The sequence below is a fragment of the Amycolatopsis sp. NPDC003731 genome (assembly GCF_053586895.1).
The window spans coordinates 1-41861 of record NZ_JBSFNC010000080.1 but is presented as its reverse complement, the minus strand read 5'-3'; the positions used below and the strand labels follow the sequence as shown (position 1 = coordinate 41861).

The window sequence follows — 41861 nt, the reverse complement described above, 5'->3', positions numbered from 1 at the left end:
TGTCAAGGCGGGAAAGCGTGCCTTGACACACCCGGTCGCCGACTGAAGGGATGGCTGGGATGAGGGGCGGGGGAGGTCTGGTGACGTCGTTGGCCAGGTTGCGCTCCCGGCCGCCGGTCCGCGTGTGGTTATGCCGTGGCTGCCTTGCGCCCTCGGCCGCCGGTCCGCAGGTGGCGACGCCGTGGCCGGCCTGCACCCCCGGCCGCCGGTTGGCGATGCCGTGGCTGCCTTGCGCCCCCCGGCCCCCGGCCGCCGGTCCGGAGGTGGCCTGTGGTCGGCCGCCGCTGCGATCGCCGGTTCACAGCCCCAACCCGGCTCGCGTCCCCGGCCGCCGGCCTGCGGGAGGCGATGCCGTGGCCAGCTCGCGCCTCCAGCCGCCGGTTCGCGGCGCCCCAACCTGGCTTGCGCCCCCGGCCGCCGGTCCGAAGGCGGCCGCCCCCCACCACCACCGCAGTCAAACCGAGTTGGCCAGATGCGCCAAGGCCGACCGCAGCACCTGCCGCACCTCCGGTGGCAGCCCCGCCAGCTTTCGGTCCTCCACCTCCCGGATCGCGGACCGGACCGCCGCGTGCCGGGTGGCTCCCTCCCGCGTCAAGTGGACCACCCTCGCCCGGCGGTCGGCCGGGTCCGGCTCACGGACCACCAAGCCTTCCGCCTCGAGCGCGTCCAGCAACGCGATCAAGCGGGTCTTGTCGTAGCGGATCTGCTGGGCCAAGACCAGCTGGCTGGGCGCCGATCCGGCGGCCAGGGCCGTCAGCACCACGTATTGCCACATCGAGAGGCCGTGCCTCTCCAGCACCGGCCGCTCGGCTTCGGCCAGGTTGCGGCCCGCCCCGGCGCAGAGGGCTCCGAGATCGTCGTCCTCGTTCACCGGTGGGATTTTACGCGTCGACAAATCATACGCAGGTGCGTATCGTTTCCGGCATGACACTGGGACGCGCCGAAACCCGCACCATCTCCGTCGCCGCTTCGCCCGCGCGGGTCGTCGAATACCTCGCCGATCCTCGACACCTGCCTGAATGGGCGCCCGGGTTCGCCAGCGCCGTCGACCACGAGCACGACGACATCTGGCGCGTCCACACCGAACGCGGCCCGCAGAGGGTCTCCGTGCGGGTCGCGGCCGAGCACGGGGTCGTCGACGTCGTCAGCGCCGACTCCCCCACCCTGGGCCTGTTCACCCGCGTGGTGCCGAACCTGGCCGGCGCCGAACTGATCTTCAGCCTGTTCTTCCCCCCGGACACCGACCCGTCGGCGGTCGACGCGCAGATGGCGGTCGTCGGCGAGGAACTGCGGGCCGTGCGCGAGCGCGTCGAGAGCCACCGGTGAGGAGGGAAGACCCGCGAGTCAGCCCGCCGCGCAGAGGACGCCGTTCAGGGTGAACGCCGTCGGCAGGATGTTCGGCCCGCTGTAGTCGGCCGTGAACCCGACGTCCACCCCGGCCGCCGGTGGGGCCGACGACGAGACCGTCACCGTCGTGCCGTTCTGCGCCCAGGTTCCGCTCCAGCCGCCGGTGAGCTTCTGCCGGGCGGTCGGCCAGGTGAACGTCAGCGTCCAGTCCCCCACCACGCCGGTGCCCGTGAGGTGGATGCCGCCGACGAAACCGCTCGCCCAGTCGGTGCTGTCGGTCAGCCGGACCGTGCAACTGCTCGACGCCGGCGCGCCGGTCGTCAACGTCAGCGGCGGGGAGGCCGCGGACACGTTGCCGGCCGTGTCGCGCGCCAGGACGTTGACCGTGTACCGGCGACCCGGCACCAGGTTCCCGACGCCCAAGGACGTGCCGGTGGTCTCGCCCCACTGCTCGCTCACCGCGCCGACCTGCCGGTAGACCTCGTACTTCGCGATCGGGTGGGCGCCGGGCGCGGCCGCGGGCCAGCTGATCGTCGCCGTCCGGTCGGTCGCCGTGCCGGTCGGCTGCCCGGGCTTCCCGGGGGCGGCGGCCGCCGCGGTCGCGGGGTGCAGCACCACCGTGGTCAGCGAATACGGTGGCAGCGTCTGGGACGTGCTCGCGCCGGTCGTGGCACTACCGATGGACGTCGCGCCGTTGGTCAAGGTGAACACCTGCGGCGCGCCCGCGGCCGGCGTGTAGCCCGCGTAGTCCAGCGTGACCGCCCTGGCCTGGTCGGGGTCCTTGTTGAGCAGCAGCACGGCGAGGTCGCCGTTCGGGCGGCGGACGGCGTGCGCGCCGATGAGCGGGTCGTCGGCCGCTGCGCGGACGAACTGGTCGCCGGGATGCGCGAAGGTGCTCAGCATCTTCAGGCCGTAGTAGGGCGCGAACGGGGTGTTGAGCGGGGGTTCGCAGCCGCCGCCGTCCAGGCACGTGCCGCTGGAGAGCAGGCCGCCGTCGCCGTAGTCCGGGTAACCGGCCACTGTGGACAGTTTGGTCGGCCCGTTGTGCGTGTCCCACCAGTCGATCGTGAACACGCCGTTCGCCAGCAGCGAGCTGTAGGTGTCGGCGGCGAACAGGGCGCCGGGCTGGGTGTTCATGCCGACCGGCGTGTTGGTTTCGGTCATCGAGATGCCGATGCGGCCGGAGTTCGGGCCCGCGTACCGGGCGATCTGCTCGCGCGTCAGGTAGATCATGTCGTCGATCTGCTCCGGCTTGGCGAGCGCCTCCGCCGCCGTCGAGCCGGTGGGGTACCAGTGCAGGACGACGAAGTCGATGTGCGGGCCCGCGATCGAGAGCACGGTCTGGTTCCAGCTCGCCGTGTCACCGGCACCGACGATGGCGTCGGGCCAGTTCGCCGGGGTCGTCAGCACCGCCCCGATCTTCACCGACGGGTCGGCGGCCTTCATCGCGTCGGCGTAGGCGACGACGCCGTTGGCGTAGCCGGTCGGGCTCTTGTCCGCGTGGTTGTCGGCTTCCCAGTTCGCGCCGTAGTGCCCGTTGCCGTACAGCTCGTTGCCGATCTCCCAGTACTTGACGCCATACCCCTTGGTGACGTTGGCGTACCGCACCCAGTCCGCGGCTTCCTCCGGGGTGCCGGTGCCGTAGTTGGCGATGATGATCGGCTGGGCCCCGGCTCTTCGGACGCCGCCCATGAAAGTGTCGAAATCGGTGTTCGGCGCCACGTACCCGCCCGGCGCGGTGTTGTCCTTCCAGTGGTAGATGTCGCCGTAGGACCCACCGGGGTAGCGCATCGTGCGGACACCGGCGGCGCCGAAGAGGTCGGCCACCTCGTCGGTCCCCAGCTGGCTGTCCCAGACGGCGTGGTTGATGCCGATCCCGGTGTCCGGCATGGTCGCCAGCCCGGCTCGGGCGTTGACGGTGACCGTCGCCGCGGGCGTGGTCGCCGCCCCGGCGGTGCCGGCGGCCGGAACGGCCGCGGCGAGCACGGCGATCACCGGCCACGCTGCCCAGCGCAGACGTCGAGCTGTCATGAAGGTCCATCCTCACTCGTCGGGCACGAACGGATGACTGGGAGCGCTCTCAGCGAGAGAACCACCGAGGGGGCCCGAAGTCAACGGAAGCACTCGAATTTTGAGGAACGATCGTTCTTGACCGATCGTTCCTCAAAAGGCTAGGGTTCCAGCATGGGCAGGCGGAGAGCGTTCGACGAGGACGAAGTGGTGCGCAGCGCCGTGAAGTTGTTCGGTGGCCGCGCGTACGACGGGGTGTCCGTCGACGACCTCGTGACCCACCTCGGCGTGCACCGCAACAGCCTGTACAAGACGTTCGGCAGCAAGCGCGGCCTCTACCTGATCGCCTTGCGTCGCCACCTCGCCGACGACGTCCGGCCGTTGACCGAAGCGCTCGCCGCGGCACCCGATGCCGCGACCGCGCTGCAGCTCGTCACCGCGGCCGACCTCGGCCTGCTGCTGCTCGCGGTCGTCGAACGGGCACCGGCCGACGAGGAGGTGGCCACCGAGGTGGCCGCGGCGCTGGCCGCCATCGACCAGGCGATCGCCGACGCGCTCGGCCTTTCCCCCGCCCTCGCCGCCGCCCTCACGGCGGCCGCGCTGGGCATCCTCCTGCGCGGCAACCCCGGCGGGGTCGGCGCCGCGCTCACCCAACGCTTCGATTCTTCCGACTGACAAAGGAAACCACCATGGCACTGGTCCACATCGACGGCGACGACCTCGTGGTCGTGATCGAGGGTCTCGACAAGCTCTGGGCATTCAAGAGCAGCCTCACCATCCCGCTGGCGAACGTCCGCGGCGCGACCGCGGACCCGGGCATCGCCGCCGATCCCAAGGGGATCCGCGCGCCGGGCGCCCACCTGCCCGGCGTGATCACGGCGGGCACGTTCCACCTCGACGGCGAAAAGGTCTTCTGGGACGTCAAAGACGCGTCGAAGGCGATCGTGATCGAACTCGCCGACGAGCGCTACGCCCGCCTGGTCCTCCAGGTCGACGACCCGCGCGAGACCGTCGCGCTGGTCGAGAACACCCTGGCCCGGAAGAAGTAGACCGATGATCCCCCACCTCGCCGCGGCCGTGCTGTCGCTGGCCGTCGTGACCGCCACCCCCGCCGAGGCGGCACCGCGTCTGGTGCCCGCCGCCGACCGCGAAGTCGTCTTCACCGTCGACGGAACGGCGACGTACGGCACCCTGCACATTCCCGCCCACCGTCCCGGGCAACGGCTGCGCGCCGCACTGCTGCTGCCCGGCAGCGGCCCCACCGACCGCGACGGCGACCAGCCATCCCACGCGACCCCGAACACCCTGGCGCAGGTGGCCGCCGCGCTCGGCAACGACCGGGTCGCCACCTTGCGGTTCGACAAGTACGGCACCGGCCGGACCGGGCTCGGCGCCTACCGCGATCACCCGGAAACGCTCGACTACCCGGCGTTCGTCCGGCAGGCCACGGCTGCCTACCGGGTGCTGCGCGACCAGCCGGAGACCGACCCGCAAGCGCTGATGGTCGTCGGGCACAGCGAGGGCGCGATGACCGCGCTGCTGCTCGGCGGCACCGCCCGCCCGCGCCCGGCCGGCGTGGGACTGCTGCAGCCGCAGGCGATCCGCCTGCTGGACCTGGTCGCGCTGCAACTGCACGCCCAGGTCGCCGATGCGGCCCGGCAGGGCCAGCTCACCCCGGAGCAGCGGAACACCATCGACGCGGCGATCGACGCCGCCGTCACCGCCCTACGCGAACACCGGCCGGTCGACCCCACCGGCCTGCCGCCCGCCGTCGCCCAGCTCTTCACGGCCTTCCAGGGCCCGAGCAGCCGGTTCGTGGACAGCGACGACGCCGTCTACCCGCCGGACACCGCGGCAGCCCTGCGGCCGGGGACCAGGGTGCTGCTGACCTGCGGCACCGAAGACGGCCAAGTCCCCTGCACCACAACGGATGCCCTGACCGCCGCGCTGCGCCGCGCCCACGCGGGCGGGCCGGGCCGGGTGCCCCTCTCCGGAGTGGATCACCTCCTGCACGACGCCGAGCACCAGGACAGCCTCGCCCCGGCCGTGCTCACGGCCCTGCGCCGGTTCGCCGGGTGACCTTCGGCGGCCGAAGCTTGTCAGACAGTTGTCTGATGCGGTTAGACTGTTGTCTATGAACGTGCGTGGTGGAACCGGCCCGGCTCGGCGGCGCACCCCCGGGCCGGAGGAGCGGCAGGTCGACGCCGAGCACACCCGGGCGGCGTTGCTCGATGCGGCGTTGCAGGAGTTCTCCGAGAAGGGATTCGCGGGGGCTCGGGTGCGGGACATCGCCGAGCGCGCCGGGGTCAGCAAGGACCTCATCGCCTACCACTTCGGCGGCAAGGAGGGCCTGTACCGGGCGGTGCAACGGGCCTGGCTGCACCGCCGCGACGGATTCGCCGAACCCGGCTTGCCGCTGGCCGAGAGCCTGGCGCGCTACCTGCACGACGCGTTGAGCGACCCCCGGCCGATGCGGCTGCTGGCCTGGCGCGGGCTGGCCAGTGCCGGGCAGGGGCCGCCCGACACGGGCGACGACGCCGGCTACCCCGATCCGGCCGGCCTGCGCCACCGGCAGGAACGCGGTGAGCTGGGCAGCGACCTCGATCCGGCCACCCTGCAGCTCCTCCTGCTCGGCGCGGTCGCTGCCCCCGTCGTGTTCGGCGACGTCGCTCACCGGCTGTTCGGTGTCCACCCCGGCGAGCCCGAATTCGAGAACCGCTACCGCGCCGGCTTGCAGGGGATCCTGCGTGCCCTGCGGGGGCCGGAAGAACAGGAAGACCAACGATGACGCTCACCCCGGAACAGATCGAGTACCTCACCAGCCAGACGCTCGGGCGGCTGGCCACTGTGGACCGCCATGGCGCCCCGCAGAACAACCCGGTCACCTTCCGCTACAACCCCGAACTGGGCACCATCGACATCGGCGGACACAACCTCGGTGCCAGTCGCAAGTTCCGCAACCTGGCCGCCAACAACCGGGCGGCGTTCGTCGTCGACGACATAGCTTCGTACCGACCGTGGCGCGTGCGCTGCCTGGAAATCCGCGGGCGCGCCGAAACACTCACGGACACCGAACCCCTTCGACCGGGATTCTCGGCCGAGCTGATCCGCATTCACCCCGACCGCGTCCTCGGCTTCGGGCTGACCGCCGACGGCGCAGCCGCACCGGAATGACGAGTCTCGGGTGCCAGGCGCGGCGAAGGCCATCCTGATCCGGCGGCGGGCAGAGGGTGGGCCGTGCCGCAGCTCGTCCTGATCGGCGCTGTGGTGGCCGGGGGCCGTCGGCCAGCGGCTCGCCGGGTGACCGGTCACCGGAAGTCGCGTGAGGGGCCGGTGCGCACCGCCAGTTCGAGGTTTTCGATTCGGTCGGCCACCAGCGTGACCACACCTTCGCTCGCCTGGACCTGCCCGCGGACGAGCAACGCGGCGCTCGTGCGGGCCACGAGCAGCTGCCGTCGCCACAGTCCCGGCGAGACCAGGACGTTGGCCATCCCGGTTTCGTCTTCGAGGTTGAGGAACGTGATGCCGCCGGCCGTCGCCGGGCGCTGGCGGTGGGTGACCGCTCCGCCCACCCACACGCGTGTTCCGTCTTCCGTCCGCATGAGCTCGGCGACCGTGATCGCGCCGCGCTCGTCCAACAGCTCGCGCAGGTACTCCACCGGGTGGCTGTCCGGGGAGACGCTCGTCGCCCACAGGTCCGCCGCCGTCACCTCCAGCCGGGTCATGCCGGGCAGCGCCGGGGCGTCGAGACCGGGTGCCAGGCCGGGCAGGTGACCCGGCCGGGTCGCCGCCGCCGCGCCGGCCGCCCACAGGTCCTGGCGCCGGTCGCCGCCGAAGCCGCTGAACGCCCCGGCCGTCGCCAGCGCCTCCGCGGCGTTCCTCTTCAGCCGCACCCGGCGGGTCAGGTCGCCGATGCTCGTATACGGTCCGTGCGCCTCCCGTTCGGCGACCACCAGCGTCGCCACGTCCTCGCCGAGGTGGCGGACCGCGGCGAGACCGAGCCGGAGCGCGACGCCGCCGGTGCTGGCGGCGTCCGGTTCCAGGGTGGCGCCGGCGAGGCTCGCGTTGATGTCCGGCTCGCGGACGCGGACGCCGTGGCGGCGGGCGTCGGCGACCAGCGATTGCGGGCTGTAGAAGCCCATCGGCTGCGCGCGCAGCAGCCCGGCGCAGAACGCGGCCGGGTAGTAGCGCTTGAACCACGCCGACGCGTACACGAGCAGCGCGAACGACATCGAGTGCGCTTCGGGGAAACCGTAGCCGGAGAAGGCGTGGATCTGCTCGAAGATCCGGGTGGCCAGCTCGCGGTCGAGGCCGTTGGCGGCACAGCCCCGGAAGAACCGCGCCATCAGGGCCTTCATCTTGGCGCTGGACCGCTTGGCGCCCATGGCCCGCCGCAGCTGGTCGGCCTCGGCGGCGGTGAACGAGGCGACGTCGACCGCCATCTGCATCACCTGCTCCTGGAACAGCGGCACGCCGAGGGTGCGGTCCAGTGACGCGGCCAGCAGCGGGTGCGCGTGTTCCCACTCCTCGTCGCCGCGGCGACGGCGGATGTAGGGGTGCACCGAGCCGCCCTGGATCGGGCCGGGCCGGATCAGCGCCACTTCGACGACCAGGTCGTAGAACTTCCGGGGCCGCAGCCGCGGCAGCGTGGCCAGCTGAGCCCGGGATTCCACCTGGAACACCCCGACGGCGTCGGCTTCGCAGAGCATGTCGTAGACCGCCGGGTCGGCGAGGTCCAGCTTCCCGATGTCCACAGTGGATCCGTGGTGCTCGGCGACGAGGTCGATCATGTGGTGCAGCGCGGAGAGCATGCCGAGGCCGAGCAGGTCGAACTTGACCAGCCCGACGGTCGCGCAGTCGTCCTTGTCCCACTGCAGGATGCTGCGGTCCTTCATGGTCGCCCACTCGACCGGGACCACTTCGGACACCGGCTGCTTCGAAAGCACCATGCCGCCGGAGTGGATGCCGAGGTGGCGCGGGAAGTCCTCGATCCGCGCGGCCAGGTCGAGGACGTCGTCCGGGATCGACCCGGCCGCCTGCTGCCTGGTCGCGGCGACGCCGCCCCAGCGGTCGACGAGTTTCCCGTAGGCGTCCTGCTGCCCGGGGCTGTGGCCGAGCGCCTTCGCCGCGTCGCGGATCGCCGAGGGCGCGCGGTAGGTGATGACGTTGGCGACCTGCGCGGCGTGGAACCGGCCGTGTTTCTCGTAGACGTACTGGATGGCTTCCTCGCGGCGGCCGGACTCGATGTCGACGTCGATGTCCGGCGGCCCGTCCCGCTCCGGCGCGAGGAACCGCTCGAACAGCAGGTTCCACCGCACCGGGTCGGCGTGACAGATCTCCAGGGCGTAGCAGACCGCGGAGTTCGCGGCCGATCCGCGGCCCTGGCACAGGATGTCCGCCTCCCGGCAGAACCGGACGATGTCCCAGACGACGAGGAAGTAGCCGGGGAAGCCGAGCTTGCCGATGACGGCGAGTTCGTGCTCGAGCTGGGCATAGGCCTTCGGGTTCTCCTCGCGCGTGCCGTAGCGCTTCCGCGCGCCCCGCCAGGTCAGCTCGGTCAGGAACGACATCTCGTCGTGCCCGGCCGGGACCGGGAACGGCGGCAGGTCCGGCGCGACCAGCTGCAGGTCGAACGCCACTTCGACGCCCAGGACCGCGGCCCGGCCGACCGCGCCCGGGTAGCGGCGCTCGAAGCGGCGCCGCTGCTCCATCCCGGACCGCAGGAACGCCTGTCCCGACGGCGGCCGCCACCCGTCGAGGTCCTCGGCCGACCGCCGGGCCCGGACGGCGGCGACCGCGTCCGCCACGACGGCGTCTTCCGGGCGGGCGTAGTGCACGTTGTTGGACACCACCGTCGGGAGCCGGAGGTCCTTGGCGAGCGCGTCGAGGAGGTCGTTGGCGGCTTCGTCGGCAGGCAGCCGGTGGTCGATCAGCTCGACGGCGACGTGCGACCGCCCGAACCGGTCCACGAGCCGGGCCAGCTCGGCCCGCGCGGCGGCCGGGCCCTGCCGCGCGAGCGCCTGCCGGACGGCCCCCTTGCGGCAGCCGGTGAGGACGACGACGTGCCCGGCCAGCTCGTCGGCGAGCTCGTCGAAGTCGTAGACGGGCCGTCCCTTCTCCCCGCCGGCGAGCTGGGCGCGGGAGATGACGCGGCACAGCCGGTGGTAGCCGGTCTGCTGCCGGGCGAGCACGAGCAGGTGCGACCCGGCCGGATCGGGCACCCCGCCCTGCGGCGCGGGCAGCCCGAGCGAAAGCTCGGCCCCGAACCCGACCCGCACCCCGAGCTCCCGCGCGGCGTCGTTGAACCGGACGGCGCCGTACAGGCCGTCGTGGTCGGTGAGGACGAGCGCGTCGAGCTCGAGCCGCGCGGCCTCCTCGACGAGCGTCTCGGGGTGCGAGGCGCCGTCGAGGAAGCTGAAGTTGGAGTGGACGTGCAGCTCGGCGTAGGGCGCCCGGATCCGGTCGCCGCCGTCGTCGCGGCCACGCCGGTCCACGAGATCGGGCGGCGCACCGGCGTAGCCCTCACGCTTGCGCGACCACGCGGGGGCGTCGCTGCCGTCCCCGGGAACGGGCGGCCGCCCGGAGGCGATCCGCTCCACTTCGGACCACGGCACACGCGGATTGTTGAACGCCAAAGCAGGCTCCCACCGATTTCGCTGTGGGGAAGCCAGCGACTACTGTTCGAACACACGATCGACCACTGTGGTCCGATCCTGCGCCGGGCGCGCGGCCGGTGTCAACTGTGGACGGACCGGAGTCACCTCGGTCACAGCACCCGTTCGACCGTGAACGCCCGGGTCAGCCGCACCGTCATCCGCCGGTGGCGCAACCCGGCGTCGACGACGTCGACGGCCGCCCACTCGACGGTGGTGACGACCTCGCGGACCACGCGCGGGGCCGCCGCCGCGCGGGCGGGCGGCGCGGTCGCCACGACCGCCGCGGCGCTCAGCAGCACCGCCGCGAGCCGGCGCGCGGGCTTCGCGGTCAAGGCCGGCCGCGGCACACGGATCCGGCCTTCGTGCTGGTTCCCATCGTGGTTCTCCCCTCGCCGGTCCGCACTCGGCCGGCGACGGGAGCCTGGCAGCGTTCACTGCAACCGCACTGCAGTCTTACGGAACGTCGCCGGTCGGAGGTACCCTCGCCGTGGGGAGGGGGCGATTTGCGTGCCTGATGTCCGATTCGGCGTGCTCGGGCCGATCACGGCCTGGCGCGGCGCGGCCCCGGTCGAGGTGGGGTCCGCCAAGTGCCTCCGGGTGCTCGGGGTGCTGCTGCTGCACGCGAACCGGCGGGTGGACCGCGAGCAGATCATCGAGGGTGCCTGGGGCGCGAAGCCGCCGCGGAGCGCGGTCAACCTCGTCCAGAAGTACGTCGGTGACGTGCGCCGGTCACTGGAACTCGACGACGGCTCGCTGCAGACCGTCGGCACCGGGTACCTGCTGCGGGTGGCCCCCGGCCGGCTCGACAGCGACCGGTTCGCGGCCGGGCTCGACCGGGCGCGCGAAACCCGCGGCGACGGGGACCTGACCGCCGCCCGGCAGCACCTGGCCGAGGCGATGACGCTGTGGCGCGGGCCCGCCTTCAGCGGCATCGACACCCCGGCCGCCGCCACCGAACGCGCCCGGCTGGACGAGTACCGCCTCGGCGCGCTGGAAGACCTCGCCGAGCTCGACCTGCTGCGCGGGGAGCACGCGCCGGCCATCCCCGAGCTGTCCCGGGTCATCGGCGAGCACCCGTACCGCGAACGCGCGCGGGAGCTGCTCATGCTCGCGCTCTACCGCAGCGGCCGCCAAGGCGACGCGCTCGCCGTCTTCGACGACATCCGGCGGCTGCTGGCCGAGGAGCTCGGCGCCAACCCCGGGCCCGGCCTGCAGCGCGTGCATGCCCGGATCCTGCGCGCGGACCCCGCGCTCGACCTGGTCACCCACGAGCGACCACGGCCGATCGCGCAGCTGCCCGCCGACATCCCCGACTTCACCGGCCGGGCCGGCCCGCTGGGCGAGCTGCTGGACCTGCTGGCCGGGCGCCGGGTGGTGGTCGTCGCCGGCGCGCCCGGGACCGGGAAGTCGGCGCTCGCCGTGCGCGCGCTCCACGACGCCCGCGACGAGTTCCCCGACGGCCAGCTCTACCTCGACCTCGCCGGCACCTCCGCGGTCCCGCGCGACCCGGCGGTGCTGCTGGCCGAACTGCTGCGCGCACTCGGCGTCACTGATGCGGTCATGCCGCCCGGCCTGCACGAACGGGCCGCGCTCTACCGGTCGCGGCTGGCCGGTCGCCGGATGCTGGTGCTGCTCGACGACGCCGCCGGTGCCCAGCAGGTGCGGCCGCTGCTGCCGCCGTCCGGGGGCTGCGCGGTGGTCGTCACCAGCCGGCACCGGCTGGCGGACCTGGCCGGCGCCGAGCACGTCGAGCTGGACGTGCTGTCCACCGAAGACGCCCTCGCCCTCTTCGCCCGCATCGCCGGAGCGGAACGCGTCGAGCGGGAACCGGAGCAGGCCGAGGAGATCGTCCGGTTGTGCGGCCGGCTCCCGCTGGCCATCCGGATCACCGGGGCGAAGCTCGCGAGCCGGCGGGCGTGGACCCTGCAGGTGCTGCGCGATCGCCTGGCGGACGAGTCCCGGCAGCTGCGCGAGCTGCGGGTCGGCGACCTCGACGTGCGGGCCAACTTCGACCTGAGCCTGCGGCTGCTTCCCGAGGACGCCGTCCGGGCGTTCCGGCTGCTGGGGTTGCTGGGCGCGGAAACGCTCCCGGCGTGGGTGATCGGCCCCCTGCTGGGCCGGCACGTCCCGGACGACGTGCTGGACGCGCTGGTCGACGCCTACCTCGTGCGCCTGGTGACGACCGACCGCGCCGGCCAGCCGCGGTACCGGCTGCACGACCTGTTGCGCGCGTACGCGTCGGAAGGCGCGCAGGAGCACTACTCGCTCGAGGACCGCCGGGCGGCGGTGGAGCGGGTCCTGGCCGCGTGGCTCGCCCTCGCCGAGCAGGCCCGCGACCTGTGCTACCCCAGCCTCTTCCGGCCGACCCCGGGCCGCTCGCCGCGCTGGGCCCCGGACCACACGGTCGTCGACCCCATCACCTGGTTCGACGCCGAACGCGGGACGCTGCTGCGGGCGATCGAACTCGCGGCGGCCTGGGGCCTGGACGAGGCGGCCTGGGAACTGGCGGTCGCCGCGGTGCCGTACTACGACCACCGCAGCCTGTACCAGGACTGGAACCGCAGCCACCGGATCGCGCTGGACGCCACCGTCGCGGCCGGCAACACCCACGGCGAAGCGGCGTTGCTGCAAGGGCTGGGCCAGGTGCACATCTACCTGGACGAGATGACCGAAGCCCGCAACGACCTGCACCGGTGCGTGAAGCTGTACCAGTCCATCGGCGACCGGCGCGGCGAAGGCCTCGCGCTCGCGAGCCTGGGCACGGTGCACCGCGTCCGCGGCGAACTCGACGCGGCGCTGGCCGTCGACAAGGAGGCGCTGGAGCACGTGGTGGCCGCCGGACACGGCCAGGCGGAGGCCCAGCTCCGGACGGCCATCGGCATCATCGGCTTCGAGCAGGGAGCCGGCGACGCGGGCCCGTGGATCGAGGAGGGCTTGCGGATCGCCCGCCGCCTCGGAGACCGCCACCGCCAGGCGGTGATCCTCCGCACCCTCAGCCGCTACCACCTGGAGACGGGCGACACCCCGGCGGCGCTGCGCAGCCTCACCGAAGCGTTGACGATCTTCAGTGAAATCAGCGACGAGCGCTGCGGAGCGCACACCGACCAGCGGCTCGGCGCAATCCACGCGGAGCTGGGCGACCGGGTGAGGGCGGAGTCGGCCCTCCAACGCGCGGCACACGTGTTCCGCGCCAACGGCGACCGCAGCAACGAGGCGGCGTGCTGGCAGCAGCTGGGCGAGCTCGAGAGGGATCTGGGAGACCCGGCCGCCGCCCGGCGTCACCTGGGGTTGGCGGTGGAACTGTGGCGGGCGGTCGGTCTGCCGGAGCGGGCGGAAGAGGTGGCGGCCACGTTGCCCGGAACGGCCGGCTGACGCCGGCGTTCGGTGTGGCCTTGGCGACCGAGCTGCGGCAGGTCTGCCAGCCGACACCGGCGCCGACCTGCCCGAGCGGCCAAGCTGCGGTAGCCCCGACGCCAGCCTCGCGGTCGCCCTCTCCGAGCAGGCAAGCTGCGGCAGACCCGCCGCCGACCTGCCCGAGCGCGCCGGCCACCCACCCGCGGCCAACCGCCACCCCAACCTGGCGGCCGAGCTGCGGCAGGCAGCCGGCGTCGCTAGTCGTAGCAGCCCTCGACCGTCCACTGTGGATTCTCGCCGATCGTGGCGCTGAGCAGCAGGGCGATGTCGCCGTCCTCCGCCGTGTCGCCTTCCAGGACCACCTGGACCCGGGCCAGGGGCCGCTCGCCGCGGCGGCCGGGGAGGACCGGGTGGACCACCCAGGGGCCGGCCGAGCCGATGACGCGGCGGGGCGGTCCCCCGTCGACGGCGACCGTCGATGGCGGGTAGCCGAGTTCGCCGCGGGTGGTGCAGCGGACGACGTCGCCGACCGCGTCGAGCACCTCGGCCGGCACCGGGCGCGGCGGGATGACCGTCGGCGAGGGCGCGGGGAGCCGTCCCGGCCAGGGGCGGTCCTCGGCGAGCGGGCGGCGCGGCTCGCCCCACGGGATGAGCCGGACGCGTTCGCCCGGGCCGCGGCCGCCGTCCAGCAGCGGGGTGACGACCGCGTCCGGGCCCAGCAGGCCCTGGATGCGGACCAGGGCGCGGCCGGCGCGTTCGGCGGCGTCGGCGTCGCGGCCCACCGAACCGAGCTGCAGCTGCAGGGCCTGGCCGCCGACGACCTCCTCGGGGTCGAGGCGCAACCGGACGATGCCGGCGGTCGGCCGGTCCCGCGCGGTGAGCCAGCCTTCGCACTGCCACCGCACGCGGTCGGCGGTCGCGCGGGCGGTGAGGGGTTCGGCGCAGCGCCAGACGCGTACGCGCTCTTCGCCGGCTTCGGTGACGGCGACGATCGCCAGGCGCGTACACGCGAGACCGTGGTTCGCAAGCCCGGCGAAGAAACGTTCGCCGAGGGTCTTCGCGACGAAGGCGGCTTCGTCGACCCGGTGCAGCGGTTCGTCGAAGGTTTCGGTGACGGCGAGGTCCGGCGGCAGGGCGCGCCGCAGCGGCGGGCGTTCGGAGAGGCCGCGGGCGAGCCGGTGGGCGACGATGGCGTCCTTCGGGAACCGGCCGGCGACGTCGCGTTCGGCCAGCGCGGCGAACGCGCCGAGGGTGCGCAGCCCAAGCCGTTTGAGCAGGTCGACGAGCTCGCCGCGGTCCTCACCGGGCTGGTTCAGCTCGGCGATCGAGAGCGGCGCGAGGAACTCTTTCGTCCGGCCACGCGCAACGAGCGCGGACCGCCGGGCGGCGAGGGTGGCGGCGAACAGCCCGTCGGCGACCCCGACCTGGCATTCGACCCCGGCCCGCGCGGCGACTTCGTCGATGAGCAGCTCGGCCAGCGCGGCCTCGCCGCCGAAGTACCCGGAGGCACCGTCGACGGGCACGGCCACCAGCCCGGGCCGCACGACTTCCACCCCGACGGCCTGCGCTTCGACGGCGGCGGCGACGGGTTCGAACAGCCGGGCATCGCGATCGGGATCGTGCTGGTGCACCACGAGTTCCGGACACCGCGACTGCGCATCCCGCCGCCGCATCCCGCGCCCGACGCCGTGCTGGCGCGCGGAAGCGGAGCAGGCCACGACGCGATTGGCGGAGAAAACGGCGGCGGGCAAGGTGGGCGGCGAACCGGCAGCGGCCCCGGCGGCGACGACGGGCCAGTCCGGGCACCACAGCACGAGCAACCGTGGCGCATCGGTCATCCGGCGGCCTGCTCCTGCCGCGGGAGCTCGGTCACCACGGGGAAAGCGCGCCCGGACGGGTGCGGCACAGCGCCGACGCCGATGTCGCCGCGCGAGACCGCGCCGCGCGTGATTCGGGCCGGAACTCGCGTGGTTCGGGCCGGCCCCACGGGCTCAAGGCAGGAACCCGCCTGCCCCAAGCCGAAACCACCGCCTCGGCCGGGCCCACCTCACCCGGCCACCTCGACCAGCCGGCGCCCCGGCGAGGGGTTCCCCGCCAGTGCTCCTTCCGGGCCCGGCAACACCAACCCCACCGACAACGGGCGGGCCGCCGCGCCTCGCCCCCGGCTTGTGGCCACCACGTTGCGGGCGCTCAAGTGACCGTGGCCGTCCTGGGTGAGGCCGTGCCAGCGGCGGCCCGAGACCTTCAGCTCCACGTCCGCTCCCGGCCAGGCGCCCGCCGTCAGCAGCACCGTCCCCCGGTTGCGGACCCGGCCCGCCAGCCTGCGCGCCGTCTGCGGCTGGACCGACGCCGACCGGCCGAGGACCACCACGTCGAAGCCGTCCACCAGCGCCGACACCACCGCCACCAGCTCCGCGCCCGGCTCCGGCACCAGTGCGATGCGGTCCAGGTCGACGCCGAGTTCGGCGGCCGCCGCCAGGCCCAGTTCCGGGAGGCCCGTCACCGCCGCCCAGGAGCCGTCGCGGGTGGCCGCCGCCAGCAGCGCCAGGACCAAGGATGTCGCTCCGCGCACCGAAACCGTGCTGCCGCGCCGGAGCCCTCCGCCGGGGAGAAGAGCCGCCAGCTCCGGCAGCACCGTGAGCGTCGGCTTGCTCAGCTCCGCCGCCGTGCGGACCCCCGGAATGGCCGTGAGCGCTTCCGCCACCGCCGCTCACCTCCAGCACCACGTACTCGTACCGGAAACCCTGCCGGCGAACCAATCATCGAACACTTGTTCGCATACTGCGAGATGCGGCGGCCCGCTGTCAAGCCGGGGACCACGTCCGGGGGAGGACGCCGCTGACGTACCGGACGTCGCCCGTGCGCAGGTCGTCGTCTCCCAGGGGCGCGAGGCCGTGCGCGGCGAGCAGCTCGCGGACGGTGTTCCCGGTCAGCACCCAGCCGCGCGCGGCCAGGTAGGGCTCGGCTTCGTTGCGTTCACCGAAATAGCGCAGCCTCGCCATGTCCGTGTCGAAGCCCTGCTCGCGCCAGCGCCCGGAGATCCGGTCCAGGCCCGCCTTCGTCCCGGCCTCGTCACCCGGCCGCGGGTTGGGCCGGTTTTCCGTCGCGACGCGGCTGCCCGGCGCGCTGAGTTCGGTGATCGTGTCCAGCAGCCGGTCCTGCGCCTCCGGCGGCAGGTACCCCAGCAGGCCTTCGGCGCTCCACGCGGTCGGCCGCGCCGGGTCGAAGCCGGCCGCGCGCAGCGCCGCGGGCCAGTCCTCGCGCAGGTCGGCCGGCACCACCCGCCGGTCGGCGGCGGGCTCGGCGCCCAGGCCGGCCAGGGTGCGGGTCTTGAACTCGAGGACCTCCGGCCGGTCGATCTCGTACACGACGGTCCCGGCCGGCCACGGCAGCCGGTACGCGCGCGAATCCAGTCCCGAGGCCAGGATCACGGCCTGCGGGAGGCGCGCCTCGCGGAAGAACTCGTCGTAGAACTTCGTCCGCACCTTGGCCACGTCGATCCACACCGGCGCGACCAGCTCGCCGGGCGCCGCTTCGCCGCTCGCCAGCCGGGTGAGCAGGTCGACGCCGACCGCCCGGACGAGCGGCTCGGCGAACCGGTCGTCGATCAGCGCCGGGTCCGCGCGCGTCGCCATCGCCCGCGCCGCCGCGGCCATCGTGGCGGTCGCGCCGACGCTCGACACCAGGTCCCAGGTGTCACCGTCGTGCCGGGCGGTCACGCCTGCACCACCCGGCTCACGAGCCACGCGTGCGTGCCGAGCTGCCGTCCGTGGGCGAACCCGAGCTCCTCGAAGAGTTCCACCAGGCACCAGCAGCCGCCGAAGAGGCCGTTGTTGCGTTCGAACGCCGCCCACGGCGAGGCGTCGAGCGGCCGGACGGTGTGCGTCATCCCGCGATTCTGCCCGAAAGCCGGGTGCGCGTCCTCGCTGTGACGCGGATCGCGGTCACACCCTCGTCCGCCGGCTCGTCCAGGGGGTGAAGCGAGAAAAGAGGACGAAATGCGCCGGATCCTGATCGTCGGCGGTGGTTACGCCGGGTTCTACGCCGCTTGGAAGCTCGAGAAGAAGCTGCGTCGCGGGGAGGCCGAGGTCACCCTCGTCGACCCGCGGCCCTACCTCACCTACCAGCCGTTCCTGCCCGAGGTCGTGGCCGGCTCGGTCGAGGCGCGGCACGCCGCCGTGTCGCTGCGGCGGCACCTGAAGCGCACCCGGCTCGTCGCCGGGAAGGTGACCGCCATCGACCACGCCCACCGCGTCGTCACCGTGCGGCCGGCCGACGGCGATCCCCGCGAACTGGGCTACGACACCATCGTCGTGACCGCCGGGGCCGTCACGCGCACCCTGCCCGTGCCGGGCATCGCCGACCAGGCCATCGGCCTCAAGCACGTCGAAGAGGCCGTCGCCATCCGGGACCGGCTGCTCACCGCCTTCGACCGGGCCGCCGCCCTGCCGGCCGGGCCGCAGCGGCGGAAGCTGCTCACCGTCACCTTCGTCGGCGGTGGCTTCTCGGGCGTCGAGGGCTTCGGCGAACTGCTGTCGCTCGCGACCGCCTTGCTCAAGCGCTACCCCGAACTGCACCGCGACGAACTGCGCTTCCACCTCGTCGAGGCGTCGGGCCGGATCCTGCCCGAGGTCACGGACCGGCCGGGGCGCTGGGTCGTGCGGGAGCTGGAACGCCGCGGCGGCCGCGTCCACCTGGACACCCTGGTGACGTCGGCGGAGCACGGCCACGTGACGCTCTCGACCGGCGAGGAGTTCGACTCGGAGCTGATCGTCTGGACCGCCGGCAACGGCGCCAACCCGGTCGTCGGCCGGCACACCGACCTTCCCGTCGACGAGCGCGGCTACCTCGTCGTGCGGCCGGATCTGCGGATCGAGGGCGTGACCGACGCCTGGGCGGCCGGGGACGACGCCGCGGTGCCCGACCTGGCCTCGCCGGTCCCGGGCGCGCGGACCGTGCCCAACGCGCAGCACGCCTACCGGCAGGGAAAGCTGCTGGCCCGCAACATCATCGCGACGCTGCGCGGCCGGGAACCGAAGCCGTACGTGCACCACAGCCTCGGCGCGATCGCGACGCTCGGCCTGGGCCGCGGGATCTTCCAGTACCGGCGGATCGTCCTCAAAGGACTCCCGGCGTGGCTGATGCACCGCGGCTACCACGTGCTCGCCGTGCCCACCTGGGAACGCAAGATCCGGGTGCTCGCGGTGTGGCTGACGCAGACGCTGTTCGGCCGCGACATCCTCAGCCTGGCCTCGGTGCAGCACCCGCGAGACGCCTTCGTGGCGGCGGGCCGCACCGCTGCCGGTGCGGCCCGCCGTGAGGGAGATCAGCCCGCGAAGGGGCTGGCGTCGATCGCGCAGGTCTTGCCCGCCGCGGGGAAGGTCCCCGAGATCAGGTAGTCCCGCTTGACCTTCTCGGTGCACGTGCTCGGCACGTACATCGAGGAGTGGCCGTAGCCTTCGGTCACGAACACGCGCGCCCGCGCCAGTTCCGCGGCGCCGTCGCGGGCGCCGTGCAGCGGGGTGGACGGGTCGTAGCGGTTGTTCAGCACGAGGATCTCCGCCGACGTCGGGCGGTTCCACGGGCCGGTGTAGCGGTCGGTGTCCTTCGCCTTCCAGAACGCGCAGCTCATCATGTCCAGCACCGCGATCCGCCCGAAGTACGGCACGCGCTGGTCTTCCGACTCGGCGTACCGGCTGTAGACCGCCGGGTCGGTCGGCACGTCGCTGTCGGAGCACTGGATGGCGTTGAACGCTTCGGTCCGGTTCGAAACGTACTGCTCGCCCTTGACAGCCGCGGTGCGCAGGGCCGGCGTGGCCGGAGCGTCGTAAAGCCGCTGCAGCAACGCGGCGATGTCCGGCCAGCCCCGCGAGTCGGACAGGTCGGCGGCCGCGTTGATGATGCCCGAGTACGTCCAGGTCTCGCCGTCGCTGATGATGGGAGCCTGCTTGGCGCGCGCGGTCAGCGCCGCCCACTTCGCCTTCGGGTCACCCGAAGAGAACGCGCACTTCGGGCCGGCTTCCGTGCACAGCCTCAGGAACTGCTCGAAGGTCTGCGCGATGCCGGTCGCGACGTCCTGCCGGGTGTCGAGCGGGACGCTCTTGCCGTTGCCGTTCTGGCCGGTCGAGTTGCCGGCGAAGTCCATGGTGCCGTCGAACACCATGGCCCGGATCCGGTTCGGGAACAGGTTCGCGTAGGTCGCCCCGAGCTGCGTCCCGTAGGAAATGCCGTGGTAGTTCAGCTTCGGGTCGCCGACCGCGCGGCGCAGCAGCTCCAGGTCACGGGCCGTGTTGGCGGTCGAGACGTGCTCGAGGATCGGGCCCGCCTTCGCCGAGCAGCGGTCGGCGAGCTCCTTCGACTTGGCGTAGAAGGCCGTGTTGCCGCTCGGGTCGCCCGGCATTTCCGGGAACGAGCCGAAGAAGTCCTGCTGCTCGGCCTCGGTGTCGAAGCACCGGACCGCCGTGCTGTTGGCGATCCCGCGCGGGTCCCACGAGACCAGGTCGAACCGGGCGCGCAGTTCGTCGGAGAACAGCCACGGCCACTTGCCGCGCTCCCGCAGCCGCTGCAGGCCGGACGCGCCGGGGCCGCCGAAGTTGACGAACAGCGAACCGATCCGGTGCGCGGGATCGGTGGCGGGCAGCTTGATGAGCGCGAGGTCGATCTTCGCGCCGGACGGGCGGTCGTAGTCCAGCGGCACGGAAGCCTTGCCGCACTGGAAGCCGTCGGCGCAGTCGGTCCAGCTCAGCTGCGGCGTGGGCACCTTGTCGATCGACACCGGTGCGGCGGACGCCACCGCCGGTCCCGCCGAGACGGCCATCGAGACACCGAGCGCGACGACCACGCCGCGCACGATGCCTCCCCCAGAAATTCGACGCACGAAAGAAGTCCTCTCGAGAGGGGAAACGATCACCACCACAGACGCCACAGCCGCGGCAAGGTTGGCTCCCGCCGCCGAAAAAGATCACCGGCAGCCGGGCGGCCCCCGACGTCGCGAATGACTCATTCGCGACCTCCGACGTCCCGAATGAGTCATTCGCGGCATCGCTCCCCGCCCAGCGACCGCCCCACTGGCCACCATCACCCTGCTTAGCTATAGTGCTAGGCAACTAGATAAATGGAGTTGCCGATGATCGAGTTCCACCTGGACACGAGGTCCGGCCTGTCGCCGTACCAGCAGCTGGTCCAGCAGGTGCGGCACGCCCTGCGCCTCGGCCTTCTGTCCGAGGGAGACCAGCTCCCGAAGGTCAAGGACGTGGTCGCGAGCCTCGCGATCAACCCGAACACCGTGCTGAAGGCCTACCGCGAACTGGAGCACGACGGCCTGGTCTCGGCCCGCCCCGGCGTCGGCACCTTCGTCACCGGGAGCCTGAACGGCGCCTCGTTCGCCGTGCTCGGGCCGTTGCGGCAGGACCTGCGCCGCTGGCTGGGGAAGGCCCGCAAGGCCGGCCTCGACGAAGAGAGCATCGAGGCCCTGCTGATGTCCACGTTTCGCGACTCCGCCAGAGAGGGAATAGCGTGACCGTCCTGCGCGCCCAGGGACTGGGCAAGAAGTACCAGCGCAAGCACGCGCTCACCGGCTGCACGCTGGAGATCGAGGCCGGCCACGTCACCGGGCTCGTCGGCCCGAACGGGGCCGGCAAGTCGACGCTGCTCAACATCGCGGCCGGCATGCTGGAGCCGACGACCGGCACCATCGAGGTGTGCGGCGGGGTGCCCGGCAGCGGCCCGGAGCAGCTGGCCAAGGTCGGGTACGTCGCCCAGAACACGCCCGTCTACAGTGGACTGTCCATCGAGGAGCACCTCCGGCTCGGCGCCCACCTCAACCCCGGCTGGGACGCCTCGCTCGCGGAAAAGCGGATCGAACGGCTCGGGCTGGACCCCAAGCAGCACGCCGGCAAGCTCTCCGGCGGCCAGCGCGCCCAGCTGGCGCTCACGCTCGGCATCGCCAAACGTCCCGAGCTCCTGCTGCTCGACGAGCCGGTCGCGGCACTGGACCCGTTGGCCCGCCGCGAGTTCCTGCAGGACCTCATGGAAGCCGTCGCCGAGCACGGGTTGTCGGTCATCATGTCCTCGCACCTGGTCAACGACCTCGAACGGGTCTGCGACCACCTCGTCGTGCTGGTGGCCTCGCAGGTCCGGGTGATCGGCGAGGTGGAGACGCTGCTCGCCACGCACCACCGGCTCTCCGGGCCGCGCCGCGACCTCGACACGCTGCCGGCGGACCAGCACGTCGTCTCCGCGACGCACACCGACCGCCAGACCACCGTGCTCGTCCGCACCGAGGCCCCGATCCTCGACCCCGCGTGGACGGTCGGGCAGATCGGCCTGGAGGACCTGGTCCTCGAGTACATGAGCAACCCCACCGCCGCCCGTCCCGCCCTGGAGGTCCTCCGATGACCTGGCTGACCTGGCGCCAGTTCCGCATGCCCGCGTTGTCCGTGCTGGCGGGCCTGGTCGCGATCGCCGTCGTGCTCGCGGTCACCGGCCCCGGCCTGGTGGGGCGCACGGACTTCTCCGACGAGGACGTCCTCTTCAGCGGGACCGTCCTGGCGCTGTACCTGCTGCCCGCGGTGATCGGCGTCTTCTGGGGCGTCCCGATGATCACCCGCGAGCTGGAAACCGGCACGCACAGCCTCGTCTGGAACCAGACCGTCACGCGCAAGCGGTGGCTCACGACCAAGCTCGGGTTCGGCCTGCTCGCCGCGATGCTCGCCGCCGCGGTGCTCAGCGTGGCGGTGTCGTGGTGGGCGAGCCCGATCGACGCGCTCTCCGCGCAGCAGACCGACCGCGGCATGCTGTCGCGCATCGCGCCGGTGGTGTTCGGTGCCCGCGGGATCGCCCCGATCGGCTACGCGGCCTTCGCGCTCGCGCTCGGCGTCGCGGTCGGGATGCTGTTGAAGCGGACCGTGGCCGCCATGGCCGTCACCCTCGCCACGCTCGCCGCCGTGCTGCTGCTGGTCCCATTGTTCGTGCGCCCGTACCTGCTGCCGCCGCAGACCGAGGTGGTCGCGATCACCGGGGAGAACATCACGAACATCAGCGGCGACGACACCCACGGGATCCTGGAGATCGGCGTGCGGAAGCCGGCCGGGGCGTGGGAGCTGGCGAACGAAACCCTGGACCCGGCCGGGAACGTGGCCGACCCGCTGCCGGAGTTCGTCCAGGCCTGCGCGCCGCGGCCGGGTGCGGGCCCGCCGCCGCAGGGCTCCATGGAAACGTGCATGGGCCAGCTGGGCGCGCACGGCTACCAGCAGCGCGTGACCTACCAGCCCGGGTCCCGCTTCTGGCCGCTGCAGTGGCTCGAGCTGGCGCTCTACCTCGCCATGACCGCCCTGCTGACCTGGTTCTGCTTCCGCCGTCTCCGCCACCTGTCCTGACGATTCCGACTGGGGGAATCATGCGCACTCTCGCGGTAGCCACCGCACTCACCCTCACGCTGTCCGCGGCGCCCGCCTCGGCGGCCACGACGCCCTACCTGCCCGCCCCGACCGGCCACTCGCCCGTCGGTGTCACCACACTGTCCTTGAAGGACACTTCACGGCCCGACCCGTGGGTGCCGTCGGTGCCCTACCGGGAGCTGATGGTCTCCGTCTTCTACCCGGCGACCTCGGCGAACGGTCCGAAGAAGCCGTACATGACCCCGCTCGAGTCGGAACGCAACCTCGAACGGGAGAACATCCCGGGCCTGCCCCTGGACATCCTCAGCACCGTCCGGACCAACGCCGCCGTCGACGCGAGGCCGGCCGGGCGGTGGCACAGCCTGCCGCTGGTCGTGCTGTCCCCGGGCTGGACCCAGCCGCGGGCGACGCTCACCGCGCTGGCCGAGGAGCTGGCCAGCCACGGGTACGCCGTCGCGGCGATCGACCACACCTACGAAAACCGCGCCACGACGTTCCCCGACGGGCACGTCACCGGCTGCGCCGCCTGCGAATTCGACGAACAGGACGGGTTCTGGGAGAAGTTCGCGCAGGTCCGGTCGAAGGACACGTCGTTCGTGCTCGACCAGCTGCTGCGCTCGAAGCTGGGCGCGCTGATCGACCCGCAGCGGATCGGGATGACCGGGCACTCCGCGGGCGGCGCGATCACCACCCAGGCGATGCTCGCCGACCCCCGGATCCGCGCCGGCGCCGACCTCGACGGCAGCGTCCACGTCCCGATCCCGGCGTCCGGGCTGTCCCGGCCGTTCATGTTCGTCGGCCGCACGGAGGGCTACGTCCCCGGCACGAAGGGCCCGTACGACGACTGGGAAACGGACTGGACGCACCTGACCGGCTGGAAGCGCTGGATCATGGTCTCCGGCACGGTCCACTCGTCGTTCACCGACCTCGGCGTGCTCGCCGAGCAGCTGGGCGTCGACATCGGCGACTCGATCGACCCCTACCGCGCGCTGACCGTCACCCGGAACTACGTAAGCGCTTTCTTCGACCAGCACCTGCGCTGCCGCCCGCAGCCGCTGCTCGCCGCGCCCTCGCCCGCTTACCCGGAAGTGACCTTCATCGGATGAGAATCAAGAGTCTTGTGGCCGGCACTGCCCTCACCCTCACGCTGACCTCGCCGTCCGCGTCGGCGGACCCGGCCCTCACGCTGGCGAAACCGACCGGCGACCGGCCGGTCGGCACCACCGCCCTGCACCTGAAGGACACTTCGCGGCCCGATCCGTGGGTGCCGTCGGTGCCCTACCGCGAACTGATGGTTTCCCTCTTCTACCCGGCGGCTTCCGCATCCGGGCCGAAGAAGCAGTTCATGTCCGAGGCCGAGGCGAAGGCCGTCTTCGACGAAGCCGGCATCGAGGGCATCCCGCCGTCGGTGCTCACGACGGTGCACACCGACGCCGTCGTCGACGCGAAGACGGCCGGGCGCGCTCTGCCGGCCGTCGTCCTGTCCCCCGGCTTCAAGCGGCCCCGCGCCGAGCTGACCTCGCTGTCGGAAGACCTGGCCAGCCACGGCTACCTGGTCGTCCTGGTCGACCACACCTACGAGAACGTGGCCACCACCTTCCCGGACGGCCGGGTCACCGGCTGCGCGGCCTGCGGCAACTACAATCCCGAGTTCTGGCAGAAGCTGCAGCGCGGCCGGGCGAAGGACGTGTCGTTCGTCTTGGACTCGCTGGCGCACTCGAAGTGGGCGCCGCTGTTCGACGGCGCCCGGATCGGGATGGCCGGGCACTCCGTCGGCGGTACGAGCACGGTCAACGCGATGGTGACCGACCCCCGGATCAAGGCCGGGATCGACATCGACGGCACGCAGAACGATCCGCTGCTCGCCCCGGGCCTCGACCGGCCGTTCCTGTTCTTCGGCCGCCAGAGCCTCTACGCCCCCGGCACCGGCGTCGAATCCGGTACCTGGGACGACGACTGGAAGCAGCTGAAGGGCTGGAAGCGCTGGCTCACCGTGGCCGGCGTGGTGCACCCGTCGTTCACCGACATCGGCCTGGTGGGCGAGCAGCTGGGCCTCGACTTCGGCGCGACCACGCCGGCAGTGCGCGGTCAGGCCATCACCGCGGCGTACGTCCGGGCGTTCTTCGACCAGCACCTGCGTGGCAAGCCGCAGCCGCTGCTGGACCAGCCGTCCGGCCGGTACCCGGAAGTGGTGTTCGCCCGGACGTCGACGCCGTACCTGCCCGCCCCGACCGGGGACAAGCCGGTGGGCAGCACGGCGGTGTACCTGAAGGACACTTCGCGCCCCGACCCGTGGGTGCCTTCGGTCCCCTACCGGGAACTGATGGTCTCGCTCTTCTACCCGGCCGCCTCGGCGAAGGGCCCGAAGACGCCGTACCTGACCCCGGCGGAGTCGGCGGCGCTGCTGCAGGGCAGTGGCCTGCCGTCCGGCACGCTCACCGGGATGGTGACGAACTCCGTCACCGACGCCCGGCCGGCGGGCCGCGGACTGCCGCTGGTCGTGCTGTCGCCCGGCTACACCAAACCCCGCGCCACGTTGAGCGCACTCGCCGAGGACCTGGCGAGCCACGGGTACGCCGTCGCCGTGGTCGGCCACACCTACGAGAACACCGGCCAGAGCTTCCCCGACGGGCGGTTCGCCGGGTGCGCCTCCTGCGAAGTGCCGCACGACAACGACGCGTTCTGGCAGAAGCTGGAACGGGGCCGGGCCGCCGACGTCTCGTTCGTGCTGGACTCGCTGCTCCGCTCCCGGCCGGGCCTGGTCGACCCGGCGCGGATCGGAATGGCCGGGCACTCCGTGGGCGGCGCGAGCACCATCCCCGCGATGGTCGCCGACAACCGGATCAAGGCCGGGATCGACATCGACGGGTCCACCAAGGTCCCGCTGACCGCACCGGGGCTGTCGCGGCCGTTCATGTTCGTCAACCACGAGCAGGTGCCGAAGTGCGCGCCGGGCAACACGGACTGGGAACGGGACTACGCGCAGATGACCGGGTGGAAGCGCTGGATCGAGGTGGCGGGCACGCAGCACGCGTCCTTCACCGACGTCGGGCTGCTGGGCGAGGAGCTGGGCGTCCCCGTCGACGGCCCGAACGCGGCGGCGCGGGCGAGCGAGATCACCCGGGCGTACGTGAACGCGTTCTTCGACCAGCACCTGCGCGGCAAGCCCCAGCCGATCCTCGACCGGCCCGGGTATCCGGAAGTCTCCTTCTGCCGCTGAGACCGGCGGAGGCGGCACTGGGGGTGCCGCCTCCGCCGCTCGTCAGTGGTCGAGGCCGAGGAACGAAATCGCGTACGCCAGCTGGCCGGTCATCGGCAGCTGGTGCCCGACACCGGCGACGCTGACCCCTTCCACCGTGGCCTGCGTGCCGGTGTTGCCGTACCGGGTGCGCGTCCACGAGGACTGCGGGTGGTCGGTGAACGCCGGGGTCTGGCCCAGCCCGTTCAGGTTGGTCCACTGCTTGAGCTCTTCCCCGAAGTTCGGGTACGACAACGTCGTGTCGGTGGTGCCGTGCCACAGCTGCATCCGCGGGTAGCGCCCGGTGTAGCCGGGGTACATCGCCCGGGCCGTGTCACCCCACTGCTGCGCGGTCTTGATCGACTGCCCGCCGGAGCAGGTGCTGTTCCACAACGAGCCGTTCGTCGTCGCGAAACACCCGGCGGGCACGCCGGAGAACGCCGAACCCGCGGCGAACACGTCGGGGTACTGGGCGGCCAGCACGTTCGTCATCATCGCCCCGGAGGAGAACCCGCTGACGACGACCCGCGCCGGATCGACGTTGTAGCGGGACTTGGCCCAGGCGACCATGGACATGATCCCGGTCGAGTCCCCGCCACCGTTGCGCTTCAGCGCTTTCGGCGTCGAGACGTCGAAGCACTTCTCGCTGCGGGTGGCTTCCGGCAGCACCATCACGTACCCGTAGCGGTCGGCCGCGGTGACGTAGTCCTTGCCGTTCCAGCCGAAGACCGAGCTCGCCGAGCCGCCGCAGTAGTGCACCAGCACCAGCAGCGCCGGCTTGGCCGCGACCCGGTCGGGGACGTAGACGTACATGTTCAGGTTGGTCGGGTTGGTGCCGAAGTTGGTCACCCTGGTCAGCGCGGCCGCCTGGGCGGGCGCGGCCAGGCCGGTGACCATGACCACCAGGGCCAGCAAGACGCCGAGCATGCGTTTCATCATCGATCTCCCTTACGCTGCACCGAAGACTCGGGGGCGTCCCGCTTCATCTCGTCTTGCCCTTCGCGGCGGCCGCCGACCCGAGGGTCGCCGCGGCCAGTGCCTCGGTGGCCACCGCGGCCCTCGGGTTGCCGATGCTGCCCGGGACCGACCGCAGCGCGTTGTACCAGACGGCCGCCATCTTGTCGTAGCCGCCGGCGTTCGGGTGGACGCCGTCGGGGAGATCGGCGGTGGACACCGCGCTGTGCAGGTCGACCAGGTGCACCCGCTTGCCCGCGTTCACCTTGCTCTGCACGATGCCGGGCAGCGCGTTGTTGAACGTCCGCACGGCGGCGTCCCCGCTCGCCCACCCGATCGGGATGAGCTGGGCGACGAAGACGTCGGCGCCGGGTGCGGTGGCGGTGACGTGGTCGAGCAGCGTGGACAGCCGGCCGGGCGCGCCCGCGACGTTGTAGTTCTGCAGCACGTCGTTGGTGCCGATGTGCAGCAGCACCGAGCGCGGGTTGTAGGTGCGCAGCCAGCCGGTGATGTTCGCGTCGATCTGGTCGATGCGCCAGCCAGGGTGGCCTTCGTGGTCGTGGTCCCAGAGGCTGCCGGGGCCGTTGAACTGCGAGCCGACGAAGTCGTTGGTGTACCGGCCGGCGGCGAGGCGTTGCCAGAGGCCGATCCGGTACCCGCCGGGCACGCCGGTGCCGTAGGTGATCGAATCGCCCAGCGGCATGATCCGCACGCCGCCGTTCGATTCCGCGTGGGCGATCCCGGTCAGTCCGGTGAACGCGATCGCCAAGGCCGCGGCGGCGGCCAGGAACCTTTTCATCGCCATCCTTTCAACGGGTCGGGTGGGTGCAGATTCGTTGCCGGAGCGCATCGTTTCGCCGTGGCCGAAACTTTCGCCGCCGGGCGGCAATTCGACGAATTCTCGAAACTTTCGCTATCCTGTTAGCGATAACATTCTATTGTTGCCGCCAGCTTAAACCCGCACACCGCCCACTGACAACGGCCGGCTTTATTCCATTGTGGACAGTCTCGGCCGGCCGGCGGAGAGCCCGGACTGCGCCACCGCCGCGGGAAGCCGGGGTCCCGGTCCCGGCCGTCTACGCGGCGTACCAGAACAAGGCCGGCCTGGTCCGGCCCCTCGCCGACGCGGCGGACCTGACCGCCGCCCTCCCTCGCCCGCTCGACGAGCTGGAGGCCACCTCGGTACCCGCCGCCCAGCCGGCGGCGATGGCCGCCTTCGACCGGCGCCTGGTCGAGCGCGCGGGCGACCTCATCGCCCTGGTCCGCCAGGCAACGTCGACGTTCACCGCCGAGCGCGGCTGGTCACCGGAGCGGGTCGGGCACTGGTGGGCCGAGGCGCCGCCCGGCCCACCCTCAGAGCTTCCCGCCCGCCACCGGCGGCATGTCCGGGGCGTCGGCCACCCCGGTCGCCGACTCGCGGAACAGGTGGTCCTCCACCTCGAAGAGGTTGCCGCCGGCCCGTTCGACCACGGTGAGCAGCGTCGACATCTGGGCCACCTCCTCCACCTGCTCCTTGAGGAACCAGTGCACGAACTGCTCGCCGAGGTAGTCCTCCTCCAGCCGCGCGGCCTTCGCCATCGCCTCGATGTCGGCGGTGACCGCGCGTTGCTGCGTCAAGGCCAGCTCGATCGCTTCGTGCACGCTCGAGAAGTCGTTCCGCACGTCGCCGCTGCCCGGGATGGCCACCGGCTCGTCGCGGTCGAGCAGGTAGCGGACCATCGCCAGCGCGTGGTTGCGTTCCTCGATCGCCTGCCGGTAGAAGCGCTTGGCCAGCCGCGGCAGATCGCGGGCGTCGAACCAGACGGCCAGGGCGATGTACTGCTGGGCGGCGGTGAACTCGCGGCCGATCTGCGTCTGCAGCAGTTCGGCGAACTTCCGGGTCTTGGCCATGTCCCACAACTTACGACGGACCGGGCCGCACAGCTACGCTCGGCGCGGTGACTTCCCTGCCCGACCTGTCCGGCACGATCGCCTGCGTCACCGGTGCTTCCGGGGTGATCGGCCGCGGGATCGCGCTCCGGTTCGCCGAGGCGGGCGCGGCCGTCGCGGTGCACCACCGCCGTCCCGGCGCGGCCGACGACGTCGTCGCGGCGATCGAAGCCGCGGGCGGCCGGGCCCGCGCGTTCGCCGCCGAGCTCACCGACGACCACGCCTGCCACACCCTGCTCGACACCGTCGCGGACTGGGGCGGCGGCCTCGACGCGCTGGTCAACAACGCCGGGATCCAGCCGGTCGAGGCCCTCGGCGAGCTGACCGCGGACAGCTGGCGGGCGATGCTGGACAGCACGCTGACCAGCGCGTTCTCCTGCACCCAGGCCGCGGCCCGGCTGATGGGCGACGGCGGGAGCGTCACGCACATCGCCTCGATCGAGGCCCGGCAGCCGGCGCCCGGGCACGTCCACTACAGCGCGGCCAAGGCCGCCCTGGTGCTGCACGCCCGCGGCGCGGCGCTGGAGTACGGGCCGCGCGGGATCCGGGTCAACACGGTGTCGCCGGGGCTGATTACGCGGCCCGGGCTGACCGAGGACTGGCCGGAGGGGGTCGAACGCTGGCACCGCGCGGCCCCGCTGGGCCGGTTGGGGACACCGGCCGACGTCGGCAACGCGTGCGTGTTCCTGGCCTCCCCGCTGGCGTCCTGGATCACCGGCCACGACCTGGTCGTCGACGGCGGTGTCACGGCCCGGCCGACCTGGTGACCCGCGGCCCGAAACCGCCGCCCGCCACCCGGCCTGGCTGCTAAGCTGAAACGTGTTCTAGTTCCTGCCCCGGGGAGCGCGATGTCCGAAAACCCATTCCCGGTCGTCGACGGCGTACCCCCGGGGCGGGCCCTGCTCGGCGACCGGATCCGCGAGCTGATCGAGGCCTCCGTCTGCGTCCGCGACGACGAGGCCGATCTCGCCGCCGCCGCGAGCCGGGTCGAGGCCGTCACCGCGGCGCTGCGGGCCGCCGGTGGTGCGAAACCCCTCCTGCTCGCCGCCCTCGACGGTGGGGGTCACCTGAGCATCAACAACCCCCTCGAAGGGCCCGGGAATCCCCTGGCCCCGCCGCTTTCATGGGTGCGGGTCGGACCGGAGTCGGTGTGCGCCGACGTTCTCCTCGGTGCCGCGCACGAAGGGCCTCCCGGGCGCGTGCACGGCGGGTGGGTCGCCGCCGTGCTGGACCACGTGCTCGGGCGGGCCACCGCCGCGGCCGGGTTCCCGGGGATGACGGCTTCCCTGACCGTCGACTACCACCACGGGACGCCGTACGCGGTTCCGCTCACTGTCGAAGGCCGGCTCGTCCGCCGGGACGGGCGCAAGCTGCACGCCACCGGCGAAGTCAAGGCCGGCGACCTCGTGTGCGCCTCGGCGACGGCGATCCTCGTCCACTTCAGCGCCGACCGGTTCCCGGTGGCGAGGGACTAGGACGCGACCGTCGTGTGCCGGGGCGCCTCCGAGCTCGACGTCGCCATCAGGACCGCGCAGATCGGGACCGCCATCGCCAGCGCCGCCAGGACGAACACCGGGAACAGGAACGAGAACACCTCCGTGCCGGCCGGGTCGGGCGCTCCCGGGTCCAGGTGCAGGCGCACCGCCGCCATGCCCGTGTAGTGCATGCCCGTCACCGCCGCGCCCATCACCAGGCCTGCCGCCAGCCGGGGCAGGAGCTTGTCCAGCCCGACCGTGAACCACAGCGCCGCCGTGGCCGCGACGACCGCGATCACCACCGACAGCACCACCAGCGTCGGGTCGTAGCCGATCGAGCCCTTGACCTGCACCGCCCACATCCCCGTGTAGTGCATGACGGCCACCGCGAGCCCGGTCAGCAGGCCGCCGAGCAGCAGCCGCTTCCAGGCGAACCGGTTGCGGACGCCGAACACCAGCAGCCCGCAGAACACCGCCGCCACCGACAGGAGCGCCGACAGCGCCGTGCGCAGGATGTCGTAGCGCACCGGCAGGCCGGGCGTGGAGAACCCGAGCATGGCGATGAAGTGCATGACCCAGATGCCGACCCCGCCGATGGACACCGCCGCGAGCACCAGCCAGGTCAGCCGGGAGCGCGGGCTGTCGGTGGACCTCGCCTGCAGCGTGCAGGCGAGGCCGAGGGCGCAGCCCACCACCGACGTCAGGTAGGCGAGCACGACGAGCCAGTTGCCCATCGCGAAGTCTTCGTGGTCCATGGGCATTGCCGGGCTCCTTCAGGCTTTCCGTGACTTGGGGGCGTGGTGTTCGGCGAGCGCGTGCTCGGCCGCGGCGATGAGGGTCTGCTTCGTCGACTCCGGTGACCGCGCGTCGCAGGTGACGACTTCCACCGCGGCCGGGATCTTGAGGGCCTCGCGCACCTGCTCGGGCCCGTGCTGGCGGGTGTCCTGGAACTGGTTGATCGCGACCAGGAACGGCAGGCCGCGCGATTCGAAGAAGTCGATCGAGGCGAAGCAGTCCGCCAGCCGGCGCGTGTCGACCAGGACGATCGCCGCCACCGCACCGCAGACGAGGTCGTCCCACATGAACCAGAACCGGTGCTGGCCCGGCGTGCCGAAGACGTAGAGCACCAGGTCCTCGGCGAGGGTGAGCCGGCCGAAGTCCATCGCGACCGTGGTGGCGAACTTCCCCGGCACCGCTTCGGTCCGGTCGACGCCGACGGCCGCGGACGTCATGAGGGCTTCGGTCCGCAGCGGGTCGATTTCCGAGACGGCACCGACGAACGTCGTCTTGCCGGCCCCGAACCCGCCGGCCACGACGATCTTCGCCGAGGTGATCCGGCCCTTGGCGAGACCGTTCCGGGAAACACTTTCAGAGCGCACGTAGTCCACTGAGGACCCTTTCGAGCAGGTCGTTCCGTTCGTCCCAGGAGGCGTCCGCGGTGAGCGTGTCGCGGATCGACACCTGGCCGGCGATCAGCAGGTCGCCGATGAGCACCCTGGCCACGCCGAGCGGCACGCCCAGGTGGGCGCCGACCTCGGCCACCGACCGCTGGTGCAGGCAGAACTGCGTCACCACGGCCAGGGGGTTGGTCGGGCTGAAGGGCGCCGTCCGGCCCTCCGCGGTCGTTTCCACGAGGGCTTCCACCGCCAGGTCGACCGTCGGCCGGGTGCGGCCGGCGGTCCAGGCGTAGGGGCGGGCCAGCGACGCCGCGTGCCGCCCGCCCTCGCGTCGCCGGCCTTCGGTCACCGGGCCGCCCCCGGGGCGGCCGCGGGCCGAGCCGGGGTCTCGACCACCTTCCCGACCCGGTCCACCAGCAGCGTCATCTCGTAGCCCACCAGCCCGATGTCGCAGCCCGGGTTGGCCAGCACCACCAGGTTCGAGCCGTCGCCGACGTTCATCAGCAGCAGGAAGCCCTGCTCCATCTCGATCACCGACTGCACCACCCGGCCCGCGGTGAACAGGTCGGCGGTGCCGAGCGCGAGGCTGGAGAGGCCGGACGCGATCGCCGAAAGCTGGTCGGCGCGGTCGCGCGGCAGGGTGTCGTTCGCCGCCACGAGCAGCCCGTCCGCCGAGACCAGCGCGGCGTGCGCGACGCCGGGCACCTCCTGCGTGAACGCCGAGACCAGCCAGTTCCGGGACCTCTCGGCCACTTCCGCTCCTTCCTGCCGGGTGCTCATCGCCGCTCCGCCTCGGGCTCGCCCGCGACCCGGTGCCGGGCCGCGCGCATGCCGCTGTAGTGCCGGGAAAGGTTGTTGCGCACCGCGGCCGGGTCGCGGAACGACGGGTCCGCCTGCTGCGGTGCGCGCGGGGTGACCGAGCCGGGCGCGAGCTGCGCACCGGGTGTCCGGGCCGGCAGTCCCGAGTCGGTGAATTCGGCGTCGTCGAGGGTGCCGACCGCAGCTTCCGCGGCCTGGCGGACCTGGTCGGCCGGGGTCGCCCAGGCACCGGGCGTCGCCGGGGTGCTTTCGGCGAACCAGTGCGACAGCATCTGGTCGAAGATCGGCGTCGGCGGGTCGGCCACCGGCGGCGGTTCTTCGGCGGGCCACCGCGGTTCGGGCTCGTGGCGGGCGGTGCCGTTGACCGAGCCGTTGACCGCCGGGGCCGGGGTGGGCGGGAGCGCCCGCGGCGGCAGGTCGACCAGGATCAGCACGCCCGGGACGTGCACGCTGGCGGTGATGCCGGCGCTGGCCGTCCGGGTGGTCGTGGGCCGCAGCCGGACGGTGATCCCGTGCGACGCGGCCAGCCTGCTCACCACGAACAGGCCCATCCGGCGGGTGGTCTCCGGGCTGACCGCGGCCCCGGCGGCCAGCCGGGCGTTCGCCGCTTCGAGGTCCTCGCGGGTCATGCCGAGGCCGACGTCGACCACCTCGATCAGCAGGCCGCCGTCGAAGCCCCGGTCGGCGGTGAGCACGACCTGCTCCTCCGGCGGCGACGACCGGATGGCGTTCTCCAGCAGCTCGGCGAGGATGTGCACGACGTCCGCCGCGGCCTCGGACTGCACCGACCCGCGCGGCGCGTTGCCGAGCGAGACGCGCTGGTAGTCCTTGACCTCCGACGTCGCGGCCCGCAGCAGCTCGACCGTCGCGACCGGGCCGACGTCACGGCGCACCGGCTTGCCGCCCGCCAGGACCTGCAGGTTTTCGCCGTTGCGCCGCAGCCGGGTGGCGATGTGGTCGATCTGGAACAGCTCCGCCAGCCGCTGCGGGTCCTGCTCGTCGGCTTCGAGGTCCTCGATCACCGACAGCTGCAGCTCCACCAGCGACTGGCTGCGCCGGGACAGCGTCATGAACATCTCGCTGACCTGGATCCGCATCTCGGCCTGCTCGCCGACGGCCAGGCGCACGGCCTGCCGGTGCATGTCGTCGAAGGCCCGCGCGAGCTGCCCGATCTCCTCCTCGGAGTCGACCGGGATCGGCGCGGTCGCCCGCCAGTCGACGTCCTCGCCGTCGCGGATGCGTTCGATGGTGCCGGGCAGGCGGCGTTGCGCGGTGTCGAGCGCGGCGGCGTGCAGCCGCCGGATCGGGGCGACCACCGACCGGGCCACGGCGAGGGCGATGGCGAGGGCGCCGAGCAGCGAGGCGAGCACCAGCGCGGCGTCGCGCAGCGCGTCGGACCGGGCGGTGTTGGTCTGCGCGCCGACCGCGTCCGAAAGCGTTTTCACCTGCTCGGCGAGGATGGTGCCGAGCATCGTGCGCTTCGCCTCGGCGCCCCCGGCCCCGGGGCTGGTCGCCGCGGCGAACCGGGCGGCCGCCGCCCCGGCGGGCAGCGCCCGCCGGATCTGTCCGGTGAGTACGGCTTCTTCGGCCGCGGCGCGTTCGGCAGCCGCCACCGAGGTGCCGTCGGGCCGGCCGGCCAGCGCCTGTTGATCGGCGAGACTGGTCCTCAGCTGCACCAATGATTCGGTGCTGGCCGCGACCGCGTCGAGATCACCATTCCCCGCCTGCTCCGCGATTCCGCCGATCACCTCGCTGAGCGAGACGCCGAAGTCGTGGTAAGCCGCGGTTTTCGCGGCCGGCGAACCGGTCTGCTGCCGCAGTTCGGCCAATTTCCCCAGCTGATCTTCCAATGATCGCGACAACTCCGGGTTGAGCTGGGAAAAGGCGGCGTCGTGGCGGACGAGGGCGGCTTTCTCGTCGACCGCGGCGGTCTGGGCGGCACCGCCGTCGTGGATCATCTCGTCGTCGACGAGCCCGGCGAGTTCGGAAATCCCTTGCACGACCGGCATTTGGTCGCGGACGGCGCTGAGCCCGCCGGCCCGGGCGAGTTCGGCCTGCACCCGGCCGCCCGCCAGCAGCAGGGCGACCAGGACCGGCAGCAACAGCACTACGGAGATCTTGGTGCGCAACCGCCAGCTGCCCGGATTCCAGGAGGTGACGGAACGACGGGACGAGGGTTCGTCTTCTTTCATCGGTGGCGTGGCTCGATTCGTACCGGTGGCCCGAGAACGATTTACGGTTCCTTTTCCGCGGAATTCAGCCGACGACGTAACTCCGGTGGCCGTGGTGTTGTCAAGGAATGCCGTTCGTTTCCCCCGTACGCACCAATCACACAGCGTGAACTGCCACTACGCGACTTTTTACCCTTGCGGAGAGTGAAGAAGGCTCGCCAGACCGTGTGGAATTCCGGCTCGGGTGCGTGAATTTCCGGCGGCCGCGCGACCTCCGTCCGGAGTCCCGGCACTGCCCGTTACCCTCGGCCGGGAAAGGAGGCCGGCGTCGATGTTGAAGATTCACTTCACGGAAGCGGACCTGGCGAAGATCACCATCGCCGAGGACGCCGACCCGATGTGGGAGCTGCTGATGAGCAGCTACCGCATCCGGCGGCCGGAGGGTGAGCCGTTCTTCGGCCGCTGGCGGCGGGGCTCGCGGTCGGCGGTCCCGCAGTCCGGCCGGCTGCTGATGTCCGCGGTCCCGCCGTACGGGTACTGCCCGGACTTCCTCACCCCGGCGGGCACCCGCACGATCGGCGACGGGATCACGGCGGTGCTCGAGACGCCGGCGCCGGTGCTGGCCACCGACGTCGCCGAGCTGGTGGCACAGGGCACCCACGTCCCGGCCTGGCTCCGCCGAGTGGGCGACGGCGAGACGGGTGAGCTCCGCCGCCTGGGCGCGGCGCTGCACGACTACTACCGCCAGTGCGTGGCCCCGGACTGGGCGACGGTCCGCCGCTCGGTGGCCCGCGACCGCCACCGGCTCCAGGCGAACCTGGACCGCGGCGGGCCGCAGCTGCTGCTGTCGACGTTGCACCCGGAGGTGACGTGGTCGCCGCCGGTGTTGCGGGTGCGCTTCCCGATCGACCAGGAACTGCACCTCAACGGCCGCGGGCTCAGGTTGATCCCGGCCTTCTTCGCCCACGGCATGCCGACGACGTACAAGGACCCGCTGCTGCCCCCGGCGCTGGTGTATTCGATCAGCCACCCGAGGTTCGACAGCGACGCGGAGCCGGGGCCATCCCTGGCGGCGCTGCTGGGCCAGACGCGCGCGAGGGTGCTGGTGACGATCGCGACGACCCGGTGCAACACGAGCGAGCTGGCGGACCTGACGAGAATCTCCCCGGCGACGGCGAGCCAGCATGCATCGGTGCTGCGGGCGAGCGGGCTGATCAGCAGCAACCGGTCGGGGAAGTCGCAGATCCACGAGATCACCCCGCTGGGTCTGGGGATCATCCGGGCGAGTTGACGACCCGCTCGAGCGGGCGGCCGGCTGCGGCGGCTGCCGCGGCGGCGGCGGCTGCCGCGGCAGTGCCCGGCCGCGGCGCTCGGTTGTGGTGCCGGGCGCCGGCACCGCTCGCCGCGGCATCGCCCGCCGGGGCATCGCCTGCCGCCGTAGCGCCCGGCCACGCCGCCCGGTTGTGCCGCCGGGCGCCGGCCGGCCGGCCGCAGCACCACCCGCCGCAGCACCGCCTACCGCGGTAGCGCCCGGCCACGCCGCCCGATTGTGCCGCCGCGCGCCGGCACCACCCGCCGCGGTAGCGCCCGGCCACGCCGCCCGGTTGCGCTGCGCACGCCGGCACCACCCGCCGCACCACTGCCCGCCGCGGCAATGCCCCGCCGCGCCGCCCGGTTGTGCTGCCGGGCGCCAGCCGGCCGCTGCAGCACTGCCCGCCGCAGCACCACCCGCCGCGGTAGCGCCCAGCCGCGCCGCCCGGTTGCGCTGCCGCACGCCGGCACCGCCCGCCCCAGCACCGCCCGCCGCACCACCACCCACCGCGGTAGCGCCCGGCCACGCCGCCCGGTTGCGCTGCCGCCGCGCCGGCCGGCCATGCCGCTCGGTCGTGCTGCCGGCCGGGACCGGGTCGTGTTAGCCTGTCGCCGTGCTGCGTCCGATGTTGCTTCCGCGACTCGTAACCCGGCGCGCCGGCTGAACCCAGGTTGCCGGCGTGCTGAGTCGGCGATCGCCTTTTTCCGGGACCTGGCCCCGATCTCGTTCCTTCCACACAGGAGATCCGCCATGTCCACTTCCTTCGCCGTTCCCGCGCCCCGGTCCGCCATGCTGCTGCGCCGGCGCATCGCCACCTACTTCGTCGGCGGGGCCGATGAGGTCCCCGCTCTGGTCGGTGCGCTCGGTGGGCGGCCCGTTCACGAACTGTCCGTCGACGTCAAGGACGGCGTCCGCGAAAGCAGCATGGTCTGCGCCGTCCTGCTGGCCGCCGACGAGACCGGACCCCTGCTGGACCGGCTGCGCGCGCTGCCGTCCGTCGTCTCGGCCGAGCTCGCCTGAGGCGTTTGCCGGAGCCGGCGCCGGGTAGCCCGGCGCCATGACGGACGTCAAAACCCGGCGGAGCACCGCCCGGACCGCCGCCCTGCTGTTCGGCCTCGCGTTCCTGCTCGTGGGCGTCCTGGGGTTCATCCCCGGGATCACCGCGGACTACGCCGCCATGGAGTTCGCCGGGCACGAGTCGGGCGCCCAGCTGTTCGGCGTGTTCACCGTGTCGGTCCTGCACAACCTCGTCCACCTGCTGTTCGGCGTGCTCGGCGTCCTCGCCGCGCGCGCCAACGGCAGTTCGCGCGCGTTCCTGATGATCGGCGGCGGGATCTACGTCCTGCTGTGGGTGTTCGGACTGGCGATGGACCACGACAGCCCGGCCAACTTCCTGCCGATCGACAACGCCGACGACTGGCTGCACCTCGGCCTGGGCGTGGCGATGATCGCCGCCGGCATCGCCACCGCGGCCGCCGACCGGGCGCGCGGCCAATACCCCGAGCCGGACAAGCAGGGCCACTGACCTCAGGGCCTCCGGCCGACGCCCGTCGCGATCTCGTGCAGCCGGTGCCGGTCCGGGGCCAGCGGGGCCGTCTCCGCGCCCGCGCCCTCCCGCAGTCCCGCGAGGAAATCCTTCAGCGTGGCCGCGGCGTCCCGGGCCGGCTGCCAGTCCAGTTCGGACTCCGCGCGGGCCGTGCTCATCACCGGCAGCCGCATGACCGCGTCGAACAGGCCCGGTGACGCCGGGATCGCGTGCACGCGCCAGGCCGCCTCCACCGCGGCCCGCACCGCCGCCGCCGGCATCGGGATCGTGCGCGCGCCCAGCAGGTCCGCCGCGAACCGCGGGTCCACGACCGGGCCCGTAGCGATGTTGAACGCCCCGCGCACCGGCCGCGTGACCGCGCGGCGGACCGCGTCGGCCAGGTCGTCGGTGTGCACGATCTGGAACCGCAGCCCGCGGATGTCCGGCACCACCGGTAGTAGCCGCACCAGCGAGCCCGGCACGAACGGCCCCGCGAACAGCCGGCGCTGCTCGGTCGCGGCACTGCGCTGGAAGACGAACCCCGGCCGCATCCGGACGACGTCCAGCTTCGGGTGCCGGCCCTCGAACGCGTCCAGGTACCGCTCCAGATAAGCCTTTTCCCGGGTGTACGCGGCGCCGGGCCAGCCGTGCGTCGGCCAGTCTTCGGTCACCGGCTCGTCGTCCTTCCGCGGCGAGTACGCCCCGATCGACGACGTGTAGACGAGCTTGGGCACGCCCGCCGCGGCCGCCGCCTCGAACACCCGCATCGAGCCGAGGACGTTCGCGCGCCACGTCCGTTCCGGACGGCGGGTGGGCTGGAACAGCCACGCCAGGTGCACGACCGCGTCGGCGCCGCGCAGGTGCGGCACGAGGTCGTCGCGTTCGACGTCGGCCGTGACGACGCCCTCCGCCGGGCGCCGGGCCAGCCCGACGATGGTCTCGACCTGCGGGTCCGCGTCCAACGCGCGGACCACCCCGGTCCCGATGTTGCCGGTCGCTCCGGTCACCACGATGCGCATCGGGGCCGGTTACCCGGGGTCCGCACGGACAACCCTGCTATCTTCGACGGGAAGATCCGTTCGTGAGGAGACCAGTCGTGGCAGGTGACGTCGACATCTCCGGGTAGCCCCGGAGTCCGCAGGCCCCCGGTGCCGCCGGTGCGGGCCGCCGTCGACGTCCCCTTTTCCGCTTTCACGCCATCGAGGTCTTCGCCATGTCCGAAATCGTGCTGTCCGGCCTGTCCTTCTCCTGGCCGGACGACACCCCCGTCTTCGACCGCCTGTCCGCCACCTTCCCGAGCGGCCGCACCGGTCTCGTCGCCCCGAACGGCTCCGGCAAGACGACGCTGCTCAAGCTCGTCGCCGGCGTCCTGCAGCCCTCCGCCGGGAGCGTCACCGCCGACGGCGTGCTCGGCTACCTCCCGCAGGACCTGCCGCTGAGCGGAGAACCGTCCGTCGCCGAAATCCTCGGCGTGGCCCCGGTTCTGCGCGCCATCGCCGCCGTCGAATCCGGGGACGTCGCCGAGGAGCACTTCACCACCATCGGCACCGACTGGGACGTCGAGGAACGCACCCGCGCCCAGCTCGACCGGCTCGGCCTGGCCGACCTCACGCTCGAACGCACCTTGAGCACGCTCAGCGGCGGCCAGATCGTCTCGCTGGGCCTCGCCGCGCAACTGCTGAAACGCCCGGACGTGCTGCTGCTCGACGAACCCACCAACAACCTGGACGCCGAGGCGCGCCACAAGCTCCACGCCGTGCTCGACGACTGGTCCGGCTGCCTGCTCGTGGTCAGCCACGACCGCGCGCTGCTCGACCGGATGGACCGGATCGCCGAGCTGCACGGCGGCGAAATCCGGTTCCACGGCGGCAACTTCACCGCCTACGAAGAGGCCGTCAAAGCCGCGCGCGAGGTCGCCGAGAAGAACATCCGCACCGCCGAGCAGGAGGTCAAGCGCGAGAAGCGGGAGATGCAGCAGGCCCGCGAGCGCGCCGCCCGCCGGGCCAGCACGGCGTCGCGCAACCTGGGCAACGCCGGACTGCCGAAGATCTTCGCCGGCACGATGAAGCGCAACGCGCAGGAGTCGGCGGCCAAGGCGGACGGCACGCACGCCGCCCGCGTCGGTGCCGCGAAGGCCAAGCTCGACCAGGCCGAACGCGAACTGCGCACCGAGCAGAAGATCAGCCTGCAGCTGCCGCAGACCGAGGTCCCGGCCGGGCGGACGCTCTTCCTCGGCGAGGGCCTGCGTGTGCGCGGGCTCTTCGGCGACGGCGTCGACCTGGCGATTCGCGGGCCCGAGCGGATCGCGCTCACCGGCCCCAACGGCGCCGGGAAGTCGACGTTGCTGCGGCTGGTCCACGGCGATCTCGAGCCCGACGGCGGCACCCTCACCCGCGCCGACGGCCGGATCGCCTTCCTCTCGCAGCGCCTGGACCTGCTGGACGACGACCGCAGCGTGGCCGAGAACCTGGCGGCGGCCGCCCCGGCGCTGCCGGCCGACCGGCGGATGAACCTGCTGGCCCGCTTCCTGTTCCGCGGCTCCCGGGTGCACCTGCCGGTCGGTGTGTTGTCCGGCGGCGAACGGCTGCGCGCCACGCTCGCCTGCGTCCTGTTCGCCGAACCGGCGCCGCAGCTGCTGTTGCTGGACGAGCCGACGAACAACCTCGACCTGGTCAGCACCGGGCAGCTGGAAAGCGCGCTGACGGCGTTCCGCGGCGCGTTCGTCGTCGTCAGCCACGACGAGCGCTTCCTCGCCGAGATCGGGATCGACCGGTGGCTGCGGCTGGAGCACGGTGACGTACACGGGTGACGTCGGGCGACGGTCGCCGCGGGTCCTTCGGAATTTCTAGCGTGGTGAAGTCACCCGCTGAAAGGAACACGATGTCCGAAGTGACCTACACCGCCGTCGCCACGTCCACCGCGGAGGGCCGCAACGGCGGCCGCGCCACCTCCGACGACGGCGCACTCGACGTCACCCTCGCCGTGCCCAAGGCCTTCGGCGGCGCGGGCGACGGGACCAACCCGGAGCAGCTGTTCGCGGCGGGCTGGGCGTCCTGCTTCGTCGGGGCCGTGCGCCGGGTCGCGGGGGCGAAGAAGGTGCCGCTGAACGACCTCGCCGTGGTCGCCGAAGTGACGCTGCACCACGACACCGAGGCGGGCGAGTTCCGGCTCAGCGCGGTGCTGCACCTGGAGGCGACGGGCATCGACCAGGCCACGGCCGACGAGCTCGTCCAGGGCGCGCACCAGGTGTGCCCGTACTCGAAGGCCACGCGCGGCAACATCGAGGTCACCCTCGACGCGACCGTCGCCTGACGCCGTCGTGAGTGGTGAGGCGGGTTAGAACCCGCCTTACCACTCACGACGCTCACAGGTGGGTGGCGTCGATGACGGCCTGGGCGAACGGGCGCGGTGCTTCCTGCGGCACGTTGTGGCCGATGCCGTCGAAGACGCGGTGTTCGTACTTGCCGGTGAACTTGGCGCGGTAGGCCTTGCCGTCCTTGGCCGCGCCGTCGAAGTCGCTGCCGATCGTGATCGCCGGGACGCCGATGGTCGCTCCCGCGTTCAGCTTCTGTTCGTACGCCTCGTACTGCGGCTCGCCCGGCGCCAAGCTCAGGCGCCAGCGGTAGTTGTGGATGACGATGGCGACGTGGTCCGGGTTGTCGAACGCCGCCGCGCTGCGGTCGTACGTCGCGTCGTCGAAGTGCCAGGCCGGCGACGCCGTCTTCCAGATCAGCTTGTTGAAGTCGTGGCGGTTGGCCGCGTAGCCCGCGCGGCCGCGCTCGGTCGCGAAGTAGTACTGGTACCACCAGCCGAGCTCGGCGGCCGGGGCCAGCGGCTTCTGGTTCGCCGCCAGGTTCGTCACGATGTACCCGCTCACCGCGACGATCGCCGTGCAGCGTTCCGGCCACAGCGCGGCGATGATGTCGACGGTCCGGCCGCCCCAGTCGTAGCCGCCGAAGACGGCCTTGTCGATCTTCAGCGCGTCCAGCAGGGCGATGACGTCGAGCGCCACGGCCGTCTGCTGGCCGTTGCGGACCGTCGCCGCCGATTTGAACGCCGTCGGGCCGTAGCCGCGCAGGTAGGGGACGATCACCCGGTAGCCCGCGCCGGCCAGGATCGGGGCGACGTCGACGTAGCTGTACGGGTCGTACGGCCAGCCGTGCAGCAGCACCACCGGCTGCCCGCCGGCCGGGCCGAACTCGTGGTAGGCCCGATGAAGAAGCGGCGCAAGGGCAAGCTGATCGCCCTCGTCGTGGTCGTCCTCCTGGTGCTCGCC

Annotated in this window: 39 protein-coding genes; 20 read left to right on the top strand and 19 right to left on the bottom strand. The window is 72.5% G+C overall.

Going from position 1 to position 41861, the window contains the following annotated elements; translation table 11 throughout:
- Positions 1 to 454: 454 nt before the first annotated feature.
- On the bottom strand, positions 455 to 871 hold the full coding sequence (locus ACWDN5_RS28620; RefSeq protein WP_310967459.1) for a MarR family winged helix-turn-helix transcriptional regulator: 417 nt from the start codon (positions 869 to 871) through the stop codon (positions 455 to 457).
- Positions 872 to 924: 53 nt separating this feature from the next.
- Here ACWDN5_RS28620 and ACWDN5_RS28615 point away from each other — a divergent pair, with 53 nt between their 5' ends.
- Positions 925 to 1326 (top strand): SRPBCC family protein, encoded by a 402-nt coding sequence (locus ACWDN5_RS28615; protein ID WP_449678453.1) that lies wholly within the window; start codon positions 925 to 927, stop codon positions 1324 to 1326.
- An 18-nt stretch (positions 1327 to 1344) separates the two neighbouring features.
- Here ACWDN5_RS28615 and ACWDN5_RS28610 read toward each other — a convergent pair whose 3' ends face one another.
- Positions 1345 to 3378 (bottom strand): cellulose binding domain-containing protein, encoded by a 2034-nt coding sequence (locus ACWDN5_RS28610; protein WP_449678452.1) that lies wholly within the window; start codon positions 3376 to 3378, stop codon positions 1345 to 1347.
- A 153-nt stretch (positions 3379 to 3531) separates the two neighbouring features.
- On the opposite strand from ACWDN5_RS28610, the gene ACWDN5_RS28605 reads away from it, so the two are divergent.
- From ACWDN5_RS28605 to ACWDN5_RS28585, 5 genes are read left to right on the top strand one after another with little or no spacing between them, the layout of a single operon-like run.
- Positions 3532 to 4032, top strand: coding sequence for a TetR/AcrR family transcriptional regulator (locus ACWDN5_RS28605; protein ID WP_310967455.1), 501 nt, complete (start codon positions 3532 to 3534; stop codon positions 4030 to 4032).
- A gap of 14 nt (positions 4033 to 4046) precedes the next feature.
- A complete protein-coding gene (locus tag ACWDN5_RS28600) occupies positions 4047 to 4406 on the top strand; it encodes a hypothetical protein (protein WP_449678451.1) in 360 nt (119 codons plus the stop codon).
- Positions 4407 to 4410: 4 nt separating this feature from the next.
- The gene (locus ACWDN5_RS28595; protein ID WP_449678450.1) at positions 4411 to 5436 is read left to right on the top strand and encodes an alpha/beta hydrolase family protein; all 1026 of its coding nucleotides are present in this window, start codon (positions 4411 to 4413) and stop codon (positions 5434 to 5436) included.
- Positions 5437 to 5491: 55 nt separating this feature from the next.
- On the top strand, positions 5492 to 6145 hold the full coding sequence (locus tag ACWDN5_RS28590; protein ID WP_449678449.1) for a TetR/AcrR family transcriptional regulator: 654 nt from the start codon (positions 5492 to 5494) through the stop codon (positions 6143 to 6145).
- Positions 6142 to 6531, top strand: coding sequence for a PPOX class F420-dependent oxidoreductase (locus ACWDN5_RS28585; protein ID WP_449678448.1), 390 nt, complete (start codon positions 6142 to 6144; stop codon positions 6529 to 6531). Before ACWDN5_RS28590 ends, ACWDN5_RS28585 begins: the two co-directional genes overlap by 4 nt.
- A 134-nt stretch (positions 6532 to 6665) precedes the next feature.
- Here the strand turns inward: ACWDN5_RS28585 and ACWDN5_RS28580 are convergent, their stop codons facing one another.
- Both ACWDN5_RS28580 and ACWDN5_RS28575 read right to left on the bottom strand, forming a co-directional pair.
- Positions 6666 to 9992: an error-prone DNA polymerase gene (locus tag ACWDN5_RS28580; protein ID WP_449678447.1), complete on the bottom strand. Its 3327-nt coding sequence runs from the start codon at positions 9990 to 9992 to the stop codon at positions 6666 to 6668.
- A 131-nt stretch (positions 9993 to 10123) separates the two neighbouring features.
- Positions 10124 to 10345 (bottom strand): hypothetical protein, encoded by a 222-nt coding sequence (locus ACWDN5_RS28575; protein WP_449678446.1) that lies wholly within the window; start codon positions 10343 to 10345, stop codon positions 10124 to 10126.
- A gap of 175 nt (positions 10346 to 10520) precedes the next feature.
- Here ACWDN5_RS28575 and ACWDN5_RS28570 point away from each other — a divergent pair, with 175 nt between their 5' ends.
- Complete coding sequence (locus tag ACWDN5_RS28570) at positions 10521 to 13385, top strand: BTAD domain-containing putative transcriptional regulator (RefSeq protein WP_449678445.1); 2865 nt, start codon at positions 10521 to 10523, stop codon at positions 13383 to 13385.
- A 239-nt stretch (positions 13386 to 13624) separates the two neighbouring features.
- On the opposite strand, the gene ACWDN5_RS28565 is transcribed toward ACWDN5_RS28570, so the two are convergent.
- The 4 genes from ACWDN5_RS28565 to ACWDN5_RS28550 form a co-directional block, all read right to left on the bottom strand.
- Entirely contained in the window at positions 13625 to 15205 is a 1581-nt protein-coding gene (locus ACWDN5_RS28565) for a DNA polymerase Y family protein (RefSeq protein ID WP_310967443.1), read from the bottom strand.
- 209 nt (positions 15206 to 15414) lie between these two features.
- Positions 15415 to 16071, bottom strand: a complete 657-nt coding sequence (locus tag ACWDN5_RS28560; RefSeq protein ID WP_449678444.1) for a hypothetical protein — start codon at positions 16069 to 16071, stop codon at positions 15415 to 15417.
- A gap of 100 nt (positions 16072 to 16171) precedes the next feature.
- Positions 16172 to 17086: an SAM-dependent methyltransferase gene (locus tag ACWDN5_RS28555; RefSeq protein ID WP_449678443.1), complete on the bottom strand. Its 915-nt coding sequence runs from the start codon at positions 17084 to 17086 to the stop codon at positions 16172 to 16174.
- Positions 17083 to 17256, bottom strand: a complete 174-nt coding sequence (locus ACWDN5_RS28550) for a hypothetical protein (protein WP_449678442.1) — start codon at positions 17254 to 17256, stop codon at positions 17083 to 17085. Before ACWDN5_RS28550 ends, ACWDN5_RS28555 begins: the two co-directional genes overlap by 4 nt.
- A 109-nt stretch (positions 17257 to 17365) precedes the next feature.
- Here ACWDN5_RS28550 and ACWDN5_RS28545 point away from each other — a divergent pair, with 109 nt between their 5' ends.
- Positions 17366 to 18766: an NAD(P)/FAD-dependent oxidoreductase gene (locus tag ACWDN5_RS28545; protein WP_449678441.1), complete on the top strand. Its 1401-nt coding sequence runs from the start codon at positions 17366 to 17368 to the stop codon at positions 18764 to 18766.
- Here ACWDN5_RS28545 and ACWDN5_RS28540 read toward each other — a convergent pair.
- Positions 18694 to 20217: an alpha/beta hydrolase gene (locus ACWDN5_RS28540; RefSeq protein ID WP_449678440.1), complete on the bottom strand. Its 1524-nt coding sequence runs from the start codon at positions 20215 to 20217 to the stop codon at positions 18694 to 18696. The two genes, ACWDN5_RS28545 and ACWDN5_RS28540, sit on opposite strands and share 73 nt — an antisense overlap.
- 276 nt (positions 20218 to 20493) lie before the next feature.
- Here ACWDN5_RS28540 and ACWDN5_RS28535 point away from each other — a divergent pair, with 276 nt between their 5' ends.
- From ACWDN5_RS28535 to ACWDN5_RS28515, 5 genes are read left to right on the top strand one after another with little or no spacing between them, the layout of a single operon-like run.
- A complete protein-coding gene (locus ACWDN5_RS28535) occupies positions 20494 to 20886 on the top strand; it encodes a GntR family transcriptional regulator (protein ID WP_449678439.1) in 393 nt (130 codons plus the stop codon).
- The gene (locus tag ACWDN5_RS28530; protein ID WP_449678438.1) at positions 20883 to 21764 is read left to right on the top strand and encodes an ABC transporter ATP-binding protein; all 882 of its coding nucleotides are present in this window, start codon (positions 20883 to 20885) and stop codon (positions 21762 to 21764) included. Before ACWDN5_RS28535 ends, ACWDN5_RS28530 begins: the two co-directional genes overlap by 4 nt.
- The gene (locus ACWDN5_RS28525) at positions 21761 to 22744 is read left to right on the top strand and encodes a transporter (RefSeq protein WP_449678437.1); all 984 of its coding nucleotides are present in this window, start codon (positions 21761 to 21763) and stop codon (positions 22742 to 22744) included. The genes ACWDN5_RS28530 and ACWDN5_RS28525 overlap by 4 nt, the downstream gene beginning before the upstream one ends.
- Positions 22745 to 22764: 20 nt before the next feature.
- On the top strand, positions 22765 to 23871 hold the full coding sequence (locus tag ACWDN5_RS28520; RefSeq protein ID WP_449678436.1) for an alpha/beta hydrolase family protein: 1107 nt from the start codon (positions 22765 to 22767) through the stop codon (positions 23869 to 23871).
- Positions 23868 to 25985 carry an alpha/beta hydrolase family protein gene (locus tag ACWDN5_RS28515; RefSeq protein ID WP_449678435.1) on the top strand — a complete coding sequence of 706 codons (2118 nt, stop codon included), beginning with the start codon at positions 23868 to 23870 and terminating at the stop codon, positions 25983 to 25985. The genes ACWDN5_RS28520 and ACWDN5_RS28515 overlap by 4 nt, the downstream gene beginning before the upstream one ends.
- Positions 25986 to 26027: 42 nt before the next feature.
- Here ACWDN5_RS28515 and ACWDN5_RS28510 read toward each other — a convergent pair whose 3' ends face one another.
- The 3 genes from ACWDN5_RS28510 to ACWDN5_RS28500 all read right to left on the bottom strand — a co-directional run bounded on the left by ACWDN5_RS28510 (position 26028) and on the right by ACWDN5_RS28500 (position 28847).
- Complete coding sequence (locus tag ACWDN5_RS28510; RefSeq protein ID WP_449678434.1) at positions 26028 to 26939, bottom strand: extracellular catalytic domain type 1 short-chain-length polyhydroxyalkanoate depolymerase; 912 nt, start codon at positions 26937 to 26939, stop codon at positions 26028 to 26030.
- A gap of 46 nt (positions 26940 to 26985) precedes the next feature.
- Complete coding sequence (locus ACWDN5_RS28505; protein ID WP_449678433.1) at positions 26986 to 27756, bottom strand: SGNH/GDSL hydrolase family protein; 771 nt, start codon at positions 27754 to 27756, stop codon at positions 26986 to 26988.
- A 554-nt stretch (positions 27757 to 28310) separates the two neighbouring features.
- The gene (locus ACWDN5_RS28500; RefSeq protein WP_449678432.1) at positions 28311 to 28847 is read right to left on the bottom strand and encodes a ferritin; all 537 of its coding nucleotides are present in this window, start codon (positions 28845 to 28847) and stop codon (positions 28311 to 28313) included.
- A 56-nt stretch (positions 28848 to 28903) separates the two neighbouring features.
- Between ACWDN5_RS28500 and ACWDN5_RS28495 the strand changes: the two genes are divergently transcribed.
- Entirely contained in the window at positions 28904 to 29653 is a 750-nt protein-coding gene (locus ACWDN5_RS28495; RefSeq protein ID WP_449678454.1) for an SDR family NAD(P)-dependent oxidoreductase, read from the top strand.
- Between the two features lie 81 nt (positions 29654 to 29734).
- The gene (locus ACWDN5_RS28490) at positions 29735 to 30361 is read left to right on the top strand and encodes a PaaI family thioesterase (RefSeq protein ID WP_449678431.1); all 627 of its coding nucleotides are present in this window, start codon (positions 29735 to 29737) and stop codon (positions 30359 to 30361) included.
- Here the strand turns inward: ACWDN5_RS28490 and ACWDN5_RS28485 are convergent.
- Genes ACWDN5_RS28485 through ACWDN5_RS28465 form a run of 5 tightly spaced genes read right to left on the bottom strand, consistent with a single transcriptional unit; the run spans position 30358 to position 34706 of the window.
- Positions 30358 to 31116 (bottom strand): MHYT domain-containing protein, encoded by a 759-nt coding sequence (locus tag ACWDN5_RS28485; protein WP_310968473.1) that lies wholly within the window; start codon positions 31114 to 31116, stop codon positions 30358 to 30360. The genes ACWDN5_RS28490 and ACWDN5_RS28485 overlap by 4 nt on opposite strands.
- Before the next feature lie 18 nt (positions 31117 to 31134).
- Entirely contained in the window at positions 31135 to 31749 is a 615-nt protein-coding gene (locus tag ACWDN5_RS28480; protein ID WP_449678430.1) for a GTP-binding protein, read from the bottom strand.
- A complete protein-coding gene (locus ACWDN5_RS28475; RefSeq protein WP_086842601.1) occupies positions 31730 to 32107 on the bottom strand; it encodes a DUF742 domain-containing protein in 378 nt (125 codons plus the stop codon). The genes ACWDN5_RS28480 and ACWDN5_RS28475 overlap by 20 nt, the downstream gene beginning before the upstream one ends.
- Positions 32104 to 32538, bottom strand: coding sequence for a roadblock/LC7 domain-containing protein (locus ACWDN5_RS28470; protein WP_310967420.1), 435 nt, complete (start codon positions 32536 to 32538; stop codon positions 32104 to 32106). The genes ACWDN5_RS28475 and ACWDN5_RS28470 overlap by 4 nt, the downstream gene beginning before the upstream one ends.
- Complete coding sequence (locus ACWDN5_RS28465) at positions 32535 to 34706, bottom strand: HAMP domain-containing sensor histidine kinase (protein WP_449678429.1); 2172 nt, start codon at positions 34704 to 34706, stop codon at positions 32535 to 32537. Before ACWDN5_RS28465 ends, ACWDN5_RS28470 begins: the two co-directional genes overlap by 4 nt.
- A 373-nt stretch (positions 34707 to 35079) precedes the next feature.
- Here ACWDN5_RS28465 and ACWDN5_RS28460 point away from each other — a divergent pair, with 373 nt between their 5' ends.
- The 3 genes from ACWDN5_RS28460 (at position 35080) to ACWDN5_RS28450 (ending at position 37585) form a co-directional block, all read left to right on the top strand.
- Positions 35080 to 36039, top strand: a complete 960-nt coding sequence (locus ACWDN5_RS28460; protein ID WP_449678428.1) for an ArsR/SmtB family transcription factor — start codon at positions 35080 to 35082, stop codon at positions 36037 to 36039.
- 771 nt (positions 36040 to 36810) lie between these two features.
- Complete coding sequence (locus tag ACWDN5_RS28455; RefSeq protein WP_310967416.1) at positions 36811 to 37080, top strand: hypothetical protein; 270 nt, start codon at positions 36811 to 36813, stop codon at positions 37078 to 37080.
- A gap of 37 nt (positions 37081 to 37117) precedes the next feature.
- Positions 37118 to 37585 carry a DUF4383 domain-containing protein gene (locus ACWDN5_RS28450; RefSeq protein ID WP_449678427.1) on the top strand — a complete coding sequence of 156 codons (468 nt, stop codon included), beginning with the start codon at positions 37118 to 37120 and terminating at the stop codon, positions 37583 to 37585.
- 2 nt (positions 37586 to 37587) lie between these two features.
- Here the strand turns inward: ACWDN5_RS28450 and ACWDN5_RS28445 are convergent, their stop codons facing one another.
- Complete coding sequence (locus ACWDN5_RS28445; RefSeq protein WP_449678426.1) at positions 37588 to 38604, bottom strand: NAD-dependent epimerase/dehydratase family protein; 1017 nt, start codon at positions 38602 to 38604, stop codon at positions 37588 to 37590.
- Positions 38605 to 38798: 194 nt separating this feature from the next.
- On the opposite strand from ACWDN5_RS28445, the gene ACWDN5_RS28440 reads away from it, so the two are divergent.
- Positions 38799 to 40394, top strand: coding sequence for an ABC-F family ATP-binding cassette domain-containing protein (locus ACWDN5_RS28440; RefSeq protein ID WP_449678425.1), 1596 nt, complete (start codon positions 38799 to 38801; stop codon positions 40392 to 40394).
- Between the two features lie 71 nt (positions 40395 to 40465).
- Positions 40466 to 40897 carry an organic hydroperoxide resistance protein gene (locus ACWDN5_RS28435; RefSeq protein ID WP_310967412.1) on the top strand — a complete coding sequence of 144 codons (432 nt, stop codon included), beginning with the start codon at positions 40466 to 40468 and terminating at the stop codon, positions 40895 to 40897.
- Positions 40898 to 40949: 52 nt separating this feature from the next.
- Here the strand turns inward: ACWDN5_RS28435 and ACWDN5_RS28430 are convergent.
- The coding region (locus tag ACWDN5_RS28430) for an alpha/beta fold hydrolase (RefSeq protein WP_449678424.1) at positions 40950 to 41861 on the bottom strand (912 nt) is incomplete at its 5' end.

What these genes read in the sequence shown, in the direction of transcription:
- ACWDN5_RS28445 (WP_449678426.1), bottom strand. Translation starts at nt 38,604, where the DNA reads ATGCGCATCGTGGTGACCGGAGCGACCGGCAACATCGGGACCGGGGTG.
- ACWDN5_RS28520 (WP_449678436.1), top strand. Translation starts at nt 22,765, where the DNA reads ATGCGCACTCTCGCGGTAGCCACCGCACTCACCCTCACGCTGTCCGCG.
- ACWDN5_RS28550 (WP_449678442.1), bottom strand. Translation starts at nt 17,256, where the DNA reads ATGACGCACACCGTCCGGCCGCTCGACGCCTCGCCGTGGGCGGCGTTC.
- ACWDN5_RS28435 (WP_310967412.1), top strand. Translation starts at nt 40,466, where the DNA reads ATGTCCGAAGTGACCTACACCGCCGTCGCCACGTCCACCGCGGAGGGC.
- ACWDN5_RS28535 (WP_449678439.1), top strand. Translation starts at nt 20,494, where the DNA reads ATGATCGAGTTCCACCTGGACACGAGGTCCGGCCTGTCGCCGTACCAG.
- ACWDN5_RS28610 (WP_449678452.1), bottom strand. Translation starts at nt 3,378, where the DNA reads ATGACAGCTCGACGTCTGCGCTGGGCAGCGTGGCCGGTGATCGCCGTG.
- ACWDN5_RS28600 (WP_449678451.1), top strand. Translation starts at nt 4,047, where the DNA reads ATGGCACTGGTCCACATCGACGGCGACGACCTCGTGGTCGTGATCGAG.
- ACWDN5_RS28505 (WP_449678433.1), bottom strand. Translation starts at nt 27,756, where the DNA reads ATGAAAAGGTTCCTGGCCGCCGCCGCGGCCTTGGCGATCGCGTTCACC.
- ACWDN5_RS28525 (WP_449678437.1), top strand. Translation starts at nt 21,761, where the DNA reads ATGACCTGGCTGACCTGGCGCCAGTTCCGCATGCCCGCGTTGTCCGTG.
- ACWDN5_RS28500 (WP_449678432.1), bottom strand. Translation starts at nt 28,847, where the DNA reads ATGGCCAAGACCCGGAAGTTCGCCGAACTGCTGCAGACGCAGATCGGC.
- ACWDN5_RS28510 (WP_449678434.1), bottom strand. Translation starts at nt 26,939, where the DNA reads ATGAAACGCATGCTCGGCGTCTTGCTGGCCCTGGTGGTCATGGTCACC.
- ACWDN5_RS28490 (WP_449678431.1), top strand. Translation starts at nt 29,735, where the DNA reads ATGTCCGAAAACCCATTCCCGGTCGTCGACGGCGTACCCCCGGGGCGG.
- ACWDN5_RS28460 (WP_449678428.1), top strand. Translation starts at nt 35,080, where the DNA reads ATGTTGAAGATTCACTTCACGGAAGCGGACCTGGCGAAGATCACCATC.
- ACWDN5_RS28515 (WP_449678435.1), top strand. Translation starts at nt 23,868, where the DNA reads ATGAGAATCAAGAGTCTTGTGGCCGGCACTGCCCTCACCCTCACGCTG.
- ACWDN5_RS28595 (WP_449678450.1), top strand. Translation starts at nt 4,411, where the DNA reads ATGATCCCCCACCTCGCCGCGGCCGTGCTGTCGCTGGCCGTCGTGACC.
- ACWDN5_RS28545 (WP_449678441.1), top strand. Translation starts at nt 17,366, where the DNA reads ATGCGCCGGATCCTGATCGTCGGCGGTGGTTACGCCGGGTTCTACGCC.
- ACWDN5_RS28455 (WP_310967416.1), top strand. Translation starts at nt 36,811, where the DNA reads ATGTCCACTTCCTTCGCCGTTCCCGCGCCCCGGTCCGCCATGCTGCTG.
- ACWDN5_RS28590 (WP_449678449.1), top strand. Translation starts at nt 5,492, where the DNA reads ATGAACGTGCGTGGTGGAACCGGCCCGGCTCGGCGGCGCACCCCCGGG.
- ACWDN5_RS28565 (WP_310967443.1), bottom strand. Translation starts at nt 15,205, where the DNA reads ATGACCGATGCGCCACGGTTGCTCGTGCTGTGGTGCCCGGACTGGCCC.
- ACWDN5_RS28485 (WP_310968473.1), bottom strand. Translation starts at nt 31,116, where the DNA reads ATGGACCACGAAGACTTCGCGATGGGCAACTGGCTCGTCGTGCTCGCC.
- ACWDN5_RS28450 (WP_449678427.1), top strand. Translation starts at nt 37,118, where the DNA reads ATGACGGACGTCAAAACCCGGCGGAGCACCGCCCGGACCGCCGCCCTG.
- ACWDN5_RS28605 (WP_310967455.1), top strand. Translation starts at nt 3,532, where the DNA reads ATGGGCAGGCGGAGAGCGTTCGACGAGGACGAAGTGGTGCGCAGCGCC.
- ACWDN5_RS28470 (WP_310967420.1), bottom strand. Translation starts at nt 32,538, where the DNA reads ATGAGCACCCGGCAGGAAGGAGCGGAAGTGGCCGAGAGGTCCCGGAAC.
- ACWDN5_RS28585 (WP_449678448.1), top strand. Translation starts at nt 6,142, where the DNA reads ATGACGCTCACCCCGGAACAGATCGAGTACCTCACCAGCCAGACGCTC.
- ACWDN5_RS28615 (WP_449678453.1), top strand. Translation starts at nt 925, where the DNA reads ATGACACTGGGACGCGCCGAAACCCGCACCATCTCCGTCGCCGCTTCG.
- ACWDN5_RS28440 (WP_449678425.1), top strand. Translation starts at nt 38,799, where the DNA reads ATGTCCGAAATCGTGCTGTCCGGCCTGTCCTTCTCCTGGCCGGACGAC.